Source organism: Paenibacillus sp. FA6, assembly GCF_051550225.1.
GTDB lineage: Bacteria > Bacillota > Bacilli > Paenibacillales > Paenibacillaceae > Paenibacillus_AQ.
The window spans coordinates 346,029-403,699 of the sequence record NZ_CP188820.1 but is presented as its reverse complement, the minus strand read 5'-3'; the positions used below and the strand labels follow the sequence as shown (position 1 = coordinate 403,699).

Sequence of the window (57,671 nt, the reverse complement as noted above, 5' to 3'; positions counted from 1 at the left end):
CTGATAAAAGAGAGAATTCACCTATATATACTACTCGCGCAGATCAAAAGGAACGGTTTAAAAAGGCTATCTCCGATGCTATCAAAAGTAACGACAGTTCAAAAATACAAAAGTACGCGAATGCACTTAAAAATGTATCTGTAAATGATATTGAAATATCATTAATAAGTGATAAGAACGAGTATTCACAGTCGTTCCAATATAAGTTCTACCCTAAAGATTGGAGTGCTTTCAGCAGTCTTTATACTTACTTCACCTTCTCCGCTATCGAATATGATAGTTCCTCTTTCGTCTTAAGTGAAGCATATATTAACTAAGCGATAGGTAAGTCTAAATTATAAAACACCCATCTTCAGGTAACCGAGGATGGGTGTTTTTGCTGTTCAATTGAAATAGTAAATCTTAATTCGCTCTAGCTAAAACAACTTAATCAGCTCTTCAAGCTCATCAACCAACACTTTTGCAAGTTCAAAATTAGTATCTTTTAAAGCCAATTCTATTTTCGTTTCAAGTGATTTTTTATTTTGTTCCATTTCTAAATAGTCTCTATCAAAATGACTAGCATAAATCATCTTTCTGAATTTTCGTATACTCATTTTTCTAATCGTCTTATCGTCAATGATTAACACATAATCCATACCATTTACGACAGAATAGAAATCATGAGAAATCATAAGAATCGCACCTTTATACTCTTCAATGGCTTTCTCCAGTGCTATTTGTGTATAGGTGTCTAAATGACTTGTCGGTTCATCAAGAAGTAATACGTTTGCTTTACTGGCAGAAACTTTAGCCAATTGAAGCATATTTTTTTCTCCACCAGATAAAGATCCTATCTTTTGATCAACGATTTCTCCTTCAAAACCATAGTCTGAAATATATGATCTAACCTCTTCATACGTTTTAAACCCAGCATCGATGAATTCTTCGAGTATTGTATTAGAATCCTTAAGCATTTCGCCTTGAAACTGAGATAAATATGCTACTTTAGCATCAGGATTTATTTCAATGGATTCATGATTATTATTAAAGATTTCTCGGAGTAAAGTCGTTTTCCCGGTACCGTTTGGACCGATAAGGGCTACTTTATCCGTAGATTTTATCTCAAAGTTAACATTTTCTAAAAGCAACTCATCAAAGGCAACACTATAATTATTAACATTTAAAACAACGATGTCTTCTTCAATTTCATGATCAATACCTAAACTGATATTCGGTTGCTTAATATCTACGAATGGTGCCTTAATTCTACGTGCTTCCAATCTTTCTTGGAATCTAACTCTAGCTTTTAGCGCTCTCCCTCTAGATGCTTCTGAATTATAAGTTGCGATAGCTCTAAGATTATCGATGATGCTCTCGTTTCTCTCAATTTCTTCACCCTCAGCGACTGTGAGTTCTTGTAACTCAATCTTCGTCTGAAGTAATGAGAAGTTATATTCAATATATCGCCCATCAAACTCTTGGATCTCCATGTTCTCAAGGTGCAACATTTTGTTGAAACAATGATTCAATAGATATCTGTTGTGCGTAACAACGAGTAGCATTCCTTTGTGAGAATTAATAAGATTCTTAAGCGCATTTAGGTTTTCAAAGTCTAAAAATACATCGGGTTCATCCATAATCATTAAGTCTGGACTATTAAGCATTTCCTTCATTACTTGAATAAGTTTGAATTGCCCGCCACTCAGGTCGGATACCCTAAGATCTTTTAGCTTCATGAGGTTTGCAAGATTTAGTTTCTTATTAATGTTGCTCTCAAAATTATCCCCATCCATTGAAGCAAATGCGTCTAAAGCTAATTGAGACTTTTCTAGTAACGAATCAATATCCGATGATGTTTCCATTTCAGTGTAAATCGCATTTATTTCATTTTGTATCTTAATAAATTCTTCTCCTATATATTCGAAGACTGTTGTTTCTTTAGTGTTGTCTAGTTGTGAGAACTGACTTACATACCCGATTGTGCAAGTTGGGTCCATCTCTAGCTTGCCTTCGAACATATGTCTTTCTGGATCCATCAATATATCGATCAGTGTACTTTTCCCACTGCCACTTGTTCCTATAAAAGCGCAATGTTGTCCCTCTTCAAGCGTAAATGAAATGTTGTGATATAGTTCTTTTTGCGGAAATGAGAAGGATAAGTTATCAACTTTTATCATAGTGTTACCTTTCTTTATAACTGAATTTGTGACTATTATTAGATGTATTGAAGAGCAAACATTTTGAGTTTACCGTTGATAGAATAACATTTTTTACATCCAACTACAAACATTTCACATTAAAGTTGTGAAACTTTCCTTTAATCTCCCCATTATAATTCTTAGTCTCAATTACAGATATCCCTACTCCATCGGTGCAGCACCGCCCGCTCCATTTCGTCATGGGCAAATTGGCAACTTTAGACTCCGTCACATCGTTCCACTCCCACAGCTATCTGTGAACATAAAAAAAATACTCATCTGGGCATCAGACGAGTTCGGAATATTAATTAACTTTTCCCCAACTTCACATTTATATTCAGCATAACGATCTTTAAGCATTTCACTACGGAACCAATTCACCTTGGTTGACTCACGAATACAATCGTTTCAGCTCTCGATAAAGAGTACCTGTAATACAAGTCACTTCACTCATCTTGATCTTATTAACGAAACACTTGTCTAACCATGAGGAGCCCACCTCTTAGTGATGTACTCTTATCCATTGCTTGGTTTTAAGTTGAAACTTCGGGCTATACTCAAAGCAGTTTGTTCATCAATATACTCAGTATTAAAATATAGATCATATACCATCTCTTTATCCTTCATAATAAAGTAAATGTGTATTTGTTCCAATACAGTCGTTTCACCCGATGCAGCCGGAGGTGTTCTTTTTAACTTTTTCAGTATTACTTCCGTAAAAAAACCTTCTAGTTTTTTGGATTCAATGACTTCTGAGTGGTTAGGCAATACTTGCGATATGGGTTGATCTGGATAGTATACGTTTGGATCGAGTCCCCCTATCACGTTTCCATTTTCCTTAAAAGATAAGGAAGAAAAGGGCATTTCTTCTATTGACCATTCTTCGGGAAGAGAAAGTTGATATAAGTCTGTTTGAATGTTATTTTCCGCGTTGGTTTTCCCAACACTTGCCCCAAGTACCAAAACACCGCTTATTACTGCAATAAGTAATATCGATGAAATTAATATCATGAATCTCGGATTTTTATTATAGTTCATGATTACCACAGCTCCTCAATATATGCTTTAAAGCCGCCAAACTCTTATTTATCAGGTTTGGCGGCTTAATATTACTATATATTTGTATTAATAATCTCTGTAAGAGAATCTTATAAAGTTAATATGATCCAGTTTGAATATATCCACTACTTTTATCAGAAAAACTATAATAATAACTCAAAATAGTATAATAATCGTATTCCGGATAAGTATTAGCTATATATTGAGTACCATGTTGACTTAGAACTCCCCCAAAAGCTGTACCAATATCTCCCGATGTCCCAGCTCTATATTGTGCATCGAAGACTTTTCCATCTGTATTTCTCATAAATATTCCGGAAACAGCATTAACTGCATTGTTGGTGGAGGTTACGCCAGAATTAGGTACATAGTGTTGGTAGTTTTCCCACTTATCAGTTAAATGTGCACCATAATCTGATGCAGGTTTTCTTGGATAGGTGGCATTATACCAAGCATATGTTTTTATCGCTATTGCCCCTGCTTTTAATGATTCTGATTTCCAAGTAGAATACCATTCGTTTGGTAATACATTCTTAGTATACGTATCAAAAGCGATATTCTGTAAAGTTCCTGTACTTGTTATATATAATTTTATAGTTGATGGGGTGCTGGTAGCACTATACGTTGTGAAACCACCATTGTCATTGCCTTGACTTGCCTTCTCTAGGGCATTTAGTTCATGTATACTTTGAATATTAGTTTTAGTCTTATCTTCATATCCATTAAGATTTGGGGTAATTTCTTTACTAGGCTGTTGTATGTCTTCACCATTTAAATTACCTTTTTCAATACTATCATGGACATTTGAAGAGATCGTGTCATTGTAAAAATTAACAATGATACCCCTTTCTCTCTTTTCAACTATGTTCTGAGCCTTTCTTTCTGCATCAGAATTAAAAGTATATCCGAAAGCGTCCAATTCGTCTAAATCATAAACACTTTCATGACCTATAATATACTCTTCTCCACTAAGGCTACCGATTGCTAATAATTCATATTTTACTCCGTTATAAAAAAACTCACTTTCGGTATTAACTTTATAATCCAAACCAATATAATAGTATTGAATATTATCATATAATGCGTAATTAATATCTGTAAAATAAGGCTCTATTTGCGTGATATGCGTTGACGGTAATTTTTTGGATTCATAGATTTGGACCGAATCTACTGAAAGGATGCCTGTCCGATTCTCTATTTGATGTTGGCTTGGGAAATTATTATAATCGTTTTGCCTTTCAGGTGAATATGATTTCACAAACGTATTCCAATCTTTATTATTAATAGCTTCTAGATATTGATTAACTACATTTGGAATATCATTTTTAAATTCTACAGAAGGTTTTGCAGTTGTATCTGCTTTCGAAGCATAAAGATAGTTTGGAGTAGTAACTGTTGTTAGTACCGTAAGCAAACAAACTAACCAGAACGCCAATAAAGACTTTTTTCTTTTCATCATTATAATGCACTCCTTAATAAAAGTTTATTTGGTGGAGAAACAACGTACCGATGAAACGCTGTAAACTTGCCAAGATCACCGAGTTAAGGCTTAAAAATAACTCACAAATTTTGCACGACAGTAACTATTGCGGCATTACCTTAGATTTGGGCGTATCCTCTCCCTCAAAAATATTTATGATAAAAGTTCCCATCCAAGGTGCCACTCAAAGATTCTCAGACAAAATGGAAACTATCAGCATACAACGAAAATAAATATTTGTTTGTTTACAAACGTGTTAAGAACGATCAAGAAGAGTTCTTACCTTCAGGTGTCTATTAAGAATCCTCTCTATTTATATAGACTGCATTATGGTGGACTATCTAACGTTTTTTTCAAAATATCCCAAATATATTTATTTATATAAATTCCCTTCATTTACCTATCATCCTTTACATTTCTTTTCCAAATCTATACAATTGATCTAAATCTCTCATTCTCTTTATATGAATGTTGATATTTTTACCCCTGAATCAAAATATATTTGAAAGATTGGGATGCCATTGTGAACGAATGGTTCTACTTATTTCATCAAGACTTTGACGAATTAACACCAGAGCTGCAAGAAATCGTCTATCGCTCCTTCTACACCCACGTATACAAAGATATTTTTTATTTAATCGGTGACCATGCATCGACTGAAGATATGATTCAGGAAGCCTTTTTCAAGATAATTTCAATAGTACATAAACATCAAGTGTCCAATTACCCCGCATGGTTAAGACATGTCACACGTAATTTAACGTTAGATATGATGAGGAAAAACAAAAAAGAGCGTCAGATGACGGACCTTTCTGTCGTCAGTAGTATTGAGAGTAATATTGACCTTGCCGTGCAACAGATCAGTGTAGCGATTCAAGTAGAAGAGACGATTAGAGATGAACTACTGCTACAAGCGATTAATGAGTTGAAGCCTGAATATCGAACAATCATCACGTTATTCTATATCCATGAACTGTCCTATAAAGAAGTTGCTGGACTACTTGATCTATCGGAACACGCTGTTAGCCAGAAACTAGCACGAGCGCGCAAAAAGTTGCTCTATCAATTTCAAAGAAAATGGGATGATCCCAATGAATGAACATGGACAAGAGGAAGATTTAAAAAAAGCATTACAACGAATTCATTACAATATCGAAATTCCGGACAGCACTACGTCATGGATGAAGGTTCAGAAACGCCTACAAAAGAAGAAGCGTCGGAGACAATGGAAGCAGAGATTAAAGATCAGCGCTGCGATTGTGGCCGGATCTTTTATCGTAAGTATTTTAGTAAACACGACAACCCCAACAGCTTATTCGCAACTGGCTTCCTTATTCAAAAGAATTCAGAGTGACGTTGTTGTGATTTTCCATGAGAATCCGGATCAGAACCCATTAGGGGCAAAAACAGTTTCACCAGATGATTCCAAGAATGGTCAGGCTAGCGGAGGCCAGATGATAGAAACCACGTTGGAGGAAGCCATTCAAATAGCCTCATTTCAGTTGCTAGTTCCTTCTGATATTCCCCAAGACTTCCAAATGGATATAGTACGCCTCTTTCGTTCGTCAGAAGGAGAGTTCAATAATATACAGATGGAGTATGCTAATACTAACGGTGAAATAATAAATATCGTTGAACGTGCTATTGTGGGCAAAGCAGCTGCTATTAAAACGGAAATGGCATTAGATTCAGGAAACTACAAGGATGTGACTATCCAAGGAAATGCGGCCATTCTAATTATCGAAAATGAAGGCAATGTGAGCCTGGAATGGCTCACACAAGATCGTATTCGGATACTAATTACGGGTAGTATTTCTGAACCCGATATTCTGAAACTGGCCAACTCTCTGAAGTAAAGAAAAGCAGCGAACGGGATTTGTCCGTTCGCTGCTTTTCAATTGATTAGTAGAGAGCTTGTATATCGAGTTCCTTCTTCTTTTATATCTCCATAGCTAATCCAATGCCTTGACTTCACTCGATAATAATAGCCTTCTGTAATCGTAGCTTCTCTGCTAGAGTATACGTAGGAGGAGTCCGAAAAGGCAACATTAGCCCCAGTGTTAACATCGATCCAATCTGTTCCAGTCCACCGTTGTAAGGTTAACTGTACCCCAATAGTAGCTACCCTTCGCGTCCCAACAGTTTCCCCCCCAATAGTGACTTTTCCATTTCCTAGATAGGATATGTATCCGCTCCCTCGATCCAAATAACTAAAGTTCGAATCAAAAACCGTAAATAGACTTACTTCTACTTCTAGCGGTGGCTCCGTTTTGGCCTGTTCACTGTTCATTGCAGAAACTTGTCCAGGAACCAATAATGCGAGTACAAACAATACTGTAATAATTATCTTCAAATTCGATTTTTTCAAGCGAGCTCTCCCCCTTAGTATATAGCTTCATACATTAAGACGACACAATTAACTTATTCCTAACGCATTTACCGAATACTATTTTCCTTTTGACAGATGATTCAGTAGCTACCCCATCGAAATATTCTAAAAGAGAACCAACTAACTCAAGACGAACTCAGTGTATATTCCCGTGTAGATCGTTCTTATATTAGTGAACTGGAGAATGGAGAAAAGGCTCCCTTTTTACTTACCATTATCTCGCTTGCCAAAGCATTACATATTGAACCCTTCGTTCTCATAGAGAACTTCGAGATGGAGTTGGAGACATAATTATTAAAGTCTATTAATAAATATATGGAAAAGAAGCTGATTGAATTCTAATCAGCTTCTTTTTTCTCCAACTTCTAGTTTTATTAATCTAGTAGTATAATTTCTTTCCCCATATTTCTGCTTCTCACATACAATACTAATGAAGTGATTTGTATGATTATACAGACTATAGATAAATCTAGCCTAATTAAGACCAATATCGGGGTAATTATAATTCCAGAAATTAATCCCCATCTATATTTTCCTTGTCGTGCTAACTTATTGTCCATCCTTAATGAGATTAATGCATAGAGCATGATCAAACTAAAGAAGGCAGAGAACGATAGGACTAACGCGTTAAATTTCATATATATATTATCCTGTGCATAATAAATAGAGATGAAGAACAGACCAAATAAAATCATGAGCCAAATCATGACTATCACTTGGAACGGTCTCATAAGTCTTGTGATCGAATCCAGTATATCCGTGGAGTTATCATCTACGGAAAGTCGCTTTTTAGCTTGGACCAGTTTTCTTTGTTCAACAACTATAAATGATTGTAATGTAGTCAGATATAGCGCGTTTTCATGTCTATAATAATCAAGAATAATCTGGCGTATATCCTCACTAAATAATGAGTTATAATCACCAAACTTTTCAAACAAGTTGTGCTTTAATTGTTTATTATCTTCATCATTGATCACTTCTGCAATGCTAGCTTGCAATTTTCCATAGTTTTTAATACTTTCATTTATAATCTTGATTTTGGTCTTATGATCTTGATTAATCATTTCTTTAAATTCTTTGTACAACCATATCGTTGAAGTAGCAATGATTGTAAATATCAGAGTTACAGTAGGGTTAGCCCCTAATAACCCCATAAGTTCCTTCCACAAGGTGAACCCTCCTACTTTATAAAGACCTCATTTTTATATGTAAGAACTTATTTTTTAATTTCTCTTCGCTCAAAATGTAAATGCAACCGATACAAACAAATTTCCTCTGTCCAGCGGAGCAACACATCCTGATCCTCCACGTCCACTTCGAATCCAAGCGAGAACAAGCCATCTTCGAACCGTGTCATACTATCTTTCGCTCCGCTCCACTTGGTCATGGGCATAAGAGCGATCAATTGGGCTACTTTTGTTGCGGTAACTTCATTCCATTCCCACAGCTTTCTTGAATCTTTATCGGCAAAATCAATCCGTCTGCGATATTCCTTCTCCGTAAGATATCTGTGGAAGAATTCAGCCACCTCATCCGGTCTCACGGTTCTGTCCAGCGGTCCACGCCACACTCCAGCATATAGAGCAATACGATCATTTTGTAACTCTTCGTCATCACCGTTTTCTCAACATCACGTATCCACGCTTCATAACGAATGTATATGTCACTTTCGCGTTCACTTAACAACTCTGCCCAATGTAGAAATCCAATATAAGAACCAAATTCATTCTTATATTCTTGGCTACTGGAGTTCCCTAATAGATGAAGTTCTAGATATGTCGGAATTCGTCCCAACTCCTGCTTCAAGTTCACGAAATCATGGTGAAGCTTATCACGGTGGGGTAGTCTTTTGCGAGCCAATTCTTGCAGTAGATTTATGACCTGTATATCCAACTGGATCTCACAATTCAGCGGTAGCGTAGGGATGATCTCCTCATGTTTCCCTTTGCCAGCCTCTTCATTTGGTTCTGCAAAAAGCTTCAGCTTCACATCAGCATTCCGGTAATTACCAATCAGATCAATGATAACGCAGTGAGATTTACCGTCTGCCAGTCGTAACCCTCGACCAACTTGTTGGGTAAACACCGTAAGCGACTCCGTCGGACGTACGAACAATAACGTATCTACGCTTGGAATATCCGTTCCTTCGTTGAACAGGTCGACTGTAAAGACAACTTCCAGTTCCCTTGACTCCAACGCTTGAATGGCATCTCCACGAGACATCTCCGTTGTACGCGAATGCAGACTAAGTACAGATACACTCTGACTGCGAAAATAGGCCGCCAAATAATCCGCCTGTTGAATCGAAGAACAGAACCCAATCGTCCGAGTCTGCTTATGCCGGTCCCAAGCTTCGTAAATCTTCTGCGCCTGCGACTCTTTCAGTTGAGTTAATAGTAGCTGTTCATCGTCATAACGGCTTCCGATCCATCTAATCTTCGTATAGTCTGTCTCGTCAAACACACCAATATATTGAAATGGTGCCAGCTACTCTCTGCGGATCGCTTCAATGAAATGAATCTGGTACGCAACATTCCCATCACATAACGCATATACATCTTTTCCGTCCAACCGATCCGGCGTAGCCGTAATCCCCAATAGAAACCTAGGTTTAAAATACTCAATCACCGACATATACGATGTAGCAGCCGCATGATGGAACTCGTCCACAATAATCAGATCGAAATCATCTTCTGCGAAGCCTTCACGGTGTTTTTTCATCCCCAACGTATAAATGGAAGCAAAGACACTGTCGGCCTCTCCTTCTTTGAACTGTCCGTTATATATCCCGTATGATTTATCCGGCATGATCCGTTTGAAGGACTTTCTAGCTTGAAAAAGAATTTCTTCACGATGCGCGATAAACAGTACTCTCTTAAAACGCTGCGCAAGGAATCCTGCGAGATACGTCTTTCCTAGCCCCGTCGCCATAACCACCATAGCCTTATCGTACTGCTCATCAAGTGTGCGCTCTAACGCTTCAAGTGCAGCTTCTTGAGCAGGTCGAGGATAGATTGGAACAAGAGAACCTTCGCTCTCTTCCTCCATTAGTTCCTCTTGTATATCACTTCGAACTTCTGCTTCTTCCATCTCCGTGATCCTACGGATCAATTCAGGATTCTTCTGATGGTACTGCAAAAACTCCTGCTCATATAGGTTGATTGAATCGGGATTCACAGGCAGCGTCGCTTCGTTATAAAAGCTCTGTATGAACTTTTTCAATGCATTCTGGAACGTATACGGTTCAGCCTCTGCATTCATCGCTAGATTCCATTCAAATCCTGTCTTTAAGGCAGAGAATGAGAAATTAGAAGAGCCAACAATCAGCAGCCCTTCTCCATTATCATAGTCGAACAAATAGGCTTTGGGATGAAAAGATGTCCCCATGCTGCGCCACAATCGCGCCTCTATTCTATCATCAACGGCACACAGGCCTTGTAGTCCTTCGGGCTGGGTTATATATATAGTCTCCAGCCAACATCTTGACTTCAGCTACGCGATCCAGAGCATTCTTCAAATGTGGCGCCAACAATCGTACACCCGATTGCATAAGAAAGGATGTCATAATATAAATGCTGGATGCATTCTTTATCCCTGCTATCAAATCATCAGCTAGAATATCTGTAATTAACTTAATATTAAGCTTCATCGAAATCGATTAGATACACTCGTTCCTGGAACCCGCCACGTGCTTCCGCCTTATCTGCGCGAATGTTCTCAAGCTCAGCCCAATTTGATCCATGGGCCTGCGCCAAGGCTCGGATTACTTCAAGCATATCTGCCAGCTCTTCCAGAGCTTCTTGATTATTATCTGCGTTGAAATATTCCTTTGATTCTTCATTAAGTTTCACTTTCAATTCCACCTTGTATTCCTCAGGATTCAGAATGCGAGTTCTGCATTCTTTGCCTTGGGAGGTAATAATGAATGGAATACGATCTCGTACTAATTTGTTAAATGTAGGCATGGGAACATCCCTTTCGTATGTGAGTGTGATGGTTCGTAGGAAATGAGTGGTATGTTTCAAAAAGATAGTTCACTATTAATTAGCTAGACGGATTGAATCTCACTCAAGAACTCAAGTGAGTATTTTTCGAGAGAAGGGCTCATTTATAACTCTTTTTATAGAATTGAATTGGCACTTAAAAATGGTTCCGACTTAATATTAAACTTAGCAATTTTTTTCTGTAATAAATCAATCAAGGAAATCTCCTGAGTTAAGACTAATCTCAAATCAAATCCATCCATCAGAAAAATTGATTTGTCAGGTTGTTGTTTCATGAGAGGTATTACATGAGACGACCAACCTCCAATAGAAACAAACAGCCCCATAGTCTGTTTTCCAGACCGAGCGACCTTTCCGTATAACGAGTCTAGTTGCTTCATGTCAGTGACTTGTTGTGTCCATTTAATCTCAACCAGATAATGCCACCCCTCTAATTTAAATGCTCCATCTATTTGTTCTCCACCTTCATTACGACGGAAACTTTCCATTAGTGCAATATCGTAAACATTAAAAAGCATATTCATTAACTCTTCAAGCATGAATCCTCTTTTTTGAGGGTTATTCTTCATAACCACAAGGTCATCATACATCATTAGTAAGATATTTGACTGCTGTTTGATTTCTAATTCCATCTTATGACGCGCATTCCGATTCGCTTCATCCAGCCTTTTTCTCTCATCCTCCTTTTCCTGCTTTAAAACCTGCGCTTCTCTTTCTTCCATTATTTCAATTGAATTAAGAACCTCTCTTGCTTTTTGTACAGTGGCTCTCGCTTGCATTTCATTACCAGCCAAATGAAATTGTGACCATTCAGCAGCAATGCTAATAATCTTCCGAATATTTTTTTGATTTCCCTGACTCTTTTCCAAATCATCCAGTATAATACCTCCCATTTCTCTTTTGGTCAGAAGCTTACCATCAGGGTTACGCCGCTTTATTAGTACCCCAAAATATTTTTCACTAACGCCTGAGGGCTTTAGAATTAACTCATACATTTGATTTTTTATATTTACGAGAGAGGAAATAATCTCTATTGCAAGTTTTCTTATCTCGATATTAGTTTGCATTGACAATCTCCTTAACACCCCATATTTTCTTAAATTATTGAATTCACTCAATTTGTTATATTTTTATTTTTCTTAAGTAATTGGTACTTTTTCCTTTTTAAGAGTTCAAATTTGTTTAAAACAAAATTATTTAAAACCCCTTTATTGCCTGACTTTGCACTCAAATATCGCAAAGCTACTTGAAACTCTTGAGATGTATTTTGATTCCTAAAGAAATGCATAAATCCGTATTGTAATACACAACGACCTTTTACTCCATTACAATTAAAATCATATGCAACTTCAATACTTCGAAGAAGTAGGCCATCCTTATCTTTATCATCGGTTAACAATGTATTCCCTTCTAATCCCGATCCATTTATAATAATCTTTTTTACATTGTGCTGAATAATGCTATTCGGATTTTGTGGAGGGTTATCAGGATCCGGACCTATTTCAACATCCCTTACTTCAATAAAATTTAACGTTCCATCTTCACTATCTGATGCTAATTGTAGCATGAAATTAAAGCGTTCCCGATTGGTAAAATCACTTGCACTAATTGTTTCTAATTTATCGCTCGCTTCGCCTTTTAATTTCATAAATGCAACAAAATCTTTTATAACTTTTTTATTTATGTCATCAGTTTCTTTAGATGTATATTCGTTACATATACTGAGTTCTCCACTCGTTTCGTCTTTAGTTATAATGACTTTTGCAGAATGTGAGCTTTGCGGTCTAACCCAGTCCCTGGTTAGATCCTCACGAATTATACTGTATTCTAATACAAGATGGTTTTTTGAAACGTGTCCAAACACCATCGAAGAGTTGAGTTGCATTTCGTCATTCAATTTCTCAATTTCGTCTGTACTAATTTCAAAATTAGTAACAACAGAAGCTAAAGATTGTAGGCTACGGCTTTTTATAGAGCTATTTCGATGTTTCGGGTTATCCTCTTTAGTCTCTTGATTTTCTTGCAATTTCTCAAATTCTTTAGGACTGAGTATCATAGTTATCATAATTGGTATAGTGCTTTTTTTATCCGATTCCCCAACAAATACCCCTCTAGACTTAAGTATATTATTCAAGTCTGCATCAGTTAAACAAGAGTCATTTAGTAAGGGTCTCAACATTGAACCAAATGGAAGCATGGATGCCAGTGTTATTTTTGGTAAATAGGCGACATTATCTTCCATCTTCATCATTATGAGTCCCTCCTATGTTTCTGAAATCCAAATAACTATACTTTTCCACGAATACCTTTTGGGCGAAATTTGTATCTCTAATCTTTGAGATACTCTTACTTATTTCTTCATCATTTTTATAGTTATTATAGTCTGGAAATGCAATTACTATTTTTGAAGCCCAACTTTCAGTAATAAGACGCGCCAATTGAAGCAGCCTATCAAAATATTCAATTGAAAAAGTATCTTCACATGTTATTATCAAGCAATCACCCGTTGACTCAACAAGCTTAAAGAGTTGTATCGGTGAATTTATATATTGAACTGGTAAAATACGCCCTTGATGTGACCTCTCAGTAGTATCCATATTAAAACCTGTATCAGGATAGTAGAAGAAGAATTCAGTGTTTCTATTTTGAACGTATTTTATGCTACTAAACAAGAAATTCGCCTTTTTATTGTCCACCAAGTAGACCGTCTTGTAGTTTACATTATCACTATTTCTAAAATTCTGTAATTCACTAATAACACCATTGTTTTCTTTATCAACAATGCTGTTAAACCACATGATAACGTTTGCAGTATCAATCTTCTTTGTTCCCTTAATCCGTTGACGAAATAACTCATGTGCTGGATAGCAGTCTGTAGCTTCAGCTATATCCTTTAGATAAGACTTAAACTCTGTTGTTATACCCTTTGCGGTTCCCGGATAGCCCTCACGATGTTTCACAGATATTAATACATTGCTTTCAAGTCTACTTACTAATGGGCATTCATATTTAACTATAAAGTCTACTCCGTGTTTTTGGCGGGGATTACCATCTGCTCCTTTGTGAACTTCATTGTGTATACAAGGAATATCTTTACCAGATAGTGCATTGTTCCAACCAATTAAGTTTAACAGTTGAGTTGCAATTCTTTCACCATATTCACCTGAAAATTTAGACTTTTCTCCGGACATGCAATCTTCCTCCCAATCTATTCTTCCTCGTTAAAATAAATCTTATAGAAATGCATTTGTCTGTTTTCATCGTAACCCTTTTCCAAATATTTTATATTATCTTCTGATGAAGAGTTTATTTTTATTTCAATGTCTGTGTCTAGCCTAATAAAGTTTTTAATACTCCTCTTAATATTTTTTAATGCTGATGGATTCACAAAAAAATTATCAATATTTTTACATTCTTTTTTTTCAGCATAATCGTTTATAAAAAATTTTAATTCTTCAGAACGGTTTGCCTGCTTAGCAACATGATCTGTAAAATCCCCCAGGTCAATGATAGGATTTGTTTTAATGTACTCTACTACACTATTCAACATAGCAACTTTATCGGCTTTTTCACCTATATAATCTTTTTTTGTGAATTCCTTGCAAGCATCAACCAATGTTTTTGTTTTATTAAAGTCATTATTGCTTTTTTGAATACCTAGAAAGTCCTCTGTCCAGTATTTTGTATCTATACTTGAACCTGAATCTATAAGCGCAATATTATAACCATTTTCCATTTGAGTATTAAAAACAATACAACCTTTATCTAATTTATTTGTGTCAATACCCTGCTCCCACTCAACTGTAAATTTGTTTTCATCACCACTAATACGTAAAAAGGACTCTTTACTTTCAGTTTTAAATATTCCTACAGAGTCATAAACAACTCCATTTAAAGTCACGCCTTTAATAAAAGCAATACATAATTCACCGGTTCTAATATTAGGGTGTGTAGATACCTCATACAACTGCTTTGCTATATTCTGCGAATTAATTTCAAAAGAAACTAAACCACAAAATATTGATTTTACATATTGATAAATTTCATTAAAACCAATATCATTTATATGATAAAAATTATAAGCTTCATTTTCTTTAATGCGCTGAAAAAAAAACTTTCCTAATAACGTAGGTAAAGAGTCTCCCCTGATATCTGCGCATCGCTGTGACAATACCATTTCATCTCCCTTCATTTTATTCCCAACTCTATGTACTATAAGCTTATCAATAGTCGCACCTGTAAAATCTAATGCCATTAGTATCACGCCTCTCCTAACAACTATCCACTTTTCAAACCATGTACTTTTCAACTTAATAAATGATTATACTAAGTAAATATTAGTGCCGTCATTTATTTACAGAGCAGTTAGTATTAAATTTCGACAATTACCTTCATTTCCCTCCTTTTGACCTGTGGTTGTAAAACAAATTCTAGCCTGAACATGTATTCCAATAGATATATACCATCTCTTGAAGCTGTTATTTCTTTGAATATTGGAGTTGGCCGTTTCCAATTTACCATTTGTCTAATCATATCTAAGACTAATTCAGAGGGATAATACATTCTTATATGACTAGTCTGTCATTAAATTATATTCGCAATCGAATAGGAGGGGGCAAATATCCACCGACCTCTCACACCACCGTACATACCGTTCGGTATACGGCGGTTCATGAAATATTCCGTAAAAAGTTGTATCTGTCTGTTAAATTCCTCAATCTCTTAGATATCCAATATAGATCGGCTACACTCATCTAGACAGTAACTCCTGAATCATCCATTTACTCCTCCTTGCGTGAATTGTCCTCTTTCATTGTGCCATGGATAAGCTCTACCCTCTCCAAGTCCCCCACGGATTCACCGCTTCCTCCTTGTAGCAAGTCCTTTCGGATTGTCTGCTTTCACTGCTCACCCTTGAACGCCGAATGATTCAATCCCTATTTCATGTTCAGCCCTTCCGCAGGTCGTCAACAACCTGCGGAATATGGCATCTGCTGACTTCTATACGTTCAGCCTACTCTCACAAGCAGGGTTACGAGGTTCACTTCGCTTGCCGTACAGATCTCCCCAGGTAAGAATGCTATCTTCCTCTCCATCTATCTGCTTCATTTACTCTCATACGCCTTTGGCAGTATGGGCTTTGGTTTGTTTAGCAACCCCATCTAACGTACGCTGGCCTTATATGAAGTTCGTGTTGCTCAGACCGGAGATTTGCCGCCGGCTTCCTTCAGATTCCACCTCACGGTGGATACCCTTGCCTTAAGCTATGGCTACTACTGCCTTCACCATTCGGGACTTAAACCCTAGAGATGGCGCCCATGCTGGGCGCACTAAAAGAATCTCCCGTAGCTGGGAGATTTCTGTTATTGGTATTTAAACTTTAATTCCAATTTATTACATCCTTCCGAGATATTATGCACTAAAAGTATTGCTTTGTCCTTCCACAGCATCATCTGGCCCTTTAATCCAAGCACCCAAACTGAGCATTGTAGTAGATTTTCTAAACTCTTTGCTATAAATACACGTTGTTGAATGATATGCCTGGGTGCGAACCCCCGCGCTACTATTTGATTCTTTATTGTGCAATATGTTTGTGTCTAGCTGGGTTAGCTATAGCTATCCACGATGTAGAATGATACCCTTCACATCTCACTACTCCAAACATTCGCCATCACTTCTGCTTGTTTAAGAACCAATTCAATTGCCTCATCAGTTTTATCAGGTGGGTACTTATAGCGTCTTAGTGTGACCCTTACTAAGTTGCGAAGCTTTGCTCTCACACTATCTCGTACTTGCCAATCGACAGAGGTACTTTTTCTCAACTTTTCTGAAATCTCTTGTGCAATTTTTTTCAAGATATCATCGCCGAGCTCTCTAACAGCACTCTCGTTATTTGCGAGAGCGTCATAAAAGGCTATCTCGTCAGGATTCAAACCCAAATCTCCACTACGTGCTGCAGCCTCTCGAAACTCTTTGGCTAGAGCGATAAGCTCTTCAATAACCTGAGAGCTTTCAATAGACCGATTTCGGTACTTTTTCAGCGTGTCGAAAAGCCTATCACTAAATTTCTTTTCTTGAACAACATTGTTTTTGGTTTTCGACTTAATTTCATCATTCAAAAGTTTCTGTAAAAGTTCAACGGCTAAATTGCGCTGAGGAAGGCTACCGACTTCTTCTAAGAATTCATCTGAAAGAATAGAGATATCAGGCCTTTCTAGACCTGCCAATACAAATATGTTATCAATTCCCATGCCTACGACAGCATTATCAAGGATTTGTTTTAGGGCGTTCCCTTTTTGATCTTCAGTTAACTTTCTATCCGATCCAGACGCCTTGGAGATAACCACTTTAATGGCCTGAAAAAAAGCAAGTTCTTCTCGATATGCTAAAGCTTCATCTAGAGTGCCACAGAGTGAATTGGTTTTGGTCATGGCCAACACTAGATCAAAGTAACGTTTCTTACAATCTTCAATCCCCAATATGTGGTTTGCCGCCGGAATCAATAAAGACGTTGGCAGCGTTCGATATTTTGAATAATCAAAACCATGGAATATGCCACGAACTATATCAATCAGTTCCAGAAACTTTGCAAAGGCTTCATGGTTGTCAATGGTAGGGTTACCTTTTCCATTGGACTGAGTATAAGTCTGTAAGGCCGAGCGTAACTCGTTAGCTATTCCAATGTAGTCAACAACGAGGCCTCCTTCTTTTCCTTTAAAAACCCGATTCACGCGGGCAATTGCCTGCATTAAGTTATGCCCTTTCATTGGCTTGTCGATATACATGGTATGGCAAATGGGAGCGTCAAAACCAGTTAACCACATATCCCTTACAATAACGATTTTAAGACAATCTTTAGGATCTTTGAACCGTTTTTCTAATTGCTTTTTGGTTCGCTTATTGATAATGTGTGGGCGAAGTAACTCTTTATCTGAAGCAGAACCGGTCATTACAATTTTGATATCACCCTGCATCGGATCTTCACTATGCCACTCTGGATGAATTTTAATAATTTCATTATATAGTTGAGCGCAAATATCACGACTCATGCACACAATCATGGCTTTGCCATCCACGGCAGCAACACGAGCGTTAAAGTGAGTTACAATATCTTGGGCCACTTGTACTATCCGGGCTTTGGAACCAACGAGTTTTTCCAGAGTAGCCCATTTGCTCTTGGTCCTTTCTCGAGAAAATCTATCCTCATCATCTTCTATGATCTCTTCTACTTCATCATCAATAATAGGTAAATCTGAATCTTTGAGTTCGAGTTTAGCAAGGCGACTTTCGTAGTATATGGGAACTGTTGATCCATCATCTACCGCATCTTGAATGTCATAAATACTTACATATTCACCGAATACTACTTGAGTATCTTTATCATCAAAGGAAATAGGAGTTCCGGTAAACCCAACAAAGGTCGCGTTAGGGAGTCCTTCACGCATGTATTTGGAATAACCATACATATACTTACCAGTTTCTCGGTTTAGTTTAGCCCCTTCGCCATATTGACTGCGGTGTGCTTCGTCCGCAATAACCACAATATTATGGCGACGAGTTAATACGGGGAATACATCTTCATCGTCTTTTGGAAAAAACTTTTGAATTGTAGTAAAGAAAATGCCACCCGCAGGTCTATTTTCCAACATTTCTCGCAATGCATCGCGACTTTCAACCTGCACCGGCGTTTGTTTTAATAGCATTTGAGCGCTACAAAAGGTCTCAAAGAGCTGCCCATCAAGATCATTGCGATCGGTAACTACTACCAATGTTGGATTTTTCATTTCTGGTTGCTGCAGAAGTTTACCAGCATAACAAGCCATAGAGATACTTTTTCCTGAACCTTGGGTATGCCATACTACCCCCCCTTTTTTACATCCGGGAACAACGCCATTCGAATAATTTTCCATGTTCTCAGCGACTCTGTCCTCATGGTATTCAGCAGCAATCACCGTTGCTTTTACCGCTTGGCGAACTGCATGAAACTGATGATAACCCGCATTTTTCTTGATAATAGAATCACCTGAATCTTCATATAAGATAAAATACCGTATATAGTCAAGAAGTAATTGTTTATCAAAAAAGCCCTTAATAAGGGTTTCTAATTCAAATTCAAGCAATGGTCGATCATGTTCACTTTTCACAGTACGCCAACGCATAAAGCGCTCTTTATCAGCAGTCAACGAGCCTATACGGGCATTGATACCATCAGAAATAATAAGGGCTTCGTTGTATAGTAGGAGGTCGGGTATTTCAGTTTTGTATGTTTGTAACTGATTAAATGCGCCCCAAATATCAGCATTTCCGTCAATAGGATTTTTGAGTTCAATAACTGCAATGGGTAAGCCGTTAATAAACACAATAATATCAGGTCTTCGGAGCTGATTAATTCCCTTGATAGTGAACTGATTCACCACAAGAAAGTCATTGTTGGAAGGATCATTAAAATCTATGAGCTTAACACTGTCGCCTCGTTTTTCACCGTCAATCTCTATTTCTACACTTACTCCATCAAGTAATAGTTCGTGAAAATGTCGGTTGTTGGCCATAAGCGAGAGATGTTCGGGCTTTTCCATAGCACTCGCAACTTCTTCTAAAATCGCATTTGGAATATCGGGATTAATCCTTTTGAGAACACTCAAGAGCCGAGGGGTTAAAATAACCTGACTATAGTCACGGCGTTCGGGGATATTGCCGTCAAAGGCGAGTTCGGATCCGCATTTGTATTGGTAGCCTTGCTCTTCAAACCATTCCAGAGCTTGTCGTTCTAACTGGTCTTCTGTCATCATTCTTATCCCCCCCCTTCTTGTAATTTTATTAGAAGTGCTTCTATACATTCATCATGATCTTCATCATTCGGATACCAAATCGGGAAAATATTACTCTCAGATAATTGATTCTTTCTGGCTATTCGATCATCTGTGTCCTTCAGACTCACAAACGCATAGTGTCTTGGAACATTATCTTCACCTCTTCGCTGCATAATATTAGCCATCGCTTGAAGTGTACGATCTACAGTTAGACTACATCCTAAAAAGAGAAGTGTCTTACAACAAGAAGCCTCAATTACCTGTTCAAGTGCATTTGTATCTTGATAGTGTTTATCGTATTCATTTTTTGTAAGTACTCGATCTCTATTGGAGTCAGATTTTCCGTGTAGCTTTACAAGCACATGTTTTCCTTCGCCTAATTTACGAGGAAGTTCCTGCGCTTGAACTCCAAGTAAAATTTCGCCAAATGACTTATCGGCACTTTCGTAAGAACGTTGGATCACATCATCAAAGTTGGTAGTTATAAGAGATTGGGTAAATAAAAAAGGTAGGCGCTGTACTGGACCAACTAACTCGTGCGTACAACCAAAATTATTTTCTAATACTTCCAAAAACGTACCATGTGGCATGTCATCAAAAAGCAGTTGTGCCGCTTCCTCATATTGGCCAGTTGCTATCAGGTTATCCAAATCAAATTTGGAAATCCTTGTCTCAGGAAGTAATTTATATAGAAATCGTGTCCATCCGGGATAACCACTTGACATTGAAAGCCCTGCACCAACAAAGGGAATAATAGCTCCTCTACGGTAAGCTCTTTGCAAAAGACGGAAGCGATCTGCATTGTCATATAATGCTAATATCTTATTCGCCTTATTAACCATCTCATCCTTTCTGTCTTCAAGCCATTGAGAGAATGCTTCTTTATAACCTTCTTCTTCGAGTGTTCTTAGGATACTATCACGGTCGAAACGATAACCGGCAATATCAACTTCACCTTCGCTGTTTAAGGAATCGTGAAACAATTCTCTAAGATATTCCATAGTTAAGAATCCTCCTGTACGTTGTCGCCTGTGATAGTGATTTCACCAGAGAGGAGTTTAGTAAGGAGCGTATTACGGATTTCGGTTAGCGAAGCAATCATCTTACTATTTGAAAGGGTTGTTCCCATAAGCTTTTTAACAATTGCTTCAAATGCCTGCGCAATATTTGAAGATGGTATTACACAATGTACCGATTCAAATGTCTTACTGGTAATTGTATCAAATATTGCTCCATGTGTATTCTGCTGGAGAGCCTGCAACATGTTTTTCAGTTGAAAATAATTAAAGAAATCACCCAATGGTTTTACGGGAGTAACCCCGTAACATGATTGATTCATTGCCATTTCCGAACCAACCATTGCTAGTTTTCCTACTGTGCCTCTCGCAGTAATTATTGTTGTTCCAATGTTTAGCAATTTTGTAGAGCTATTATTAAGACCTTCGAGCGAAATCTTTTCATCTGTATTAATAACGAAGACATCTGACTCTGACGGCGTGTCTTTTACTGAAAACCAAGGTATTTCACCATTCCAATAATTTTGCATAGAACGTTTAGGTGTACCTCCACCTGTTAATTGGATAACATCAGAAAGCTTTCTTACATTCCACCCCTTCGGAATCAAGCCTAATTGCGACTCTACGAAACTATCGGGGAAGGCGGCGGCAGTGGCCTCGTCCATACCTGCGGGTTGGAGGCCCGCTACCTTCGCTTTAACTGGGTCAAAATCAACAAACCATGATTTAAACAACGCTTGAGCGATTTGCTTCAGAGTTTCGTTAGTTTTCCGGTTAATAGCAATTTTTTTATCGATGTTTCCAATGACTTTCACTATCCAATTTCTATAAATTTTTGAAGGCCATTCAATCTCGTAATTAAAAATATCAGAAAGAGTAATGCTGGCTTGATTGGCACTACCTTGTGCTGTTGAAACTATATATTCTGAGAATCTTTTGGATTTTAAAGCAATATATAAATATTGTTGATCTTCCAAGTCAAGGTCTTTTACTCGCAAAATAACACTGTTTTGATTTAACAATGCACCATCAAGATTTTCAGGTACTTGAATCACCTTCCCAACTATTGATGCCGGGTTTTTTGGCCAAGAGCCCACAGTTGCTATTACCACATCAAAGTTTTTAAGCATAAACTTGTTATTTATTTGTGCAATAGATCTACTTACATATTTTAATTCCGAATCATCTATTGAATCAGCTGTAAAATTGGTAACTCTTACAACTGGCACTCCTGAATCTTGGTAATCTTTCGACTTAAATGCGAAGCCCTTTTGGTGGAACACTATCTCACCCAAGTCTTTGGTTGGTAATTTAAACCTCATATCCCAACCCCCTCAGTTGCACTTTAATCTCCGTTTCTAGTTCCGCGCCTTCGGCAAGCTGCTTCGATAAAGTTTTGGTCAGACGTTCCATCTTCTCTTCAAAAGGTTCAATATCTACTTCTGCATTAGCTACCCCCACATAGCGCCCCGGAGTAAGAACAAAATCATTGGCTTTAATATCGTCAAAAAAGGCTGATTTACAATAGCCTGCTACATCTTCGTAGCCATTACCCGTTTTCCAGTTGAGATTAGTTTGAGTGATGACTTGAATATCCTCTTCACTAAAAACACGCTGTACACGACTAACCATTTGCCCCATATTACGGGTATCCACAAATAAGACCTTTCCTTTGCGATCAATAAGTTTCCCTACAGCTGTGGTACGAGTCTCTTTATTTTTAGTCAAAAACCAAATACATGCAGGGATCTGGGTATTAGTAAATAGTTGCCCGGGTAGTGCAACTATACACTCTACTAAGTCGGCCTCAATCAATTTTTTACGAATATCACCTTCACCGCTGGTGGCACTACTCATGGAACCATTGGCCAACAATAGCCCTAAAGAACCATTAGGAGCCAAATGATAAAGCATGTGCTGAAGCCAAGCAAAGTTAGCATTTCGTTGAGGTGGTGTGCCATATTTCCACCTTTTGTCTTTTTCGAGTTTGGAATCCCACCACTCATCTTGATTAAAGGGTGGGTTTGCCATCACATAGTCAGCCCGTAGGTCCGGATGCAGATCACGCAAAAGGGTATCGGCATCTTCATTGCCGAAATTGAACTCAATTCCCCGAATAGCCATGTTCATCGCTGCAAGTCTCCAAGTGGTTTTATTAGACTCCTGACCATATACAGCAATACTACCCAAACGTCCCCCGTGAGTTTCTATAAACTTTTCACTCTGTACAAAAAAACCACCACTCCCCATGGCCGGGTCGTATACTCTGCCATTAAAGGGCTGAAGTATTTCGACAATTAGCGAAACTATGGATTTTGGCGTGTAATACTGCCCACCTTTCTTACCCTCGGCACTAGCAAACTCCCCTAAGAAGTATTCATAAACATGACCAAGAATATCTTTAGATGCAAGTGTAGCGTGGTTAAAAGGGATGGTCGCAATAAGTTCAATAAGACTGGCTAATTTAGCATCATCAATCCCTTGACGGGCATAGTCTTTAAAAAGAATGTTCTTCAGTTTTGGATTCTCTTTTTCGATTATGGCCATAGCATCATCAAGAAGTTTGCCCACACCTTTAAATTCAGAGCCCCAAGGAAGCGGCGAACCAGTAGAAAGACGGCAATTAGTCTCTAAGTTCTTCCAACGAGCAGAGGTGGGAACCCAAAAAACATTTTTTTCAGTATAGTAGTCACGATTTTCCAATTCCTCAATTATGAAATTTTTCTCAGCATCATAACCTAGAAAGTAATCGGCTTGAGGGTTAGTAAACTCCATTTTCAGCTCTTCTATCCGTGTATCAAAGGCGTCAGAGATATATTTGATAAAAATGAGCCCAAGGACAACATGCTTGTAATCAGCTGCCGAAAGATGGGGTAACAGTTTATTTGCTGCAGTCCAGAGCTTACTTTCCAGACCTTTGAGAAATTCTGTTTCTTCGTTAATCATAATCTTTCTCCTTTTGTAACATATCCTTAAACATTGTTTGAGGTTTGCACTCTTTCTTTTCTTACGGTTTCTCAACGATTCGTGTTATTTTACACTAATCGACTATCATTTTATATAGACAATGCGAGTCAACAAAATCGATAATATATCACTGCATTCTCTTGGCTGAAGTATATTATTGAATTCTCTTAGCTATCCACTAACTGTAATCTAGACATGATGTTATTCATGGTAAAAGCTAACCAACCTTCTCATTATATATGATCTCCTATAAAAATATCTGCGCCTAAATTTTTATTTAATTTCCTCATATTACTAACATAAAATTAATATTATCAAGATATATATTTTAATTTTTTCTGAATTAACCTCTATTTCTCTATTATCATTAATGTAATTAAGCCCCAAGTGTAGGTACGATCATATATGATAATCCCCCTGCTTTTAGATTAATAATCTGAACTAAACAAGGAAATACAGATTAAAGAAATTCTTTACTATCTTTTAACTCGCTTTTTATCTTTCGATCATTTAACCTCTTAAACTAATAACACAGATTACTTCATTGATATTGGGTTCATTTGGGTAATAATTGATTTTAGTTAGATCTATCTTTGTGCATTATGCTCTTTCTAGCAACTAACTTATCCTAATTGTTGTGTATCTCCTTTCCTTCTGCCTAGCAATTAATGCTATTCCTTCATAGATCTCTATACTATCCCTAAATCTAATCATTGTACTATACCCTACACAATACACTTATTCGCCTTTACCACCATCTTCGGCGGTAACTCCTCCTTCAATCTCCACACAATACTCATTGGCTTATTCCCCTCATGACTCACATAATCCGCTTCTCCTAAGAAAACAAACGGAGAGGTGAATCTATCGCTCTCTTTGTATTCCCGAACAAACAACGCAATGCGGTTACATGTACTTCGGTGATGGATATAACGCTGCGCGGTCTTGGTGTTTTCGGAGACACTACTTTGTGTCTGCCAATGGAACAATCTTTCATTAATCGCATAGTCTTCATAGAGTGTAGATGGTGAGAAATCTTTATCGGATTTATTAAGTGTAATGAAGAAGATATCGGTCTGTTCACTCTCGAAATACTTCACGCCTTCGCGGAAGGTGGGTGCTTTATCCCCATTCCAGTAGCCGAATGCTGCTAATATTTGATCCATGCTGTACATACAGTGGATATCTAGTGGACAAGTGAAGGGGAATTCATGTTTCTTATCCACAAAATCAAGATGTTCCTCGTTATATTTCAGGATATCCACAATCTCATCCTTGAATTGAGAGCAGGCGAGGACTGCCTGAATGCCTTCTTCTATATTTTTGAATCCAAGCTTTACTGGCTCTGCCCGATAAAATGTATAGTAGAACATGACTAACATCCGGTTCTCTTCATCGTCATGTGGCTGCGTACTATTTTCCAAATAATCAATTAAGAACTTCAACCATCTGCGAGAATTCAAGTTCAACAGTGCCGGAATGCGCTTCACGTATTCGGGATGATCCCATTCGAATGGTTCTAGTAACCCTGCTTCTACCATTAATCCTCTAAAGAATCGGTTCCCACCCCGACCTCCATAGAAGTCGAACAAAGACATGCCATGGTAACGAACGAAGTTAGCCAAGGTCAATTCAAGCCCTGTATCCTCCTGAAAATACTTTATTTTGCTAATGAGATGATCACGAGTGTTCTTGGTTTGTTTGAGGTTGCGTAATATATAATCTTTGGCTTGTTTCTCAAGTTGAATGAACGTTCCTCTAGGCAGAGAAGAGAATCCATTCTCTACATAATGTTGAATCGAGTGCTTCGTCTTGCCCATTAATGCTCTGAACTTATCTTGGAAGTTGTATTCTTTATGAGCTTGTCCAATGAAATCTAGTACGGTAAGGCACTCTTTGCCCTCGGCCAATCGTAGTCCCCGACCTAACTGCTGCAAAAATACGGTTAAACTCTCCGTTGGACGCAGGAACAGAATTGTATTCACCGCTGGAATATCGACGCCCTCGTTATAGAGATCCACGACAAAGATCATGGAGATCTCACCGCGAATGAGTCTACTTTTAACGGTGCTTCGCTCCTGATCACTAGAATTCCCATGCAACGCCACCGCTGGAATTCCCGCTTTATTAAACACTTTGGCCATATACAGGGCATGTTCAACACTCACACAGAATCCAAGCCCTTTCACATCTTCCATGTCCGTGACGTATTTCTTCATACTATTCAGGATTTGCGTAGTACGTATTTTATTATGCGTGTATACCTGCTCTAGCTCCGCAAGATCATAGCCTTTTCTAGACCATTTCACTCGTGAAAGATCCACATGATCGGTTATGCCAAAATACTGAAAAGGACAAAGCAATTTACGATCAATCGCATCGGTTAGTCGGATTTCAGCAGCTATTGTATGATCGAAGTAAGCTAGAATATCTTTGCCATCCATCCGTTCCGGTGTTGCCGTCAATCCCAGTAGGATCTGAGGGTTATAGTAAGATAATAGCTTCTGGTAGGAAGGCGCAGCGGCATGGTGAAATTCATCGACGATAATGAAGTCATAGAAATCGCTCGTGGTCTTCTCCGTTAGCTTCATAGAATTAAAGCTCTGAATACTAATAAACAAATGATCTACAGCCTCCGCTTGATGCTGGCCTACATGCAGATCCCCGAAGTTCAAGTCTTTTAGAATATAACGGAATGTATCTTGGCTCTGCTTCAGAATCTCTTCTCGGTGCGCCACGAATAGGAGTCTAGCTCTTGGTTTCTTAGTTAGAAACCGCTTATAGTCGAATGCAGAAATAACCGTCTTCCCTACTCCAGTAGCTGCCACCAACAGATTTCTGGTTCTATTAAATAGCGTTCGTTGCGCTTCAAGCTTCTCTAACACTTCTTTCTGATAATCATAGGGCGTAATGTCAAAGTGAAATTGTAAGGTCTGCTGTTCCTTCTTCTTCCCTAAAGCTTCCTTCAGTTGTTGGACCTGCTCTGCATCCTCGGACGAAAAGCTCTTAAACTCCCTATCATTCCAATAGCTCTCGAAGGTCGCTTCGATCTTCTTGAGTACATCGTACGAATCCTTCTCGGTCACTTTCAAGTTCCACTCTAACCCACTGGTCAGCGCCGGATTGGACAGGTTAGATGAGCCTACATAAGCGGTGGTGAAACCCGTATCTCTTCTGAAAACATAGGCCTTCGCATGTAACCGCGTCCGATCACTATCATAGGATATTTGGATCTCGGTATTGGGGAGCTTGCTGAGCTCGATCACGGCTTTCATATCTGTTGCTTCCATATACGTAGTTGTTATAACGCGTAGCAGTCCACCATTCGCGGTAAACTGCTCGAACTGCTCCATTAGGCAACGTAGACCACTCCATTTTATAAAAGAAACTAACAGATCTATTCGATCCGCCGTTACAATTTCACGTTTCAGTTCATGTAGCATATTAGGTTCAGAGTGAGACCCGGTAAAGAGAGAGCTTTGAGATAGCGGTGTAACAGGTCTCAGCACCTTCTCGTTCTTGATCCCACGGATATGATTTAACTTTGAATACACGTAAGTGAGTACTTCACCTTGTTCATCTAGCTGGAGCTCGTTGTACTCTTCCTGACCTAACGTGTTCTTTAATGTGTCGATAATCTCATTACAGGTCCGAATCTGTGCGAATACCGCTTCTTCATCGCTGTTTTGTTCCCGCACGAGCTTAAGTGCCCTACGGGTCACCATAGCTAAATAATTGGACAGCATCTTCCGCGCTTCTTCCGCATCTAGCGGTTCTTTGCCAATTTCATATATTTCGGGATCAAGAGCAGATAACTGCTGCGACGTTATATTATTAATGATTTGCTCATAAAGTCCTTGTCTCATGTAGTTACCTCATTTATGTAGAGTGATGTGTCTCTTAGTCATGATTCGACAGATAGGTCTGATTACCTCTATGAACATAGTACTACAACCCATCATAACTACGCCCTTGAACTACAACTTTTTGTGATTATGTCGAATTGTAATAATAAATCACCTACTTAAGACCTATCATCCTAGTTGAAGCAAAGTCTACCCAAGAGAGATTAACAAAGCATGACTCTCAATTATTCAGATATTTCGGAACTACAAAGGCTAAATTCGCTATACTCACGAACGGATTAGCTTATCGTTTTATACAGATTTAGAAGAAAAGAAAACTTCAACATTGAGGATATTATTACGACTGCCTCAGAGCTTAAATATACGAATGAAATTAAAACTTGCCTCAAAGCTCAGTGGGATAACCCTTTTGATGAGTTTGTATCCTTTATTTTATCTGATGTATATGCTGGCAAAAAAACAAAACAGGTTATCGAAAAGTTTAATCTCATCGCAAAAAAATCCCTCAAAGAATTCGTTAATGATATGATGAATGACAAAATCAAAGCAGCCTTAAATAATAATGACAGTACAACTATCGAGGCAGAAAGTGAAGTTGCAGGTAGATTTGTTTAAGATTGATTACCCCGCTACATATCTTAAAGTGACTTCCTAGCATAAACACCCGATTAATAGAGCGGTTGGCTTCAAGTTTAGGTAAATAAATTAGACCGTCACCACAGCTGGGGCGGTCTAGTTCCTGTTATGGACATACCGTTATCTTTTTACTTATTTCTCTACTCAAGTTTAGCAAAAGGAACTTCTCAATTCTAACAATAGGTGCTTATTCTAAGTCTTTTTATAACAATAGTGTGAGAAGCTCCATTTGCCAGACAGTGACTGGTAGATTTGTTGATTTAGAAATAAACAACAGTTCAGTACATTCAATAGATATTCACTCTAATCCCTTCAATATCTCCGGTATTTTCTTTTGTCTATTTACTATCACAGATAGCATGTTATTTCGTTCCTTGTATTGCATAACCAAAGGTTGTAAAATGAATATCAACAAGTTAGAAAGTTGGAAATTAGGAAAAGTGGATCTGCCAATAATCACTTTTTTTTAATTTTTGAATATCTTAAAAGGAAAGTAGGAATCCTTATGGCATATGATGCTGTGAAAGAGGTGTTCGAAGTGCAAAAGTCCGTTCGTCTCAGAAAAAAGTCTCAAGTTACCATCCCAACAGAAATTATTGAGTTATTACACTTGAACGAAGGTGATAACTTGAACATACAGGTCGAGAATGGACGAATTGTCTTAGTTCCTACCGTAACCATCGCCAAGGACCAAGCATGGTTCTGGACGGAATCTTGGCAACAAGCGGAACGACAAGCGGAAAGGGACGTGGAAAAAGGCCGCTTGACAAATATCTCCAACAAAAAGGATCTGGACGCCTTTTTCGATACACTGGATAAGTAAATAACTCAATTACGACTGACGAATCATTTCAAAGAAAATGGAAGGGGTTGAACATATCTTTGAGGCAAGTGCCAACATGGATATACGAATAACCTTTCATTATGAGAAACCATACACTCTTGTCCTTCGAAACTGTGGACACCACGACGATACTCTACGAAACCCCTAAACAATCTAAACATGAGTGTAGATTTCAACGGGCTGTTTATTATAACGCTACTACCTCTTGTCAGATAGAGAATGAAGTAGTTATGGATTAAAGTATTGCTTCACGGACCCTTTGCCACCTTCTACTTCTAATTCAGCATACGCCCCATTTATGAAGATCATTTGTGGTGGAACATGACCACAATCAATATCGAAGATCATTGGTATCTGTAATTCCTCAGAAAGTTCTTTGTAAATATCCTCTACTGTATAGTTGTCGATAGGTTGATTTGCATTGCTTCTACCAAACATAAGTCCTGTACAATGATCAAACCAACCTGCTAATTTCATTTGAACTAACGACCTGCGTAAATCTGCTGTATTTAGCTCACAATTCTCTAAATACCACATGATAGGTTCATTATTTATATAATTATTCTGAAAATGCTGCAAATCACCAAACGGGGTGCCAATTAAATGTCTTATCACATCAATGCATCCACCAAGTAAGCGGCCTTGTATTTTCACATTCGTATTTGTAATCACTTTCCAACAAGTTGGTTCTGTTAAGTGAAAGACATTAGGTGAAGGGGCAGCGTTCCATTCCTTCTGATAGTTTAGTGAGGAATGCTCGAGGATCGATTCACCGGTTTTAGTTGACAAGACAGATTGCCACATCGCTGTGGTCTCATCCGTATATTCTCCTCTTAAATCAATGAGGTTCGTTCCATGAGCAGTGGCTATACCTGTTTTTAAGGTGATGGCTAACAACAATACGCTTATATCTGAATAACCCAATATCCACTTACTCTTACAATTTTCGAAATCAATATATTCAAGAACCTCTATTAATAATTCTCCACCCCAAGGAGGAATGATTAAATCGATGTTATCATCACGTATCATGTCATTGAATTCAGTAGCACGTAATTGGGCTGGCGCTGACTTTGCTTTATGTTGAGTCCATACCGTTTCTCCACAAACAACGTTGAATCCATTCATCTCCATACGACTACAAGAAAGTTTAAGCAAATCATGTAATTCCGCTTGTACACCCGACGAGGGTGCTGTTACACCTATTGTTGCTCCTTCTTCTAAAAACGGATATCTTATCATGTTAATCCCCCTTTATAGGCCATTGAGATAAGTTGAGCTCTCGGTATTTCATCCATAAGATCATCATCGTTATACGATTCTCAGTGTAGCTAGAGTTGTACAGCATTTGGAGTGCGTTCGAATGTAATCCATATCAATCCACCCACCATAAATACCGCCCCAACGATCTGCCACATATCCACATTTTCCTTAAAGAACATATATCCCATCAGGACAGCAACGGCTGACACTATATAGCGAAAAAAGTTAGATCGAGCCGTTCCTACCTGGTACATACAGGCATTCCATACGACAAAGGCAATAACAGTACAGAAGATGACATTGTAACCGACTACCAAATATTCGGTAGCGCCTAAGTTTGCCCATGCTACTTTCCCCCAGGACGATAAGGTGAGTGGGAACAAGAATAGCGTGCCAAAAAAAATATACCAGGTGCTTATACGCAAAGCTGAATACGTTCTCATCAGTGGCATGCATACCAGATTGAATAGTGCTCCAATTAAACTGACGCCCAGCGCCATAAGATTTCCCACCATATGCGTAGAAGACCATTCAAACCCTGCACCACCACTGATGATGAAATAAACCCCAACCATAGCAATAGCACCCCCTATCAGAAGTCGAGCTGTTACCTTCTCCTTCGTAATGAATGGGGCAAATAACGCTGCGAATATTGGCCAAGGTGCTACATTGAGCAGGGAGGCATTAGCCAACGTCGTATACTGAATGGAGTATAGCACCATAATCTCAAGCAGCGTTATACCGATTAGACCGATACCCATTAACTTAATCAACACACCAAGAGGTAATCCAACACTCTTCTCCTTCCATTTAAGCAATATGAAAAAGAATGGCACAGCCAACGAAAACCTTAGAAATGCCAAAAGCACCGGATCAAAAACATCCATTGCCAGTCGTGAGAACCCAAAATTGAGTCCCCATATGGCCGAAACCATCACAAGTCCTGCGTAGTACAATCTCTTCTTCTGCAATATGCTACACCTCTTTGCTCTGTAGTCTTGCCCTATTATAACACCCCTGCGAAATCACTCTATGGAAGATATCGCATGTAACTCTAAATCTTTGTAAAAATTACGGGAGGTGCATTAAGTATTCCAGTTCAAAGATTTGCCCTAAATTCAAATTGTTCATTTTTTACTTTTTCCTTTTTCCTTTTTACAGTAACTGCAGATTTAATTTTCACCCCTCTGATACTTTTCGGCGGAATTCATTAGGGGTTATCCCATATTCCTTTTTAAAGACACGATAGAATGAGCGCAAACTGTTGAATCCGGAATCAAACGCGATATCGGTGACCTGATGGGTAGTAGATAACAGCAACATGTGGGCAAAGGCTGCCCGCTGCCCATTGATGTAATCTCGAAATGATATGTGGAACTGCTCAGAAAAGATTCGAGAAATAATAAATTTACTGATACCAAGCTCTCTTGAAAGCGCATCCAGGTTGATGTGATCTAAAAAATGAAGGTCGATATAAGCAAGTATTTTGGGGATGAGATCCATTTCTTTCTTGTAGTCTACTTTTTTCATTAACAATAACGGCAGAGCGTGCCCTAATATGACAGAGGTGTAAGCCTTGAGTAAACGATTGTCACATTGTTCTTTATATAGTTTATACAAGGTTGTCAGGAGGCCTGGAAGCACCTGATGCTTGGGGATTACAGGCTTGTCCGGGACATGATTAAGCAAATCTCCCGGAAATGTGGCATCGAAAAAGATCAGCAGGATCTGGTTCTTCTCTATGGTGTTGTAGCTGTGAGGTTGATTGGAAAAAATGATCGCCATGTCTCCTTCAGACAAAACATAATCTTTTCCATTGATGTTGATATTAATTGTGCCGGACAAAACCATCATCATCTCTACATTCTTATGTAGATGAAGCGGATAGGTGTTATTGGTAGAAATAAAGGAATGAAAAGCCTGATCACGATGCTGATAATTAATATTCATATCTTCCTCCCTATCATCATGGAATGCCAAGCAGTAAAGTTTCTACAATACTAAGAACATAACATGGAGTTTCCCCTTTGCGCATGAACCAAAAGCAATAGTTGGCACAAAAAAAACTTTTTTTGGCAGGTAAATATTCCCTAAACGATTTAAAGTATTAACAGTAGGCTGCTTGTTTCAGATAAAGGAAGCAAGGATCACGTGCTTACCAACAACATTTCACTGCGAGGAGGAAGTATAACAGGATCACAATCGAGCGATAAGGCTGTATTCATGTTATGCGTCAAAAGATGAGGAAAAGTAACAGATTCAGCAAGGTTCTAGGCGTTTTTCTGAGTGTTTCGGTAGCGCTTTCACTCTTGGGTAGCCAGCCTCTTGATGCCTCAGGACAGACAGATGGAGAACAGACTTTATCAGGTACCTCAATCGTTGCTTTTCCGGGTGCGGAAGGTGGAGGCGCCTATACCAGCGGTGGTCGGGGAGGCGATGTATATATCGTAACAACCCTTGAAGATTACGCTGTAAATGACAAACCGATTGATGGGTCGCTTCGGAATGGGATTTTATCTACGCCTAAAGAGGGGCGTACGATTATCTTTGATGTTTCCGGAACGATCGAACTGCAGAGCACTCTGAGGCTCAGCAATATTAAAAACCTGACCATCGCGGGGCAAACCGCCCCAGGCAACGGAATTACCCTTGCAGGTTGGGATACCAATATCAGCAATTCGGAAAACATCATCATTCGGTATATAGCTTTCCGGCCGGGTGCCACCAATGTAAATAACGGTAGCGATTCGATGGATGCGCTTTGGGGCAGGGACAACAACTACTTCCTCATTGACCATTGTTCCTTCAGTTGGAACACGGATGAAACCCTCTCGTTATACAGAGGCGAAAACGGTACGATCCAGTGGTCTATTATTTCGGAAAGTCTAACACTTTCCGGGCATTCCAAAGGAAGACATGGCTATGGCGGTATAACAGGCGGGGATAAAACCACGTTCCATCACAATCTCTATGCGAGCCATACCTCACGTAACCCAAGACTGGGCGGCGGTTATGCAGGTGCTGCGGATGCAGATCATGTGGCGGTTGTTCAGTTCTCCAACAACGTAATTTCCAACTGGGGCTTTAACGGCACTTATGGCGGGGGCTTTAACTTTACTAATTTTATGAATAATATTGAAATTGCCGGCCCAGGTACAAGGGATAATGTAACTAACAGGGTCATTGATGCAGGAGAAACCGGGAAGCTTGGTGGTTTCTACATCTCCGGTAACAGAATCAATGGGAAGCTTACGGGATTGCTGAATAAATCCTCTGATTATGTGAAATTTTCCGGTGACAACAGCGGTGACCAAATGACGACCTTTGCAACCAAACCGTATCTTTCGGCGGACAGTACAGGAGTAAATCACGGTATTACCAATAAAGCATTTGATGATTATGTTAATTCTGGCGTTAAACATGCGAATGAACCATTACTGAGAAGCATTCTGCAACAGTCGGGAGCTACCTATCCACGTCGCGACGCTATCGATGCAAGAATTGTGGCGGAAGTAGAGCAAGACTTGGGAAGATATATCAACACTGAACATGAGGTCGGGGGATACATCTCGGACTTTGGCGTCATCGTGGAACAGCGTAATGATCAATTTGACACAAATCACAATGGAATAGACGACAAGTGGGAAAAGAAGAATAAAATCTGGGGCATCAAGGATGCATATAAGACGGTTACTAAGAGCGGTTATACGTGGCTTGAACTTTATATTAACGGTCTTGTTAATATGGAACATGCAGCCGAGAACCCTGAAGCTAAGCTCTTGGCACCAGCAAATAATGCGCAATTTGATTCAGGGAAAGAGATCGAAGTTAATATCAAACCTTCTTCTAAATTCGGACACAAAATACAGAAAGTTGCTGTATATAATGGATCCGAATATCTTGGGGATGCAGTGAAGAAAGGCAGCACTTACACGTATACTATCAAAGGATTAAAGGATGCTTCACACTATATCTCTGCAAGAGTGACGGATACAAAAGGAAATGAGACACAATCCACCGCCGCTAACATCCATGTCAATTCCAATACCTCTACCCTAGCTCGTGAGGGCTGGACATCGGCAGATATCGGCAACCCGGACGTAAAAGGTTCAGGAAGCATGACTGACGATGTGATCACCGTTAAAGGTAACGGAAAGCTTGGCATGAGTGAAGGTAGCACGGAATTATCAAAGGAGTACAATGCAGCCAAAGATGACTTCCACTTCGTGTATAAGGAATTGGACGGAGATATGGAGTTTACCGCGAAGCTAGAGGAGATTGGAGCCGTTGACAACCACGCCTTCACAGGACTGATGATTCGCGACGACTTGAAAGAAGACAGTGCCGCCGCGGCCCTTGGTCTCTCCTATGTGAAGTTGTTTAAAGAAACCAGCTGGTCATCTTATCTGGCGGGAAGAAATCATAAGGGCAAAGAATTTGATGAATTAACTGAAACTTTAGACAGCCCTTCTGCCGCTGAAAAGGTCGGTATTCAACTGGTATCGGATATCCCGTTCAAGATTAATGGTGTTGAACAAGGGTATTGGCTCAAACTTGGCCGTAAGGGAGATACTTTCTATACTTATGGATCAACAAACGGAAAAGACTGGACGCTTATTGGCGAGCGAACTATCGTTATGCAAGGTTCGGTATATGTCGGATTTGCCGTTGACAGCAATGATGTTGCAAATGAGATTGAGCAACTGAACTATGCAAAGTTCTCCCATATTACTCTGGAGAAGAGCTTTACACCAATAGGCGACTAGGCTGTAACGAGGATGGCGTCAGTTCTTTAGCACGGTCACTTTAAATATCCAAATTCTTCGGTAAATAAATAGTCAGATCTTCTGCACAGGTGTTACACCAACACGGCAGCCGTTAAAATGGCTGCCGTTAAAATAACAAGTTATTACACTCACATCACCCGAGTTAATTCACTGCAACAACAGGTCGAGCCTCAATATACCCTCTATACCCCATCGGAGCAAGTTGAAATCTCGGTGCTACTTCAGGTGCCCAGTGGTATCCATAAATCGTAGGATCGAATTTCTCAATATGCCTAAAGACTTCTCCAATTTCACCCTTAAAGTCATCGTCGTTATACGGCTCCCCTTGGAAAATCATCATCTTACATGGGGGCAACTCAATAAGATCGTATCCATCAGGAACAGCATTGTTGTAATCAAGCGGTAGCTCCACGCCTTGCACATATTGGGAAGTTCCCTTTGTGATCAGGTGCTGGGATAACCACATTCCAATAGGTTCATAGATGGCTCCTTTAACACTAGTTAGCATAGGCCATACATCGCAGCCTACTTCTTCACAGTATGCAAAATACTCAGTTGCTTTGATTCCTCTCTTAAGAAGAACCTTTCTGGCAGGCCGTTCAATAATTTGTACAAATACTGTTTTGGTTTCTTTTTTCTCGCTCATATTCATCTCTCCTTTATGAAAAGCCCGGTAGGTATCGAAAACTCTTTCAGGCATAAAAAGTTGAATGGGCGGCGTGTATTGACTATATTTTTTGGGCGATAAGCCAAACTCTTTTGAAAAAGCACGAGTGAACCCTTCGTGAGAGTCAAACACATAATCTAATGCAACATCTATTACTTTGTGTTCCTCATCACGTAGAACCAGAGCAGCCTTGGTTAGTCTTAAAGCACGTATATAATCAAATGGCGTTCTTCCAGTGATATCTTTGAAAATTCTTGATGAATGCCACGAAGAATATCCCGCTACATTGGAGAGCTGCTTAAGTGTAATCCTTTCATATATATGGGCATCAATATATTCCTGCATTTTTTGCACCGCCATGACGATTTCAGCCTGTTTCATTTTCTCACCTCCTTGGATATAGCTTAATTCAAAAGGGAAAGTAATTCTTGACCTGAAATGCTCTGTATTCCATTTAGCGATATAAAAATAAGTTCATCCAGATAGCCTATGACCCTGTGACTATGCCCCTTCAGACATATAATCTATATCGTGTTATTCATTGTAGCATGGCTAAACAGGTCATACCCTAGATAATTCATCCCTAAATACTGGTCGATTGGCATATTCCTTAAACATGGGTTATCCCATATCAATACCAACAAAAAGAACACATAATATTACAATGGCCACTAAAGCCCCAACAATAAAGATTGTTTTGGACGTTGTTCTATCTCTTCGCATTGTTATTCCCCTCCTTAAGCTATGCGTGGATATCTCTCTTTCCGAATGATATATAGGTAACTGCCAAACAGATAGTTATTATGATTATCGGGATAACAATCACTTCAACAAAACTCCGAGTCCCAGCTAACACTACATGCTGTGAATTGACAACATAGATGCCCGAGAATTTCATAATCTGAGTGGTTAAGGTATGGTCGGAGACCATACGTAACCATGCAGATGAAGCTTCCCGGAAATAACCACTAATCATAAAGTCGCCAAATATAATTAAAAAGGTAGCAACTACCGCCGATGCTGTTCTTTTAATCATTATTCCCACCATCATGATCAGGGCGGAGTAAGTCGCTAAATATAGAACATTTAATCCTATGACACGAAAAGCGTTGATCAAATCCATTCTCAGATGTTGATTGCCAATATTTGAACCTGATATTATGGCTGCACTCATATACAGAATATAGAAAAGTCCAAAAAACTGAATGATCCACCAGATGATTACTATTAAAATGGAAAGATATTTTCCAGTGATATAGGTAAATCTGCTCTGACCAGCGGCAAGGATGATTTTGATAGAGCCATATTCAAAACCTTCGGTTGTAAAAAAACAAACGTAAATTGGAATGATAAAATATAGAAACAAAGATAATGGCGTCAGCATTGTTAGTGGCTCTGCAAGATTATTAATCTCAAATCCGGTTTTGGTCCCCACCCAAAATGCCAGTACTGTACTAGCAATCAAGAACAGAAGACAAATTCCTCTGAACATAGTATCCCTTCTTATATAATAAGATTCAGCATTCAGAAAGTTTCTCATTGATTCATTCTCCTATCAGGTCCATATAATAATGTTCGAGGTTTGCAGTAGACAGGTTGATCCCTTCAATTGGAATGTCTTTCTTGATAAATATCGACATGAGCTTTTCTAAATCAATCAATTCTTTAGGAATTAGAATTTCTCCTGAGTTCGACAAAGTGAATGTATGAATTTGCAACTCATTTTCCAGCACTTTTATTGCCGCTGCCGTATCGGTAGTCTTGATAGAGATTTTTGTTTCTGCGGATTGTAACAGTTCTTCGGCAGAGACTTCCTTGATCAGTTGGCCTTTATGGATAAACCCAAATTTGGTGGCGAGCAACTGAAGTTCGCTCAGAATGTGGCTGGAGATGAGAATGGTCACTCCTTCTTCTTCGACCAGTCTGGTCAATACTTTCCTCATCTCTACTATTCCGGTGGGATCCAGACCATTAATAGGTTCATCCAGAACCAAAAATATCGGTTCATTAAGTAATGCGATGGCAAGCCCCAAGCGTTGTCGCATCCCAAGAGAATAATCGATTGCATTTTTGATCCCGACATCTGACAGTGACACCAGGTTCAGAACCTCTTTAATTCTGTTTGTATTTTTTATGCCATGGATCTTGCAATAAAAACATAAGTTCTCTTCCGCATTCATATGGGGATAAAGTGAAGGTAATTCAATAAGAACCCCCATTTGTTTCCTAACTTCGGAAATATCCCTTTTCTCGGTTTTCCCCAGTAGTTTTATGGTACCTTTTGTTGGATACACCAGTCCGCTTATAATTTTCATCAGCGTGGTTTTACCGGCACCATTCTCCCCAATGAAACCATAAATATCCCCTTGTTCAATCAGCATATTTATGTTTTGAAGCGCCATCTCTCCTCCAAATTGTTTGGATAATCCTTCTGCTTCAAAGATTGTGTTATTCATTTATACACCCCTCTTTCAACTCCTATAACTCCTATAACTCCAAAGCTATAATCCTTTGATACCAAGATAGCATGTCAATTGTGAAATTTAATACAAATGTAAGAAATAAGAGAATGGATGTAATTATTACCTTATAAAGGAGAGTTAGAGAAGGTTAAAGATTGATTATTCTCCCAAATAATGTATCATTATTTTATAATCCTTAAGGAGAAGATCGAATGATACATATCGCGATTTGTGATGATGATATACCAATAACGGAATGCATTGAGAGCATGATACTAAACAGTTCAATCTATAACACAGAGAAAATAAACATATCCATTTTTTACTCGGGCGAAAGTTTTACTAAAGCCATTCAAGACGACTGTCCTTTCGATCTTATTTTCATGGATATTGAAATGAAAGAAGTGGATGGAATAAAGGCGGGGTATATTCTGCGAGAAAATAATCATAACGACTTGGTTCAGCTCATTTATATTTCCAGCCACGAAGAATATCATATGCAGTTATTTGATGTCCAACCTTCGGGTTTCATCAAGAAACCTATACACGGTAAATCCTTTGAACAGAAGCTTATTTCCGCCATTCACAAAGTAAAGCGCATCCGTCAACAAAACAAACCCAAGCTACTATCTGTTCATAAGAAGGGAAGCGATACTTTTGTTCCGATCCGTAATATTGTGTATCTGACCAGTGACCGCAGAAAAATTGTACTCCACACTGTAGAAGATCAGATTGAATATTACAGCACATTATCGGAAGAAGAAGATAAGCTTTCCTCGGAACAATTCGTTCGCATTCACCAGTCTTATCTCGTGAACTTCTTCTATGTTAAACAGATCTTTTCCAAAAAAATTATTTTAATAACCGGGGAGGAATTACCAATCAGCGAAAAACAAAATGCTTCCCTAAAGAAAAGTTATTTAAAATTTAGGGGGAGTTTGATTGGATAATATAATTCTGGAAGAGTTATTTTATGCCATTACACTAATAGCTCTTCCGTTTGTCATTCATTATTTTTACAGTCGTTGCTTTATCTACCGTTTAGAATCCAAACTGTTTATCAGTGTAATTTATAGTGCATATTACTTGTTTGTTTTACTGTTACACTTCAGTCCATTGCCCGGTTTATGGCTGCTTGCCCTCAATACAGGCAGTATTGTCTTGCTATCTTTTTTCTATAAAGGCCCTGCTAAATGGCGCATAGGCGCTGCGTTATTTCTTGTCGCCCTGATTCTACTTTCCGATGTTGCCATGGCACCCGTTTACACCACCAGCGGCTATATCACTACTCTTTTTCTATCCAAACTTCTAATGTTTATATTGGTGCAAATCTCTGTGCGTTTAATCAAAACATTTGGTGACGGAAGTTTGAATGTATGGTACTGGATCGGACTGTTCTGTTTTCCGTTCATTAGCATCCTTGGTATTTTTCAGCTAACAACCACTTTGTCCTATCGAGAGTACCCTAGCTTGTATCCCGTGATTTCTAGCGGAATGCTATTTATCAGTTTTCTAATAATTCTCGTATGTAATCGTGTACTGCTCTTACAATCCGCTCAGAATAAGAATCACCAACTGGAACAACAAAACTCCTATTATATGAACCAGTATCTACTTACAAAAGAAAGACAGGAAGAAATGTTCAAGTTCCAGCATGACTTCAAAAATATTCTACTGGGGTTGCGTGCGCAATTGCAGGCAGGGGACGGAGAATCTAGTCTGAAAGATGTGGACCAGCTTCTTGGCGTCGTTGAACAGAGTTCAGTTTGCTGTAATAGCGGCTGCATTATCATTGATTCAATCATTAATTATAAACAAACCGCGGCCAAGAAATTAGGGATTTCTTTCTACTTGGACATCAATATCCCCCCCAATCTTGAGCTGGATGCGTGTGTAATGAGCATAATATTGGGCAATACACTAGACAACGCCATGGAATCCAACAAACAACCTGCCATCGACAACCCATATATAAAATTTCAGATACATTATCTGAATGAAGCGTTATTCATCAGAATACATAATCCATATCAGCACAAGATACGTAAAAATCGTTTCGGCGATCTTTATTCTACCAAAAAAGATGGAAACATCCATGGAATAGGACTAAAAAGTGTTAAAAAGATAGTTGATGAGTGTGCTGGAATATGGGATATATCCTATGAAAACCAAATTTTTAAAATTGAAATTTGCCTGTTTAATATTGGTACTTCGGAAAATTAAAGAAAAAGAAATAGCACTCTTTAAAATTCTATCCTTTAGTAAGACAACCGAGCCAGCTTGTATCCTTATTTTCTCAATACAAATACACCCCTCAGAATGATCATCCGTTTGCCTCATAGGAGGGTACCGATGTAAATTCTAAGGAGTGCAGTTCAACGTTATATTTTAAGCATATACCTCTTGCAGAACTTGATTGTTAGTCATGCCCTTCAAGTTCTTAGAGAGAATACGTGGCTTCATGCTATTCAATTCTTTGGTTAGCTCCGCAGTAAGCGCTGATTCTCCGGCCAACACAATCTCTTTCCAGTTATTACGTTGTTTATGACGTTCCAGAATGGGTCCAAGCCTCTTCATCCAGTGCTGACGGTTCGCATCTATTCGTTTGTCAAACTTATCCCGATGTGTCACTCTTGAAGCCTCGCGGCTCGAACCAGCTACACCTTCATATTGATGCCAGTCCTCTGTGCTGATATCCCATTCGTAGTTCCATTCCCTCTTAATTCCGCCTAATAACGTATCTAGAACAGTCACACTTTCACTGCCCATAAGTATAATACCTGCTGCAGGATATTCATTCAATATCACATCAAGTGCATCAAGATTTGGTTCCTCTTGCCAATAAAAATCATTTGGAGTGGAGATTTGAAGCTTCTCCAAAAATAATATACCCTCGGAGGGACAAGCAACGATAACAAGCCCTTTCTTCAAATCTACTCGATGCTCTTCTAAGGTTTTCTCTAGGAGAGTCTGAATATGGCTAAGCTGTTCACTTTCTTCTAATGCACCTTCTGCTGTAGTATATTCTATAAGTCGATTCAATCCATTCTTCAATCTGATCTTAAACGAAGCCTGCTGGCTTCTTTCAGGCTCTGTATTTAAATAAACGGTCAACACCTTGCGTTCGGGGGAGAAAGTTCGCTTCTTTAAAATGGTTAAATTTTGTTCAAAGTTCATCTTTTATCTGCCTCCTTCGTTCCCTATACTTACCCTTCAAAGATATTTAGAAACATTTTTCATGCAAAGTATAGTATCTCCTTAAGTGTACCCTACGGATCACCATGGCTAGATAGTTGTACAATTGATTATTCATACGATTATCTTTTGGCTCAGCCCTCTATCCTACTCATTTCCTTCTTTAATAAATCAATAGGGTATGCACAGCCAAGTGTCCCGGACATCAATTTGCCCGTCCATTTATTAAGTTCCACTAAATTCAGTTGATCACTTGGTATGTACTCTTCAATCTGCCAAGATATATGGATAAGGAAGTCATTGATTTGACCTAGAATACTTCTGTCATGTGTCTTTGTATAAATAACTTCTCCACAGTTAGCCATATAGGTATTTACTTGATTCTTCGAGAAACCTTCTGCTAGGAATGTTTCTTGTATAGCATTCAGAACAATACTTTCAAACTTTTTGAAATGCTCAGCTTTTAATCCATATAATACAATGCAGTATCGAGTTTGGTTATTCATTAGAATAACGCCTTTTCGTCTATCAAACATAAATAGATTGGCATGCCACTCATAGAACGGCTCCCGCTTGATCGGCGTAATATCATTTGTCTTTATTTTCATAGCATCAGATAATTTCTTAGTACATTGAATAAACATATCTTCACCTCAACCTTTCCTGAAATAATTACAAATGATGAGTTCGACGTAAATCCACTTATCTTGCAATTCTTGTTGACTCAACGAATGTTCAGAACTGAGAAGTTTGCTTAGAATTTCCTGGTCTATTTCTTCCATATATATGAGGTCAGAATTAACATCTTCAGATAAATTATATAATGACTGTGCTTTGTTCGCTACTTCTACGCTTTGTCTTTTATAAGCTAAAGCTAATTTAGAATACCCTTTAAATTTTTGAGATGCATTGACACAAAAAAGCCGTTGGGAAATCCCCATCATATTAATATATATTCTAAAAGCAATGAGACTTTTTCCTATATCCGTAAGAAACATCTGTTCTAAATCATGCTCATCGAGAATTCCTGATGATTGGTTATTGCTGTTCTCCTGCATTGATTTTTGAAATGAAAAAAAGCTCATTCCCAATCATAGATTCAAGTTGGAATAAGCTTTAGATTTTAGAATTGAATGTTGCTTTATCTATCTTCAATTGTTGTTTTAGTATTCTACTAAATAAGGCTGGAGAAATTTCACCTGTCCCCTTGGAGCATCTACTCCGCAAAATCTCTCCGTTCGGTAGCGTCTTTGTATAGATATCATCAACACCACTGCGAACGAACGTCCAACCATCATTCTGTAGGTATCTTCTAAGATCTTTCCAGCTAGCCATGAAGCAACTCAGCAATTTCACTCACATCATTATAAAGCAGTACCCTAAGAATATAAGGTGCATGAGCTTTGCGGTTGGGGGCGGCAAGATACTCATTATATGAATCATAAAAGTCACTTGCGTAATCTACCAGTTGCTCTGCTAAGTCATTACGGAGTTCTTCGAGTGATGCTGCTTCACTAACGATATCTTCAACCTGTACGATAGAACCTGTAAAGACTCCCTTTTCTTCTTCAAACTCAACAGTAAACTCATAGATTTCTAATAATTGTTTCATTTGCTGTAGTGAAAAACTAGTTATAATATCCCGATTACGTTTCACGAATTGAGGCTTCTCTCGAACAACATCATCGATAAAACTTCCGAAATTAGCTCGAACTTCTGTTGCATTCAAAACCGATTGCATAAGCATTCCCTCCTCACCTCCAATATTAACACTCAAAATATATTGTGTACATAGCGTACATAGTGTTCATTTATTTAATATTATATTCTTACCCACGAAATAGATGACTATTCACTGGCGTGATGAACTAGATAAAGGACGGCGAACACATCAATAACGAAGCCGTCAAGAGATTCTTTTTCATATCCAATTCATCTCCTCATCTAACTTCTAAACCCATTAAAGCATGAGGTAGGTTACAGTCTGTGTAACACAAATAAACCGAGGAAAGATTTCCTCGGTTATAGCGCTATACTTATTCTAAATAGAATTCCAGCCATCATTCTAAAGCAGTACCCGAATAATATACGGGGCACGATCCCCTTTTCCTCTTCAAACACAAAAACAACTCGTTCCTTGCTAGAGGAATGAGCTGCTTTTACTAATCTACGATTTATGTACGTTGAATCAAGAAATCAATTTTGCCTTAAGTGTATTATATTCTTCCTGTGTAAGTATTCCTTGTTGTAGGAGATTTGTAATTTTGACCAACTCATCTGCAACGGATTCATGGTTGTTTATTTGTGACGGTGTTACTTGTTCTGTTGTTCCTGCCCTCATGATATTTATAATGGCATTCCAGTGGTTTATCTCTTTGGTAGCTTTTTCTACATAAGGATGACCATACTTCATACTAAATGGACTGTATAAAAAGAAAATGCTGTAAAATGGAGTCTCCGTATCATTGACTGTAAATCTCATTTCAATCTGACTTACCGTTTTATGAGTTATAGTACTAGAAGACAAATCACCAGATCTAGTCTTTCTCGTTGTCGTCTCATCTGATGTCGATACGTGATTAATGATTTGAGTTTCTAAAATATCCTTGATATCGTAAGTCTTATTACTCTGTTCTGTGGTGAAGTTTATCTTTTGAGTGTTTTCATCAATCGAGAGAATGTATTTATTGTCGGCTGATATCATTTCTTGAGTTGGTATTCTCTTCAATTGCCTTTTCATCGCTTGAAGACTATTCAAAGTGATATTCTTCTTTTTCTTCACCCTTCTCATCTGATACGTACCTCCAATGATAGCTGGAACAAGAAAATACAACATTAATTTTATAATTTCCATCATTCATCCCCCATTCACATTATTACCTAAATTCTACCACAATCCAACAAATTAGGTCTATAGGATGTAAAAAAGGGGATTGGTCAGGAAATGTCGAATTTTAAAATTAGATGTATGATCTTTCAAAGGAATAAGGAGGATTTCCATGGATAGCTTAACTTATTTAGGCTTCGGGCACACGGGTATGTTTATCAAGGATATAGTAGAATCCAAAAAGTTCTATATGGAGTCACTTGGTTTCGCAGTTGTCAGTGAATATGTAGGGGAAGATGGCACGAAGATGTGTTTCATTAACAATGGGAATTGCACAATAGAGTTGATTGAATTTACAGATCCCACTATAGGCAGAGATCGCAAAGACGGCATCATCGATCATCTTTCAATTAGAGTTGAAGATGTTGGAATGGCCAAGACCTATCTCGAATCCAAAGGGGTTACTTTTGAGACTGAAATCCTTCTGGACGAGAAGTTGTATGACCATGGTGAAAAATTTGCTATGTTCAGAGGACCCAGCGGCGAACGTCTCCAAATTGAACAGATTTTATAATCCATCTTAGGTTTATTCGAAAAATCGGCTGTAATCGGATCCATTTCTGTTCATTCTAAACAAATAGGCAGGGGCTCGGGTTGAAACAACCAAAGATCCTGCCTATTTGAATTTAGACAATGAACTAGTTAGACTTCTTTATTTTACTTGTAAACCTTTTAGAACAAACTGTATTGCCGTTTGTTTCATCAAGTTATAATCCTTTATATTCTCAGCAGCCGCCCCACTCATTAGCTTGTGATAATTTTTATACGATAAACAAATCCCTTTAATAACAAGCGACGTGTGATCCAACGAGTCAAAATGAAATACCCCTTCCATCTTTCCTTTCATTAAAATTTCATCCACTTTAGACCATATAGGTTGTATATATGAGCGAACGACCTCAGAACGAGGTGACCCCATCGTTAGTTCTTGATTAATAATGGAGCTTAACTGTTTATCTTCATAGCTGAAAGAAATAATTTGGTCCACAATAAATTGAATGGCTATTACCGGATCATGAAGGAGTTCATCCATTTCTTCCATTGTGTTCATTTCTGCTCCAGGGAAAAACATTTCGAATATGTTTTGCAATACTTTTTCTTTCCCACCAAAGTGGTACGAGATCAAAGATATATTGGCGTTCGCCTTCTCACATATCTGTCTGACCGTCGTTCCGTCGAATCCCTGCTCAGCGAACAATTGTTTAGCCGCAAGTAAAATACGAACTTTTACATCTTGATCCATTCGTTTCAACAACTCCTGTTCATACCCTAGGTGAAAAACTTTACTTCAACTGGAACCATTGTTTAAACATATGATTAAAAATGATTTTAATCAAGTAGAAATGGTATAGCTTTACATCTGATTGAAACTGACAGAACGTTTTCTTGAATTAGTTTGTTAAGAATTCTGTTGATTTGATGTGTTCGACAGACTCAGATGAACCTTTTTGTTTTTTAATCAACGTTACGACCAATCCAACACCCACACTACATAGCAAGGTAACCAGAAGGGCTAAGACATCCTTGTGCGTATCGATGCCACCGAATCCTAAATTCATTAATCCTTCAACCGCATAAGTCGCAGGCAATAATTGGCCTAACGATTGATAGAAGTCACTTAACATCTCTCTTGGTACGATCGTTCCGGAAGTGACGAGCTGTAGGGAGAGCATTGCCATATTTGCCAACATACCTGCCATGCCAAGAACGAGAAGGAACATTTGGGCGAAGAACATGAACGTTAAGATCGTTAAGAAATGGAATAACCAGAAGGAATTAAACCCACTTTCCATCTGCCCGCCCAGAGCCAAAATCAAAGAAGAGCCAGCTAACGACACGATGACAGCTCCAATAACGTTGAGTAGTGCACGAGCTATAAAATGCTGCCATTTCGAGATTTCAGATCCGATCGTCATTGAAACTTGATGCACGTTCATGGCCATCAACATCGCGCCGACAAATGAGGCCAGCACGAGCATCATAGGAATCATTTGATTGTTCATGCCATTTACAGGATAGATCGATTGTAGATCAGCTTCGACTTTATTCAATATACCTTGCGCCGTTTGTGATGCTTGCTCGGATGGCAAATTAAATTGTTCTAATACCATTTGTGTTCCTTGAAGTGCAGCATTGTGATTTAATTCATTGGTAAGTGTCGTTACAACGCTTTGCATGGCACCTTTTGTTATTTGCGAGTTAGATTCATTGAGTGTGTAGGAGATTTTTGCTTTCGTTTCTGGCGTTTGTAAACTTTGGCCAAAATTATCGGGGATCGTTACGATTAAATGAACATTTCGTTGCTTCAGATCATGAATTGCATCTTCTTGAGTCATGGTTATCGTTTCAAATGGTAATTTGCCTTGTAATTGCTGTACAATCGTTTGACCGAACTCGCCATCTTCATTGACGATGGCAACTTTCAAATGATTAGTTCGTTCTAGCACCCCATCATAAGCCGTCATCCAAAATGCACAAAAAATAAGTTGTGCCATCAAAGCCACGACAATAGCTAGGATCGTCTGGGGCTTTTTAACATACGCCAATATTGCTTTTTTCATTATCTTTCCTCATTTCATTACTCTTATTTTCAAACGATCGTTTAAATCAAACGTTTGTTTAAAAATACCCAATTATTTTACTGTAGTCAATAACTATTTTTATTGACGGTTACCGCAACCCTTCATTTTCGTATAAACAAAGAGCGTGATATGCCGACAGATGGCATACAATATAAGAAATTTCCGATTCGTTCGGACCCTCCTATGTATATACGTCAACTCACTAACACGATAACTATCCCTTCAGCAAATACAAATAGGACTGTTCCCAAAAGTCATGTTCGTGACCTTCAGAAACAGTCCATCGTGTAAGCTACATTTATGCAGTAATCAGATCAATCATCCACTCACATAGTTCATCGAAGTTATTTTCTAAACTTTCAGCTTGTTGTCTCATACTGCGATTCTTAAAAATCTGACGCTTCATCACTCGGAGCTGTGGTCCAATCTCATGCAACATTTCTGAAATAATCAGTCCATCATGTTGGATCATAGATATATTCCATTTCTGATGTTCGGCCAATATAGCCTGGAGACTCGGATTATTGTGCTTATCTATAACTACTTCCCAATCATAATATAGGCCGGTAAGTTCCAAATATTGTTGTTGAAGTACATGAAACCATGCTGCCGACCATATACTAGCAAAAAATACTTGGGGCGCTTGTCGTCGATGTCCATCACAGCCACCTGTTACGAGAATGCCGCTAGCACTTAACGTTTTCACCAATATAGCTACTCCTCTATCCAGAGATAGACTATTCCATTTCACACCATGGCTCCGTCTCGTAAATGCCTTCCACGAATAGAAATAGTCTGGAATATGAGATCTAGCATAATGAACGGGTAATGCTTCAACCAATCTTAAAACTTCTATAGGGATGATGGGACTTAATATTTGCATCTGAAGACCCGAATAACAAACTGGAACCCCAGCACGTTCGAGTAGATGTTTCAAATCCTTATAATCTTGAGGTCCATTACCGGCACTCAGACTGATACAATCTCCTTCGACTTCCAATAGGAAGCCTCTTTTGACTAATGTAGCCGCCAACTTTAGCACTTGTTGATTAACAACTCCACTTTTCTCCATTTCCAATTCCCCAATTCATCTCCTTACAAAAGATTTTTTTATTGTATTCATTACACACTCTGCTTAGGCATCCTTTTATTGAACAACTACTATTCTCATTCATGAATATCAACAACTCAACTGATAACCATTCTCATTATATAGATAATGATTATCAATATCAACATGTTTTCGGATAAAGTTTAATACTATTTATATCAATTCACCTATTAAGTCTGAATACTACAGAAAAAACCGAGTAGCCCATATGATGGATTACTCGGTTTTCTTAATATTCCTAACGAATACAACAATGACATTATTAATCCACTAATCTAACTAGACTACATTTCTTCTTACCTTTACGAATAAGGATAAACCGACCATCAAATGATTTGTCTGCAGACACTCTGTGTTTACATCTGCTACTTTTTCACCATTCATAGAGAACGAGAGGGCGATTTGTTAATTCATAAACTCAACGTATTTCAGGAAGCGTTGCAGCATAACCGCCGCTTCAGCACGAGTTACATCGTCTTTGGGTGCAAAAGTGTTCACCGTATTGCCATTGATAATGCCTGCCTTGAGCACTTGTGATACTTGCTCTTCCGCCCAGTTGCTAATTTTCTTATGATCATTGAACTTCAACAGTAATGGAACATCTACTGCGACATCTTTGTCGGCCATGTGCAATGCTCGACTAATCATGACCACCATTTCTTCGCGAGTGATATTCGCATTCGGGTCGAATAATTCATTGCCTACACCGGTTACTAAGCCCGCTTTCACTGCGGCTCCTACAGCTCCCGCATACCATTGATTCGATGCGACATCTGTAAACTGTGCGGTTGTTTGTTCTTTCAATCCTAGTGCACGTACTAGCAAGCTAGCGATTTCCGCACGAGTCATGCTATTGTCAGGCTTATACGTAGTATCGGTCATTCCTTTGATCACTAGCTTCGATGCTAATAGCTCAATTTCACTCTTCGCCCAATGTCCGCCAATGTCATTGAATGTTTGGTGGTGCTCGACAATCGTATAGATGCTGTTGCTTAATCTTTTAATCGTTACTTCTACTTTCCCATTCACGATGGTGATCATCGCTGGAACGAACACCCACTCGCCCTTGTCAGCATCATACGAGACGGCCGTCATATGGTCTGTGGATAAATCTGTAGTTCCCATAATAATCGTTCTCGATACATAGCTGTTGAATTCATTCACTTCCATATTCGAACCTTTGTCGGAAACGGTGATAGTGAATTCAATAGGATTCGTTAGGATAGTTAACCCTGCTAGTTTCGATTGTGCTGTTAACTGTTCTGCGGTGTGACCGCTGATGTGCGTAAACGACACTGTTAAGACTGCATTACTTGGATCCGTCAATCCTTTGGTTAGACTCTCAAGATTGATCGCACTTAAAGGTAAATCGTAAATGACATTACCTGATCTGAGCGATACTACGGCGTCTGGCGCTTTCTTCACACCTTCAAGCATAGCTGTAAGTGGAAGCTTAAAGTCTGTTGCTCCTGAATCCGAACCTGAACCTGCTTCAATGAAAATCCGTTGATTATTTACCTGATTTCCGCTGATTGTGACAAACGCTTCACTCAAAGTTTTGGGTGATACCGTATTTACGTCAACCGTCTTGCCGTTCCGTTGTTCTGTGGTCCGCGTTGATGTAATGTTCACTCCACGACCCGTATTTGGTTTCGTATCTTTAACTACGCTTGGTTGTGTACCTGACGTGGACCCGCCCAAATTACCGTTTGTTGCTGGTGGATTGGTCCCTGGATCTGTGCCTGGATCAGGCTTAGGATCTGTACCTGGATCAGGCTTAGGATCTGTGCCTGGGTCTGGCTTAGGATCTGTACCAGGATCTGGCTTAGGATCTGTGCCTGGGTCCGGCTCGGGATCTGGCTCCATCGTATTAAATATTGCTCCAATATCCATACCGCTTGGAGTCCCTGCGCCCTTCATATCACTCATAGCGGCAAGCTTTAAAAATTCGCCGATATTCGGTGAACCATCTGCATTGCGCGTAATAGTTGGGATGAGACTGACGAAATCGGAATCGTCTGCTTTCAAACCTTTGGCGTTCATGCTCCCCTTCGTATTATGCCACCATACATTCGTGCTTTGAACATCATGACCACTCGTCTTATCACTGGATTTGCCCTTGTAGGAAAGGTTATTCGTAAATACATGTGTGCCCTGATCAAAAGCAAAGTTACTCTCACCATTGCTCCATGACGTATTATTCGATATCGTGATCGAACCTGGATTACTGTTCCAAGTGAAGCCATGCTTCTTATTCATGAATGCGATGTTGTTCTCAACAATGTGATTAACAGCAATCTTTTCTCCACCTAGCTTGAAGCCGTTACCGTCACTGTTACTTGTCTCGTTCCCATCAGATGTCTTCCCGTTCGCATACGAAATGCTATTGCGAATGGTCACAATACCTATCGGACCTGTATCCTTCTTCGTGAATAAATCCCAGCCATCATCCACGTTGTAAGCGGCGATGCATCCATCAAAGATATTACCTGGTCCAATGGTCAACTTAGCAGCAAAACCGTCTGCATCCTCCCCGTTATCCGGGTCGAAGTTGTCATGAGAGTATACGTTAATAATCTCATTGTAGCTCGGCCATTCACTATCCAGAGCCGTTGAAGAATAACGGCTAATTTGAAGCCCTGAGTCACGGTTATGGTGAGTTTCTACGTTCTCAATGACATTATAGTTACCACCGATAAAAATTCCGTTATCGCCAGCACCCTTGACCTCAATTCCTTTTACTAGCCAATAACTCCCGAAAATCTGTAAGCCCCGATTCGTGCTATCAAAAGCCTGCCCGTAGAAGTCCAACACAGCTCCGCCAGTATTGTACGCAATGATCTGCTTGCGTGCATTCACTGCATCCCCGTTGTTATTGCGTTCAATCGTTACCGGAACAGAGTAGCTGTATGTGCCATCTAACAAATAGATAGTTCCCCCCGGAGCGATCTTGGTAATTGCCGAGGTAAGACTCAATGGGCTCTCGATTGTTCCTATATTACCGTCTTGACCGTTCGGAGCAACAATCAAGTCTCCCTCCTGTGGTGTTGGTGGAGTAATAGGAGCTGATGCCTTACCCGTTACCTGAACCGACAACGTACTTTGCCGTTGGTCCGCATCAAGTGCCGTGATGACATAGTAGTAGGTTATTCCGTTTACAGCTGTCGTATCGGAATACTCGACACCGTTCACATTATCAAGCAATGTGTAGCCAACTCCGCTGCTCACGCTACGCATGATATTATAGCTAACGGCTCCTGTGACAGGCTGCCAGCTTAAATCAACCTTACTGTTCCCTGCTCGACTGGACAATCCCGTCGGAGCAACTAGTAGCGGAGCCAAAGGCGACGCACTTACCTCCACAGATTTCGTCGTACTCTCAAGGGCTCTAGTTAGAGCGCTTATGACATAGTAATAATGATTAGGGTACTGTGCCGTTAAATCAGTGTAGTTAGCAGTTGTGCTATTGCCAATCTCAACATAACCACTGCCGCTATTCGTACTGCGATACACCTTATATCCAGTTGCACCCACCGATGCCTTCCACTTCAAAGCGATGCTATTAGCACCTTCTATAAAGGAAACATTCGTCGGTGCGAGTGGCGCTACGCCGACTGGTGGTGGATCTACTTCACCGGGATCTCCCGACCCATCGTATCCCATCGTAATCAACCAATTCTCCTTCGACCATGATAGCTTCCCTGCTCCCGCTCCATTGTTCGCAGTAAGTCTATCCATGAGTGTTCCTGGATCATCCAGTGTGTACATATATGGAAGTTCCGTCATACCACTCCAGGAGAACTCAATCGGTACCGCAGGAATAGGAGCCAGAGGACTATCCGGTGTTGTGCTATCCCCTCTAAAAGTAACCCCATCTAAGGAATAGATTGTATCCTTCGCAAGAATCTTGCCAGTGTAACTCGGATTGTTAGGATCTGTCTGATTATTTCGTACCGGGTATAACAGATCAATAATGTGCGAGTTCTCCACCAGAACGGCCCCGCCCTCAGTGGAGATGGCCCCATTGCTTGTTACGCCGAATTTATATCCTTTGGATGAGATCGCCGCACTTTGTTCTGGAGTGATGCGCTTACCTGCTTCCCTTATTGCAGCGCTGTCCATGACAATATTGTAAGCATGGGCATTACCGCCACGAAGGCGCGGCATGCGATCCATCATGTCTTTGTAATAGTTGTGATGTAGCGTCGTTTCCAATTTGGGATTTAAACTATCAAAGCTTGTTGCACCGATCAAATGCTGCTTCTTTTGTCCAGAAGCTACCGCAATAATATCATCGACACTTAAACCTTGATTCCGTAAAAATTTATACATCGTATACGAATCAATATTTTGTTCCAAAGCATTGATTTGCTGGGTAACCCAACTGCCTGCACTTCCATCATCACCTTGAAATAATGACCATGATATCGTTACACCAGAACTGCCTTTTTTGATATCGATACCGCCGTCATATGATTTATGGAATGTACAGTGATCGATCCACACTTTCGTACTTTGCTCTAGGGTCAGAAAGTCCCAATCGTTCTTATCGTAATCTCCTTTGGTCACTTCATCCCATTCCCATAGTTCGTCAAACTCAAGGTTACGGATGATCACGTTAGAACTGCTCTTCATCACAATCCCAACATGTTTGATTGTCGCTCCGTTTGCCGAGAAGATTGTTACATCATGAAGATCCTTAAGTTCAATCTTACTGACTCCTGTTCCCATAAGAACCGGATTGGTAAGCGCCGGATTATTGACTCTGAATATATCTCCTGCAGCCGTCTTCGCTTCAGCCGAAATTTCATTCCACCCGAGATTAAGGTCATTCATTATTTCTATAACTCTATAACCGTCCTTATTGGGTCCCTTTTTCTTGTTGATGGCCTCGGCAAGATCTTCTGGAGTATATACTTTGATGTATGAGGGATCTGTCTCCGCAATATTGCCACCACCTGTAGCTCCATAGCTGAAACCTGTCAGATTATACTCGTCTACTGGAAGTGGTATGGAGGGTATAGCTTTGACTGCATTAGAGCCTACGCTCTCGCCTCTTTTGTTCACGGCAGATACGACATAGACGTATTCAACATCATTGGTCACATTGCTATCCGTGAAGCTGCTACTTTCCACGCCTATTGCCACGTATTCATCATTTATTCCACTTGTACTGCGTTTCACATTGTAGCTAGTTGCTCCAAGGGACGATGTCCATGTGAGTCTCACCTCACTATTGCTAGGCATCGCCGTTAATCCAGTTGGTGCCGCCGGAATGGATGCTTCGACTGGGATAGCAGACACCCTATTGGATTCGTCACTGGAACCCGCTTCATTATGCTCGATAACTACAAAGTAAACGGTCATCCCGTTGGTTAATCCCGTAACCGTATGGATGTTCGTGTTCGTATTCAGAACATCAGTCCTCAAATCTGATTGATCATCTTCTGTCCAATAGTTCACTGAGAACCCGCTTGCCTTCTTACTAGGGTTCCAGTTAAGAGTCACTTCTTCGTCACCTGCCACTGCTTGTAGTCCTTCGGGAGCCGTCGGCAATAAAGGTATAGTTGGGTCCGCATCGCCCTCATATACGATTGCTATGCTATCTATAACTACCTCAGCCGTACTAGAAGCCCAAAGTTGGATGAATGAATTCGCTGTACCGACTCCAGAATCGATAATGATTTTGCCTGCACCAATGTCATCCGCACTATTTTTATATACTTCTGAAGAAGTACCATGGATTGAATTAGCCGTGCCACTCGTATTGTTATCTACGAATACTTGGAAATTTCCAGGACCGCTACTACTAGAGAAATTAATAATCATTTGATACGGTATACTCAGATCAAACACACCACCAGGTGTGCTCTCTGTTGTTGTTAATGTATTGGATAACGCACCTATTGCCATTCTCGCATTGCCCAATTTCACTGTGCCATTCACTTCATCGACTGAAGTTCTAGAAGCTCCAGATGTTGAAATATACATGGGTTTCGTTGCTTGATTGGGCAATGATACATATCCTGCTGTGAACAAATTGGATTGGGTTGCTCTATCGAAATCATCGAAGAATACCGGACCTGGAAGTTGAGCACCGGGTTCTTGCGGTGTTGCGCTCACCTCATTAGAACGATCTGATCCCACCCCACCAATTGATGCTGTGATGACATAATAATAGACTGTACCATTCATGACATCTGAATCTACATAGACGGTTGAGCTTACATTCGTTTGGATCACATCGTACGGTCCCCCGCTTGATAAAGAACGTTCTACCATATAATGATCCGCATCGTTGATAGCATTCCATGATAAACTGACTTGTTCATCACCTGCTGAAGCCACCACGATCGGAGCAAGTGGCGTCGTCGGATCGGGTGGATTTGTAGGACCCGTTGGATCCGCATCTCCCTCATACACGATGGCTATACTGTCAATGGATACTGTTGCTGTACTTTCAGTACGGAGTGCAATGAATGAATTCACTGTTCCAACATTAGGTTCGATAACGATTTTCTCTGTACCAATATCATTAGCTACCTTTTCATAAACTTTCGAAGAACTTCCGTGAATGGAGTTGGCCGCACCTGTCGTATTATTATCTATATATACTTGGAATTTCCCAGCACCACTACCGCTAGAAATGTTGATGATAATCTGATAAGGCTTACTTAAATCAAAGGCACCATTTGGTGCTTCGAGTGGTGTAGTGCCTATAGTAGATGAAGCACCTATTGTCGTTCTTGCTCCAGCTAAAGTCACTGTACCATCAGTAGCTGTAACCGTCCCACCTGTTTTAAGATACATTGGCTTCGCTGGATCATTCGGCAACGTCATGTATCCCGGTGTAAATAAATTAGCTGTAGTTGCACCCTCCAAATCATCAACAAAGACTGGGCTTCCCGATCCAGCTGCACTTGCAGCTGACATCCACATATTCGGCATTAGCAAATTCAACAACAATGCCATACACACTAAGAGACTTGCAGTTCGTTTCAATCCCAAATCATCAAACCCCCATCAACTTAAATTTTGAAGAACGCACTTTTTTTGAAAGCGCTATCAATAATTAAATCATATGAGTTACCATCCATTACAACCATAATCATCTGATCAGAAATGTACAATTAAGAGGTCAAGCAGGCTCTTTCATGGATTCCATGCAGAAAAGTGTTCATATGATTATCGGGCACCTTGAAAATATACCTTGGGGATATTGACAGCTGAAAACAAAAGTGGATCGAAACACAAAAAGACCCATAAAATAGTCACTTCTTTCAAAGCGTCCATCTTACGGGTCACAATTTCACTAATCACGTTCTATCATATCTGTAATACTCTCGTGCTTAATCCACTAATCTAACTAGGCTGTATTTCTTCTTACCTTTACGAATAATGATGAACCGGCCGTCGAATGATTTGTCTGCAGACACTTCCGTGTTTAGATCTACTACTTTTTCACCATTCATAGAGATAGCCCCATTAGTAATATCTTCTCTTGCCTGACGCTTCGATGGTTCGATACCTAGATCTACTAACCAATCCACAATATTCTTTGTTTCTTTAGTCGCTTCGAAAGTCGGCATTTCTTTGAACCCTTGCTCAATTTCATCCGCTGTTAATAATTTCACGTCTCCACTGAATAAAGCTTCCGAGATCTTGATCGCTTGCGCCAAAGCCTCTTCACTATGAACAAATTTGGTCATCTCTTCAGCAAGTACTCGTTGTGCTTCACGTTTACCTGGTTCTGTATTCACTTTATTCTCTAATTCATGAATGACGTCTTGCGTTAAGAATGTGAAGTATTTCAAGTATTTAACGACATCACGATCATCTGTATTCAACCAGAATTGGTAGAACTCATACGGTGATGTTTTATCAGGATCTAGCCAGATCGCCCCGCCTGCTGTTTTACCAAATTTCGTACCATCTGCTTTCAACATTAATGGAATCGTTAATCCAAATGCCTTCGCTTCTGAGCCTTCTTTTTTACGAATTAAGTCTAGACCACTTGTGATATTCCCCCATTGATCAGAACCACCAATTTGTAATTGAACACCTTCTTCTGCATACAGATGATGGAAGTCCATGGATTGAAGAATTTGGTATGAGAACTCGGTAAATGAAATTCCAGTATCTAAGCGACTTGATACGACATCTTTGGCCAACATCGCATTGATGCTGAAGTTCTTCCCATAATCACGTAAAAAGTCAATCACGTTAATCGTATGAGTCCAGTCGTAGTTGTTCACCATTTTTAGTTGATCATCGTTATCGGCAACGAATAGCTTCTTCATTTGTGCTGTAAGTGCGTTCACATTGTCTTGTACTTGCTCTAATGTCTGTAATTGACGCTCGTCTTGACGTCCACTTGGATCACCAATGGTCCCTGTTGCTCCACCAATTAAGATCACAGGCAAATGTCCGAATGATTGGAATCGTTTCATCACCATGAAAGGAATTAAATGTCCAATATGCATGCTATCCCCCGTCGGATCGACACCGCAGTACAAAGTAATTTTCTTCTCATTAACTAATTCGCGTAGCCCTTCTGCATCTGTCTGCTGATTAATCGCGTCGCGCCATTCTAGTTCATCAATAATATTCATGTTACTCATCGTCATCAAGCTCCTTTTTATAATAAAAGTTGTCCATACGCAAAAATCGCCCCTATGTCTACAATAGACATAGGGACGATTCATTAACCGTGTTACCACCCAAATTGCATAAATAGTGTTACTACCTCTATTCATACCACTCTTAGCAAGAGTATCGTTTGCTAGTCCGCTTAGTGTTACCTAAGATACTCCAGAGTGTAATTCGCAAGTTTGTTTGTACTAGGTCGCATCAACCCCTAGCTTTCTGAATAACAGTGACAGCTTGCTACTAATTCCTTCAACGTATACCGTGTATTAGATTAAAGTCAGTATAGAGAATGATTAGCCCGTTGTCAATTCACAATCTGCAACATTCATCTATCTCTTGTCATAACTATCCGTTTTATCATACAATTGAACTATTCTAGTACATAAGAACTATTCTAACAGATAGATTGGAAGGAGAAATACATATGGGTTTCTTTAAAGGACTTGGTAACTTCGCAGGTGAAGTGACTGGCAAAGTCATCGGTGGGAGCGTCCGTGTAGTTGGTGAGATAACAGGTAGTCATTTCGTCAAAGAGATCGGCGACGGTGTTGAGAAAGCTACTATTATTGCAGGAAGAACTGCCGGTAACTTGGCAAGTGGTATATATGATACAGCGGCAGGTGTGATCACTAGCAACGAAGAACAATCCAGCAATGGAATGAAAGATATCGGTGGTGCTGTTACTACAACAGCCAAAGGTGTTGTTGGTACTGTAAAGTATACCTATAACAATGGCAAAGATATGGTAGTTGGCTTCGTGGAAGAAGATAATGAAAAAATAAAAAATGGTGCCAAAGGTTTAATAAAAGTAGCTGCT

General features: G+C 39.3%; 44 protein-coding genes, 4 pseudogenes and 1 other annotated feature (2 of these 49 cut by a window edge). Of the genes and pseudogenes, 11 read left to right on the top strand and 37 right to left on the bottom strand.

Going from position 1 to position 57,671, the window contains the following annotated elements:
• Positions 1–317, top strand: partial view of a stalk domain-containing protein gene (locus tag ACP8HI_RS01830; RefSeq protein ID WP_438349452.1) — the end only. 517 nt of this gene lie to the left of the window's left edge; only the last 317 of its 834 coding nucleotides appear in the window; the start codon falls outside the window, past its left edge; the stop codon is at positions 315–317.
• Between the two features lie 99 nt (positions 318–416).
• Here the strand turns inward: ACP8HI_RS01830 and ACP8HI_RS01825 are convergent, their stop codons facing one another.
• From ACP8HI_RS01825 to ACP8HI_RS01810, 4 genes are all read right to left on the bottom strand, one after another.
• Complete coding sequence (locus tag ACP8HI_RS01825) at positions 417–2,159, bottom strand: ABC-F family ATP-binding cassette domain-containing protein (protein WP_438349451.1); 1,743 nt, start codon at positions 2,157–2,159, stop codon at positions 417–419.
• 249 nt (positions 2,160–2,408) lie between these two features.
• Positions 2,409–2,561 carry a hypothetical protein gene (locus tag ACP8HI_RS01820; RefSeq protein WP_438349450.1) on the bottom strand — a complete coding sequence of 51 codons (153 nt, stop codon included), beginning with the start codon at positions 2,559–2,561 and terminating at the stop codon, positions 2,409–2,411.
• A 135-nt stretch (positions 2,562–2,696) separates the two neighbouring features.
• Positions 2,697–3,218, bottom strand: coding sequence for a hypothetical protein (locus ACP8HI_RS01815; RefSeq protein WP_438349449.1), 522 nt, complete (start codon positions 3,216–3,218; stop codon positions 2,697–2,699).
• A 118-nt stretch (positions 3,219–3,336) separates the two neighbouring features.
• Complete coding sequence (locus ACP8HI_RS01810; protein WP_438349448.1) at positions 3,337–4,698, bottom strand: SpoIID/LytB domain-containing protein; 1,362 nt, start codon at positions 4,696–4,698, stop codon at positions 3,337–3,339.
• A gap of 523 nt (positions 4,699–5,221) precedes the next feature.
• Between ACP8HI_RS01810 and ACP8HI_RS01805 the strand changes: the two genes are divergently transcribed.
• Positions 5,222–5,818 carry an RNA polymerase sigma factor gene (locus ACP8HI_RS01805; RefSeq protein WP_438349447.1) on the top strand — a complete coding sequence of 199 codons (597 nt, stop codon included), beginning with the start codon at positions 5,222–5,224 and terminating at the stop codon, positions 5,816–5,818.
• Positions 5,811–6,575, top strand: coding sequence for a DUF4367 domain-containing protein (locus ACP8HI_RS01800; RefSeq protein WP_438349446.1), 765 nt, complete (start codon positions 5,811–5,813; stop codon positions 6,573–6,575). Before ACP8HI_RS01805 ends, ACP8HI_RS01800 begins: the two co-directional genes overlap by 8 nt.
• A gap of 38 nt (positions 6,576–6,613) precedes the next feature.
• Here the strand turns inward: ACP8HI_RS01800 and ACP8HI_RS01795 are convergent, their stop codons facing one another.
• Positions 6,614–7,087 (bottom strand): hypothetical protein, encoded by a 474-nt coding sequence (locus tag ACP8HI_RS01795; protein ID WP_438349445.1) that lies wholly within the window; start codon positions 7,085–7,087, stop codon positions 6,614–6,616.
• A 123-nt stretch (positions 7,088–7,210) separates the two neighbouring features.
• On the opposite strand from ACP8HI_RS01795, the gene ACP8HI_RS01790 reads away from it, so the two are divergent.
• Positions 7,211–7,399 (top strand): helix-turn-helix domain-containing protein, encoded by a 189-nt coding sequence (locus tag ACP8HI_RS01790; protein ID WP_438351675.1) that lies wholly within the window; start codon positions 7,211–7,213, stop codon positions 7,397–7,399.
• Between the two features lie 83 nt (positions 7,400–7,482).
• Here the strand turns inward: ACP8HI_RS01790 and ACP8HI_RS01785 are convergent, their stop codons facing one another.
• From ACP8HI_RS01785 to ACP8HI_RS01730, 12 genes and pseudogenes are all read right to left on the bottom strand, one after another.
• Positions 7,483–8,277 (bottom strand): hypothetical protein, encoded by a 795-nt coding sequence (locus ACP8HI_RS01785; protein ID WP_438349444.1) that lies wholly within the window; start codon positions 8,275–8,277, stop codon positions 7,483–7,485.
• 47 nt (positions 8,278–8,324) lie between these two features.
• Positions 8,325–10,757: pseudogene (locus tag ACP8HI_RS01780) on the bottom strand (DEAD/DEAH box helicase family protein).
• Entirely contained in the window at positions 10,747–11,073 is a 327-nt protein-coding gene (locus tag ACP8HI_RS01775; protein WP_438349443.1) for a nucleoside triphosphate pyrophosphohydrolase, read from the bottom strand. The pseudogene ACP8HI_RS01780 and the gene ACP8HI_RS01775 overlap by 11 nt, the downstream one beginning before the upstream one ends.
• 155 nt (positions 11,074–11,228) lie before the next feature.
• Positions 11,229–12,179, bottom strand: coding sequence for a hypothetical protein (locus ACP8HI_RS01770; protein ID WP_438349442.1), 951 nt, complete (start codon positions 12,177–12,179; stop codon positions 11,229–11,231).
• A 47-nt stretch (positions 12,180–12,226) separates the two neighbouring features.
• Positions 12,227–13,363, bottom strand: coding sequence for a hypothetical protein (locus ACP8HI_RS01765; RefSeq protein WP_438349441.1), 1,137 nt, complete (start codon positions 13,361–13,363; stop codon positions 12,227–12,229).
• Positions 13,344–14,303 (bottom strand): GapS4a family protein, encoded by a 960-nt coding sequence (gapS4a, locus tag ACP8HI_RS01760; RefSeq protein ID WP_438349440.1) that lies wholly within the window; start codon positions 14,301–14,303, stop codon positions 13,344–13,346. The genes ACP8HI_RS01765 and gapS4a overlap by 20 nt, the downstream gene beginning before the upstream one ends.
• A 17-nt stretch (positions 14,304–14,320) precedes the next feature.
• The gene (locus ACP8HI_RS01755; RefSeq protein WP_438349439.1) at positions 14,321–15,367 is read right to left on the bottom strand and encodes a nucleoid-associated protein; all 1,047 of its coding nucleotides are present in this window, start codon (positions 15,365–15,367) and stop codon (positions 14,321–14,323) included.
• A gap of 1,387 nt (positions 15,368–16,754) precedes the next feature.
• A complete protein-coding gene (locus tag ACP8HI_RS01750; RefSeq protein ID WP_438349438.1) occupies positions 16,755–19,901 on the bottom strand; it encodes a type I restriction endonuclease subunit R in 3,147 nt (1,048 codons plus the stop codon).
• A 2-nt stretch (positions 19,902–19,903) separates the two neighbouring features.
• Entirely contained in the window at positions 19,904–20,923 is a 1,020-nt protein-coding gene (locus tag ACP8HI_RS01745) for an SIR2 family protein (RefSeq protein ID WP_438349437.1), read from the bottom strand.
• A 2-nt stretch (positions 20,924–20,925) separates the two neighbouring features.
• Positions 20,926–22,260, bottom strand: coding sequence for a restriction endonuclease subunit S (locus ACP8HI_RS01740; RefSeq protein ID WP_438349436.1), 1,335 nt, complete (start codon positions 22,258–22,260; stop codon positions 20,926–20,928).
• Positions 22,250–23,884 (bottom strand): type I restriction-modification system subunit M, encoded by a 1,635-nt coding sequence (locus ACP8HI_RS01735; RefSeq protein WP_438349435.1) that lies wholly within the window; start codon positions 23,882–23,884, stop codon positions 22,250–22,252. Before ACP8HI_RS01735 ends, ACP8HI_RS01740 begins: the two co-directional genes overlap by 11 nt.
• 746 nt (positions 23,885–24,630) lie before the next feature.
• The gene (locus tag ACP8HI_RS01730) at positions 24,631–27,771 is read right to left on the bottom strand and encodes a DUF3427 domain-containing protein (RefSeq protein WP_438349434.1); all 3,141 of its coding nucleotides are present in this window, start codon (positions 27,769–27,771) and stop codon (positions 24,631–24,633) included.
• A gap of 149 nt (positions 27,772–27,920) precedes the next feature.
• On the opposite strand from ACP8HI_RS01730, the gene ACP8HI_RS01725 reads away from it, so the two are divergent.
• Positions 27,921–28,076, top strand: coding sequence for a type I restriction enzyme HsdR N-terminal domain-containing protein (locus tag ACP8HI_RS01725; RefSeq protein WP_438351674.1), 156 nt, complete (start codon positions 27,921–27,923; stop codon positions 28,074–28,076).
• Positions 28,077–28,912: 836 nt separating this feature from the next.
• Positions 28,913–29,230 carry an AbrB/MazE/SpoVT family DNA-binding domain-containing protein gene (locus tag ACP8HI_RS01720; protein WP_438349433.1) on the top strand — a complete coding sequence of 106 codons (318 nt, stop codon included), beginning with the start codon at positions 28,913–28,915 and terminating at the stop codon, positions 29,228–29,230.
• 249 nt (positions 29,231–29,479) lie between these two features.
• Here ACP8HI_RS01720 and ACP8HI_RS01715 read toward each other — a convergent pair whose 3' ends face one another.
• The 3 genes from ACP8HI_RS01715 to ACP8HI_RS01705 form a co-directional block, all read right to left on the bottom strand.
• Complete coding sequence (locus tag ACP8HI_RS01715) at positions 29,480–30,493, bottom strand: S66 family peptidase (protein WP_438349432.1); 1,014 nt, start codon at positions 30,491–30,493, stop codon at positions 29,480–29,482.
• 89 nt (positions 30,494–30,582) lie between these two features.
• Entirely contained in the window at positions 30,583–31,485 is a 903-nt protein-coding gene (locus tag ACP8HI_RS01710; protein ID WP_438349431.1) for a DMT family transporter, read from the bottom strand.
• Positions 31,486–31,693: 208 nt separating this feature from the next.
• Entirely contained in the window at positions 31,694–32,464 is a 771-nt protein-coding gene (locus ACP8HI_RS01705) for a helix-turn-helix domain-containing protein (RefSeq protein WP_438349430.1), read from the bottom strand.
• Between the two features lie 290 nt (positions 32,465–32,754).
• Between ACP8HI_RS01705 and ACP8HI_RS01700 the strand changes: the two genes are divergently transcribed.
• Positions 32,755–35,280, top strand: a complete 2,526-nt coding sequence (locus ACP8HI_RS01700; RefSeq protein ID WP_438349429.1) for a pectate lyase family protein — start codon at positions 32,755–32,757, stop codon at positions 35,278–35,280.
• 163 nt (positions 35,281–35,443) lie between these two features.
• On the opposite strand, the gene ACP8HI_RS01695 is transcribed toward ACP8HI_RS01700, so the two are convergent.
• The 3 genes from ACP8HI_RS01695 to ACP8HI_RS01685 form a co-directional block, all read right to left on the bottom strand.
• The gene (locus tag ACP8HI_RS01695) at positions 35,444–36,349 is read right to left on the bottom strand and encodes a helix-turn-helix domain-containing protein (protein ID WP_438349428.1); all 906 of its coding nucleotides are present in this window, start codon (positions 36,347–36,349) and stop codon (positions 35,444–35,446) included.
• Between the two features lie 361 nt (positions 36,350–36,710).
• A complete protein-coding gene (locus ACP8HI_RS01690) occupies positions 36,711–37,508 on the bottom strand; it encodes an ABC transporter permease (protein ID WP_438349427.1) in 798 nt (265 codons plus the stop codon).
• Between the two features lie 4 nt (positions 37,509–37,512).
• On the bottom strand, positions 37,513–38,424 hold the full coding sequence (locus tag ACP8HI_RS01685) for an ABC transporter ATP-binding protein (protein WP_438349426.1): 912 nt from the start codon (positions 38,422–38,424) through the stop codon (positions 37,513–37,515).
• A gap of 218 nt (positions 38,425–38,642) precedes the next feature.
• Here ACP8HI_RS01685 and ACP8HI_RS01680 point away from each other — a divergent pair, with 218 nt between their 5' ends.
• Positions 38,643–39,380, top strand: coding sequence for a LytR/AlgR family response regulator transcription factor (locus ACP8HI_RS01680; RefSeq protein WP_438349425.1), 738 nt, complete (start codon positions 38,643–38,645; stop codon positions 39,378–39,380).
• On the top strand, positions 39,373–40,653 hold the full coding sequence (locus ACP8HI_RS01675; RefSeq protein WP_438349424.1) for a GHKL domain-containing protein: 1,281 nt from the start codon (positions 39,373–39,375) through the stop codon (positions 40,651–40,653). The genes ACP8HI_RS01680 and ACP8HI_RS01675 overlap by 8 nt, the downstream gene beginning before the upstream one ends.
• A 165-nt stretch (positions 40,654–40,818) precedes the next feature.
• Here ACP8HI_RS01675 and ACP8HI_RS01670 read toward each other — a convergent pair whose 3' ends face one another.
• From ACP8HI_RS01670 to ACP8HI_RS01645, 6 genes are all read right to left on the bottom strand, one after another.
• The gene (locus tag ACP8HI_RS01670) at positions 40,819–41,607 is read right to left on the bottom strand and encodes a VLRF1 family aeRF1-type release factor (protein WP_438349423.1); all 789 of its coding nucleotides are present in this window, start codon (positions 41,605–41,607) and stop codon (positions 40,819–40,821) included.
• A gap of 152 nt (positions 41,608–41,759) precedes the next feature.
• Complete coding sequence (locus tag ACP8HI_RS01665) at positions 41,760–42,269, bottom strand: DUF6933 domain-containing protein (RefSeq protein ID WP_438349422.1); 510 nt, start codon at positions 42,267–42,269, stop codon at positions 41,760–41,762.
• Between the two features lie 9 nt (positions 42,270–42,278).
• Positions 42,279–42,683 carry a hypothetical protein gene (locus ACP8HI_RS01660; protein ID WP_438349421.1) on the bottom strand — a complete coding sequence of 135 codons (405 nt, stop codon included), beginning with the start codon at positions 42,681–42,683 and terminating at the stop codon, positions 42,279–42,281.
• A 58-nt stretch (positions 42,684–42,741) separates the two neighbouring features.
• Positions 42,742–42,960, bottom strand: coding sequence for a type II toxin-antitoxin system HicA family toxin (locus ACP8HI_RS01655; RefSeq protein WP_438349420.1), 219 nt, complete (start codon positions 42,958–42,960; stop codon positions 42,742–42,744).
• Positions 42,953–43,366, bottom strand: a complete 414-nt coding sequence (locus tag ACP8HI_RS01650) for a hypothetical protein (RefSeq protein WP_438349419.1) — start codon at positions 43,364–43,366, stop codon at positions 42,953–42,955. The genes ACP8HI_RS01655 and ACP8HI_RS01650 overlap by 8 nt, the downstream gene beginning before the upstream one ends.
• Positions 43,367–43,813: 447 nt before the next feature.
• Positions 43,814–44,482 (bottom strand): hypothetical protein, encoded by a 669-nt coding sequence (locus tag ACP8HI_RS01645; RefSeq protein WP_438349418.1) that lies wholly within the window; start codon positions 44,480–44,482, stop codon positions 43,814–43,816.
• 142 nt (positions 44,483–44,624) lie between these two features.
• Between ACP8HI_RS01645 and ACP8HI_RS01640 the strand changes: the two genes are divergently transcribed.
• Positions 44,625–45,026, top strand: a complete 402-nt coding sequence (locus ACP8HI_RS01640) for a VOC family protein (protein ID WP_438349417.1) — start codon at positions 44,625–44,627, stop codon at positions 45,024–45,026.
• Positions 45,027–45,164: 138 nt separating this feature from the next.
• Here ACP8HI_RS01640 and ACP8HI_RS01635 read toward each other — a convergent pair whose 3' ends face one another.
• From ACP8HI_RS01635 to tyrS, 8 genes and pseudogenes are all read right to left on the bottom strand, one after another.
• The gene (locus ACP8HI_RS01635; protein WP_438349416.1) at positions 45,165–45,755 is read right to left on the bottom strand and encodes a TetR/AcrR family transcriptional regulator; all 591 of its coding nucleotides are present in this window, start codon (positions 45,753–45,755) and stop codon (positions 45,165–45,167) included.
• Positions 45,756–45,903: 148 nt separating this feature from the next.
• On the bottom strand, positions 45,904–47,073 hold the full coding sequence (locus ACP8HI_RS01630) for a YhgE/Pip domain-containing protein (protein WP_438349415.1): 1,170 nt from the start codon (positions 47,071–47,073) through the stop codon (positions 45,904–45,906).
• 319 nt (positions 47,074–47,392) lie between these two features.
• On the bottom strand, positions 47,393–48,166 hold the full coding sequence (locus ACP8HI_RS01625) for a hypothetical protein (RefSeq protein ID WP_438349414.1): 774 nt from the start codon (positions 48,164–48,166) through the stop codon (positions 47,393–47,395).
• Positions 48,167–48,610: 444 nt separating this feature from the next.
• Positions 48,611–49,246 carry an S-layer homology domain-containing protein gene (locus tag ACP8HI_RS01620; protein WP_438351673.1) on the bottom strand — a complete coding sequence of 212 codons (636 nt, stop codon included), beginning with the start codon at positions 49,244–49,246 and terminating at the stop codon, positions 48,611–48,613.
• 837 nt (positions 49,247–50,083) lie between these two features.
• Positions 50,084–51,355: pseudogene (locus tag ACP8HI_RS01615) on the bottom strand (right-handed parallel beta-helix repeat-containing protein); the annotation flags it as partial.
• A gap of 513 nt (positions 51,356–51,868) precedes the next feature.
• Positions 51,869–53,311: pseudogene (locus tag ACP8HI_RS01610) on the bottom strand (hypothetical protein); the annotation flags it as partial.
• A 204-nt stretch (positions 53,312–53,515) separates the two neighbouring features.
• A pseudogene (locus tag ACP8HI_RS01605) lies at positions 53,516–54,034 on the bottom strand (fibronectin type III domain-containing protein); the annotation flags it as partial.
• A gap of 1,520 nt (positions 54,035–55,554) precedes the next feature.
• On the bottom strand, positions 55,555–56,817 hold the full coding sequence (gene tyrS, locus ACP8HI_RS01600; RefSeq protein WP_438351672.1) for a tyrosine--tRNA ligase: 1,263 nt from the start codon (positions 56,815–56,817) through the stop codon (positions 55,555–55,557).
• 77 nt (positions 56,818–56,894) lie between these two features.
• Positions 56,895–57,116: a binding site (T-box leader), on the bottom strand.
• 162 nt (positions 57,117–57,278) lie between these two features.
• Here tyrS and ACP8HI_RS01595 point away from each other — a divergent pair.
• A protein-coding gene (locus ACP8HI_RS01595) for a hypothetical protein (protein WP_438349413.1) crosses the window boundary here: on the top strand, positions 57,279–57,671 show its 5' portion. The gene runs 240 nt beyond the window's last position; only the first 393 of its 633 coding nucleotides appear in the window; its start codon is at positions 57,279–57,281; the stop codon falls past the right edge of the window.

Coding starts and splice junctions, on each gene's coding strand:
- ACP8HI_RS01825 (WP_438349451.1), bottom strand. CDS start 2,159: ATGATAAAAGTTGATAACTTATCCTTCTCATTTCCGCAAAAAGAACTA.
- ACP8HI_RS01815 (WP_438349449.1), bottom strand. CDS start 3,218: ATGAACTATAATAAAAATCCGAGATTCATGATATTAATTTCATCGATA.
- ACP8HI_RS01810 (WP_438349448.1), bottom strand. CDS start 4,698: ATGATGAAAAGAAAAAAGTCTTTATTGGCGTTCTGGTTAGTTTGTTTG.
- ACP8HI_RS01800 (WP_438349446.1), top strand. CDS start 5,811: ATGAATGAACATGGACAAGAGGAAGATTTAAAAAAAGCATTACAACGA.
- ACP8HI_RS01775 (WP_438349443.1), bottom strand. CDS start 11,073: ATGCCTACATTTAACAAATTAGTACGAGATCGTATTCCATTCATTATT.
- ACP8HI_RS01770 (WP_438349442.1), bottom strand. CDS start 12,179: ATGCAAACTAATATCGAGATAAGAAAACTTGCAATAGAGATTATTTCC.
- ACP8HI_RS01765 (WP_438349441.1), bottom strand. CDS start 13,363: ATGATGAAGATGGAAGATAATGTCGCCTATTTACCAAAAATAACACTG.
- gapS4a (WP_438349440.1), bottom strand. CDS start 14,303: ATGTCCGGAGAAAAGTCTAAATTTTCAGGTGAATATGGTGAAAGAATT.
- ACP8HI_RS01755 (WP_438349439.1), bottom strand. CDS start 15,367: ATGGCATTAGATTTTACAGGTGCGACTATTGATAAGCTTATAGTACAT.
- ACP8HI_RS01750 (WP_438349438.1), bottom strand. CDS start 19,901: ATGATGACAGAAGACCAGTTAGAACGACAAGCTCTGGAATGGTTTGAA.
- ACP8HI_RS01745 (WP_438349437.1), bottom strand. CDS start 20,923: ATGGAATATCTTAGAGAATTGTTTCACGATTCCTTAAACAGCGAAGGT.
- ACP8HI_RS01740 (WP_438349436.1), bottom strand. CDS start 22,260: ATGAGGTTTAAATTACCAACCAAAGACTTGGGTGAGATAGTGTTCCAC.
- ACP8HI_RS01735 (WP_438349435.1), bottom strand. CDS start 23,884: ATGATTAACGAAGAAACAGAATTTCTCAAAGGTCTGGAAAGTAAGCTC.
- ACP8HI_RS01730 (WP_438349434.1), bottom strand. CDS start 27,771: ATGAGACAAGGACTTTATGAGCAAATCATTAATAATATAACGTCGCAG.
- ACP8HI_RS01720 (WP_438349433.1), top strand. CDS start 28,913: ATGGCATATGATGCTGTGAAAGAGGTGTTCGAAGTGCAAAAGTCCGTT.
- ACP8HI_RS01715 (WP_438349432.1), bottom strand. CDS start 30,493: ATGATAAGATATCCGTTTTTAGAAGAAGGAGCAACAATAGGTGTAACA.
- ACP8HI_RS01705 (WP_438349430.1), bottom strand. CDS start 32,464: ATGAATATTAATTATCAGCATCGTGATCAGGCTTTTCATTCCTTTATT.
- ACP8HI_RS01700 (WP_438349429.1), top strand. CDS start 32,755: ATGAGGAAAAGTAACAGATTCAGCAAGGTTCTAGGCGTTTTTCTGAGT.
- ACP8HI_RS01695 (WP_438349428.1), bottom strand. CDS start 36,349: ATGAAACAGGCTGAAATCGTCATGGCGGTGCAAAAAATGCAGGAATAT.
- ACP8HI_RS01690 (WP_438349427.1), bottom strand. CDS start 37,508: ATGAGAAACTTTCTGAATGCTGAATCTTATTATATAAGAAGGGATACT.
- ACP8HI_RS01685 (WP_438349426.1), bottom strand. CDS start 38,424: ATGAATAACACAATCTTTGAAGCAGAAGGATTATCCAAACAATTTGGA.
- ACP8HI_RS01680 (WP_438349425.1), top strand. CDS start 38,643: ATGATACATATCGCGATTTGTGATGATGATATACCAATAACGGAATGC.
- ACP8HI_RS01670 (WP_438349423.1), bottom strand. CDS start 41,607: ATGAACTTTGAACAAAATTTAACCATTTTAAAGAAGCGAACTTTCTCC.
- ACP8HI_RS01665 (WP_438349422.1), bottom strand. CDS start 42,269: ATGTTTATTCAATGTACTAAGAAATTATCTGATGCTATGAAAATAAAG.
- ACP8HI_RS01660 (WP_438349421.1), bottom strand. CDS start 42,683: ATGCAGGAGAACAGCAATAACCAATCATCAGGAATTCTCGATGAGCAT.
- ACP8HI_RS01655 (WP_438349420.1), bottom strand. CDS start 42,960: ATGGCTAGCTGGAAAGATCTTAGAAGATACCTACAGAATGATGGTTGG.
- ACP8HI_RS01650 (WP_438349419.1), bottom strand. CDS start 43,366: ATGCAATCGGTTTTGAATGCAACAGAAGTTCGAGCTAATTTCGGAAGT.
- ACP8HI_RS01645 (WP_438349418.1), bottom strand. CDS start 44,482: ATGATGGAAATTATAAAATTAATGTTGTATTTTCTTGTTCCAGCTATC.
- ACP8HI_RS01640 (WP_438349417.1), top strand. CDS start 44,625: ATGGATAGCTTAACTTATTTAGGCTTCGGGCACACGGGTATGTTTATC.
- ACP8HI_RS01635 (WP_438349416.1), bottom strand. CDS start 45,755: ATGGATCAAGATGTAAAAGTTCGTATTTTACTTGCGGCTAAACAATTG.
- ACP8HI_RS01630 (WP_438349415.1), bottom strand. CDS start 47,073: ATGAAAAAAGCAATATTGGCGTATGTTAAAAAGCCCCAGACGATCCTA.
- ACP8HI_RS01625 (WP_438349414.1), bottom strand. CDS start 48,166: ATGGAGAAAAGTGGAGTTGTTAATCAACAAGTGCTAAAGTTGGCGGCT.
- ACP8HI_RS01620 (WP_438351673.1), bottom strand. CDS start 49,246: ATGATCACCATCGTGAATGGGAAAGTAGAAGTAACGATTAAAAGATTA.
- tyrS (WP_438351672.1), bottom strand. CDS start 56,817: ATGAATATTATTGATGAACTAGAATGGCGCGACGCGATTAATCAGCAG.